Source organism: Streptomyces sp. NPDC087300, from assembly GCF_044744425.1.
Taxonomy (GTDB): Bacteria; Actinomycetota; Actinomycetes; order Streptomycetales; family Streptomycetaceae; genus Streptomyces.
Map to the genome: position 1 here is coordinate 367,762 of NZ_JBIUYI010000004.1, position 56,059 is coordinate 423,820.

Below are 56,059 nucleotides of genomic sequence, written 5' to 3' on the forward strand. Positions count from 1 at the left end.
CGCCGCGCGCAGGTCGCGCTCGATGCTGGGCAGGGCGACGTTGACGATGAAGAAGTCGAGGCTGGAGAGGGTGGCGCCGAGGAGGACGGTGAAGAGGCCCAGGGGCCGCAGGATGGCTGGCCCGGTCGTGTCGGCGGCGAGGGGCCCGGGGGTGCCGGTATCGGTCGTATCGGTCGTGGTGGTCACGGATACGACGATGTTCCGGACCTCAGAGGGGTACCAGAGTGTCCTTATCCTGGTACCAGGCGCACCTGGAAACAGGCTGCGGCATGGGCGAACCTGGGACGGTGACTGTGACAGCCGAACCCCCGGCGCCCGCCGCCGAGATCCGCCGCCAGGAACTCGCCGCGTTCCTGCGCAGCCGCCGCGAACGCGTCACGCCCGAGCAGGCGGGCCTGCCGCGCGGCGTCCGGCGCCGCACGCCGGGGCTGCGCCGCGAGGAGGTCGCCCAGCTCTCCTCGGTGGGCGTCACCTGGTACACGTGGCTCGAACAGGCGAGGCACATCAAGGTGTCCGCCGGGGTCATCGACGCCATCGCGCGGGCCCTCCTGATGGACCCCAGCGAGCGCGCCCACCTCTTCGCGCTCGCGGGCGCCGTCGACCCGCGCCCCGAAGCCGAGTGCACGGCGCTCTCCGCACCGGTCCGCCGCCTCATGCACCGGGTCGCCCCCTACCCGGCCACCGTGCAGAACGGCCGCTACGACGTCCTCGCCCACAACCGCTCCTGGACCCACGTCTTCGGCGACTTCGACGCGATGGAGCCCCGCGACCGCAACTGCCTGTGGCTCCTAGCCACCAGCGACAGCTGGCGCGAGACCTTCCTCGACCGGGACGAGATGCTGCGCGACCTGATCGCCAAGTTCCGCGGTTCGATGGCCGAGCACGGCGCCGAGCCCGCCTGGAAGGAGCTGCGCGACCGGCTCCTTGCGGTCTCCGCCGAGTTCCGCGAGCTGTGGGAGCGGCACGAGGTGGCCACCATGTCGCCGCACGTCAAGCGCTATCAGCACCCCCGGGTCGGGCTGCTGCGCCTGGAGCACCGGATGCTGTGGATGGCCCCGCTCGCGCAGGCGCACCGCCTCATCGCGTACGTCCCCGCCGACGACGAGACGGAGGAGCGCCTGGAGCGTCTCGCGGAGCTGTCGGGGGAGGCGGAGGGGAGGGGGGAACGGGTGCCTGCGGAGTGAGGGACAATGGAGGGTCCCGTCGTCCGTCCCGGAGAGCCTCGATGTCGTCCCAGCCGCTGTCCATCGGCCCGCACACCGTGCGGCCGCCCGTCGTGCTCGCCCCCATGGCGGGCATCACGAACGCGCCGTTCCGGACGCTCTGCCGGGAGTTCTCCGGCGGCAAGGGCCTCTTCGTCAGCGAGATGATCACGACCCGCGCCCTGGTCGAGCGCAACGAGAAGACCATGCAGCTGATCCACTTCGACGAGACCGAGAAGCCCCGGTCCATCCAGCTGTACGGCGTCGACCCCGCGACCGTCGGCAAGGCGGTCCGGATGATCGCCGAGGAGGACCTCGCCGACCACATCGACCTGAACTTCGGCTGCCCCGTCCCCAAGGTCACCCGCAAGGGCGGCGGCTCCGCGCTCCCGTACAAGCGGCCGCTGCTGCGCGCGATCCTGCGCGAGGCGGTCGCGGGCGCCGGTGACCTGCCGGTCACCATGAAGATGCGCAAGGGCATCAACGACGAGCACATCACCTTCCTCGACGCGGGCCGCATCGCCGTCGAGGAGGGCGTCACGGCGATCGCCCTGCACGGGCGCACCGCCGCCCAGCACTACGGAGGCACGGCCGACTGGGACGCCATCGCGCGCCTCAAGGAGCACGTCCCCGAGATCCCGGTGCTCGGCAACGGCGACATCTGGTCGGCGGCCGACGCGGTGCGGATGATGAAGGAGACCGGCTGCGACGGCGTCGTGGTGGGCCGTGGCTGCCTGGGGCGCCCCTGGCTCTTCGGTGACCTGGTCGCCGCCTTCGAGGGCACGGGCGCGCCCAAGGCCCCGGACCTGCGCGAGGTCGCGGCCGTCATGCTCCGGCACGCCACCCTGCTCGGCGAGTGGATCGGCGACGAGGCGCGCGGCGTCATCGACTTCCGCAAGCACGTCGCCTGGTACCTGAAGGGTTTCGCGGTCGGCTCCGAGATGCGCAAGCGCCTCGCGATCACGTCCTCCCTTGCCGAACTGGAGGACGGGCTCGGCGAGTTGGACCTCGATCAGCCCTGGCCCCTCGGCGCGGACGGCCCGCGCGGTCGTACCTCGGGCAACAACCGCGTGGTCCTGCCGGACGGTTGGCTCAAGGACCCCTACGACTGCGCGGGCATCAGCGAGGACGCGGAACTGGACACGTCCGGGGGCTGACGCCCCTGACGGGGCTACGCCAGCGTCACCGACACCGGCAACTCCTTGATCCCATTGACGAAGTTGGACCGGACCCGCCGAACCTCCCCGTCCAAGCGGATGCCCGCCAACCTCGGCAGCAACTCCTCGAACATCACCCGCATTTCGAGCCGCGCGAGCGAGTTGCCCAGGCAGAAGTGCGGAGAGCCCTTGCCGAAGGTGACGTGGTCGATGTTCTCGCGGGTGACGTCGAAGCGGTACGGGTCGGGGAAGACCTCCGCGTCCCGGTTGCCGGAGGCGAACCAGAGCACGACCTTGTCGCCCTTCCTGATGTGCTTGCCGCCGAGTTCGACGTCCCGCGTGGCCGTCCGCCGGAAGTGGTAGACGGGCGAGGCCCAGCGCAGGCACTCCTCGACGGCGCCGGGGATCAGCGAGGGGTCGGCGACGAGCTTGGCGCGCTCCTCCGGGTGCTCGATGAGCGCGAGCATGGAGTGTGAGATGGCGTGCCGCGTCGTCTCGTTGCCCGCGACGACGAGCAGCAGGAAGTAGTTGTCGAAGTCGGTGGAGGAGAGCGGGACGCCGTCCCTGGGGGAGCTGTTGACCAGCGTGGTGACGAGGTCGTCGCCGTCGCCGCCGCGCCGGGCGGCCGCCAGCTTCCTTCCGTACTCGAAGACTTCGAGCGAGGCGGGGGAGCGGAAGGGCAGATTGCGGTAGCGCTCGCTCTCCGCGCTTTCGAGCAGGACGTCGGCGTAGTCGGGGTCGGTGTTGCCGATGATGCGGTTGCCCCAGTCGATGAGCTGCTGGGTGTCCTGCTCCGGTACGTCGAGCATGCGCGCGAGCACATTGATCGGGAAGTCGGCGGAGACCTCCCTGACGAAGTCGAAGGTGCCCTTGGGCAGGGCCGCGTCCAGGGTGCGTGCGGTGAGCCCGCGCAGGAAGGTCTCGTACGTCGCGACGGCCCGCGGCGTGAACCGCTTCTGCAGGATGAGCCGCATCGCGCGGTGCCGCATGCCGTCGGTCTCCAGGAGGGAGCGGCGCAGCGCGATGTAGTCCTCGTCGACCTCTTCGAGGTTGGTGAAGCGCTCCGAGGTGAAGGTGTCGGGGTCGCGGTCCACGCGCACGATGTCCGCGTGTCGGGTGACCGCCCAGAAGCCGGAGTTGGGCGCGGGTTCGGGTTGCCAGTGGACGGGGTCCTCGTGGCGCAGCACGTCGAACATCCGCCAGGGCAGGGCGCCGTCGGTGAACCGGTCGTTGTCGGCGAGGTCGACGTCGCCGATGGCGAGGGGCGCGGGGCCCGTGACCGTACGCATGGACGTACTCCTTCGTGCGTGCTCGGGGCGGTCAGATGAGGAAGGCGTACTCCGTGAACTCCCAGTCCGTGACGGTCTGTTGGAAGCGTTCGAGTTCATTGCGCTTGTACGTGAGGAAGGCGCCGGTGAACTCGGCGCCGAGCAGCCCGGTGAGTGCCTCGTCGGCCTCCAGGGCGTCGAGCGCGGCGGTGAGCGTGCCGGGCAGCCGGGGCGCGGAGGTCTCGTCGTAGCCGTAGCCCTCCAGCGGGGCGGGCGGCTCGGGCTTGTCGCGGATGCCCAGGAGCAGCGCGGCGACGGCTCCGGCGATCATCAGGTACGGGTTGGCGGAGGCGTCGCCCAGGCGCAGTTCGAGCCGGGTGCCCGCGCCGCGCTCGGGCGGGATGCGGACCATCGCGCTGCGGTTGTCCAGCCCCCAGTCGACCAGCCAGGGGGCGAGGGTGTCGGGCCCGAAGCGCTTGTAGGAGTTGATGGTCGGGTTGAGTAACGCGGTGAGCGCGGGGGCGTGCGCGAGGACTCCCGCGATGGCGTGCCGGGCGGTGGCGGAGAGGCCGTCGGGACTCTCGGGATCGTCGAAGACGTTGCGCCCCGCCGCGTCGACGAGCGAGATGTGCAGATGGAAGCCGGAGCCGCCGAGGTCGTTGAACGGCTTGGCCATGAAGGTGGCGAGGCGTCCCTCGCGGCGGGCGGTCTCCTTGACGGCGGACTTGAAGCGGAAGGCGCGGTCGGCGGCGTCCAGGGCCTCGGAGTGGGTGAGGTTGATCTCGAACTGCCCGCCGTCGAATTCGTGGTTGCCCGCGATGACGCCGATGCCGAGGTCGGCCAACTGGCGCAGGGTGCGCAGGAGATGGCCGTCCGGGTCGCCGCGGCGGCCCGCGCTGTAGACGTTGCCGGTGGCGCCGCCGTACGGGACCCAGCCGGTCGGGGCCGCGGGGTCGGGGTCGCACAGGAAGTACTCCAACTCGGGCCCGACGACCGGGGTGTGGCCGGCGGCGCCGGTGTACTCCGCGGTGCTCGCGAGGACGCGGCGGAGCAGGGCGCGGGGGGACTCCGGGGCGGGCTGGCCGGTGCGGGGGTCGATGGTGTCGCCCAGGCACCAGGAGACGCCCTTCTCCCAGGGCAGGGGCTGGAGGGTGTCGAGGTCCGGATGGACGCAGATGTCCGGCAGCCCCGCGTCCAGGCCGCCCGCGACGGGGACGACGTCGCCCCTGGGGGTGGTGTGGTAGACGGCCCGGCAGAAGGTCAGCCCGTGCTCGCAGGCGGTCGGCAGCTGCCCGACCAGGATGTCGCGGCCCCGGTCGGCGCCGATGAGATCGGGATAGACGACCCGCACGACATCGGTCCCCCGCTCCTCCAACTCCCGGACGATCTCCCGGACTTCCGCGCCCCCGCCGTCCTGCCCTCGTGCACTCGCTTCGCTCATCCGTGTCCCAGCCTTTCCGGTGAGGGAGGAGGGGGCCGTTCATCGTTTGACTTCAAACGATATGAAGCCTCGGAGGGGTGCGCAAGGGGTCGATCCCCAATTCGCGTGCGACGTAACGGTGGGTGGCGTCCTGGGCGTGCTGCCCCGCCGCCGGCCGAGCGGGCCCCGTACCGTGACAAGCCCGCTCCGCCCGAATATCGTACGGGCTCAAACGAAAGTCCCCGTCCCCATGCCCGACGGAAGGCGAAGGAGCCCGCAGATGACCGGTGTTCAAGGATTCTTTCCGCCCAAGAGTGCCACCGGGAAGTCCTCCCTCGTGCCCGCGCCCCCTTGGCACTACTCGGGCGACCTGCTCACCGTCGAGTACCGGACCAACCCGGACCGCGTACGCGAACTACTCCCGGAACCACTGGAGTTGGCCGACGCCGACCCCGGCGCCGTCGCGCTGATCTGGGCCGACTGGCAGTCGTGCGGCGCCTCCCGCGCTGAACTCCTCGACCCCGTACGGGCCCAGTACAAGGAGTGCTTCGCCGTCGTACGGTGCGGTTACCGGGGCCGCACCTACTCCCGCTGCGTCTACATCTGGGTCGACAAGGACTTCGCCATCGCCCGCGGCAACCACCAGGGCTACCCGAAGAAGCTCGGCTCGATCCACCTGACCCGCCCCCACCCCTACGGCCCCGCCCCCCGCATCGAGCCCGGCGCCGCCTTCGGCGCCACGCTCGCCGCCGCCGACCGCAGGCTCGCGCAGGCCGTGGTGACCCTCACCGGACCCGCGGAGACCAACGGCTTCGTCAACGCCCACCCCATGGCCCACCACCGCCAACTCCCCGCCATCGACGGCAAGGGCCTCGCCCTGGACGAGCTGATCTCCTCCGGCGCCGCCGCGTTCGAGGGCGGCCAGGCCTGGTCGGGCGAGGCCGAGCTCGACCTCTTCGACGCGCCGACCGAGGAGCTGGCCGCCCTCGCGGTCGAGGAGCCGATCGGGGCGTACTACCGCCAGGTGGGCGTCACGTGGGACGGCGGAACGCTCCTGGAACGAGGCCTGTAGACCCCGCCGCCCCACGGCCGCCCACCCGCTCACCCACCCGCCGTGGAACCGATCCCCGCATACGCCTCGGGCCGGGCCCGCCGCAGCCACAGCCCCCACGCACTCCCCGCCGCCGCGGCGATCAGGATCAGGCACGGCAGGATCCACCGCAGCGGGTTGTCCGACGAAACCCCCAGCTGGACACTGAAGTTGGTGAGCGCCAGCCAGAAGATGACGGCGAGCGCCGCGCCCGACGCGAGGGGTGCGACGAGCCGGTGCCAGAGCGGCTCGGTCAGGTCGGGCCGACGGATGAAGTAGGCGACGACGGACGCGGACGTGGCGAACAGGAGCAGGATGACGCCGAGCGCCCCGAGGTTGGTCAGCCAGGTGAAGACGTCGGCCACCGGGTCGCGCCCGGCCAGCGCGAACACCCCGATGACGACGGCGGTGACGGCGGTCTGGAGGAGGGAGCCGCGGTGCGGAGAGGTGTGCCGGGGGTGCAGCACGCCGAGCGCGCGCGGCAGCACGCCCTCGCGCCCCAGGGAGCGGACGTACCGGGCGACGGCGTTGTGGAAGGAGAGCAGCGCCGCGAGCAGGCTGGTGATCAGGAAGAACTGCGCGAAGTCGGAGAAGGCCGTGCCGAGGCTGGAGTCGCTGAGGGAGAACATCATCTGCGGCCCCTGCTCGGCGGCGACCCGCGTCGCCCGCGAGGTCCCCGCGCCGCTCACCATGGCCCACGCGGTCGCCGCGTAGAAGACCCCGATGAGCCCCACCGCGATGTAGGTGGCGCGCGCCACCGTCCGGCGCGGATCCCGGCACTCCTCGCTGTACAGGGCGGCCGACTCGAAGCCCATGTACGCGGCGAAGACGCAGCACAGCGCGACGCCGAGCGAGCCGTCCGTGGCGGCGCCCCAGGTGAGCGGGGTGGCTGAGACGCCCTCGGGGGCGTGCGTGAACTGGCCGATGTCGAAGACGAGTACGGTGCCGAACTCCAGGACGAGCAGCACCGCGAGCACCCGCACGCCCACGTCGACGCGCCGGTAGCCGAGCGCCCCGACGACCGCCGTGCAGGCCAGGACGAGGACCCACCAGGGGATGTCCACGCCGGTCTTGGCGTCGATGAACTCCGCGGTGGTGGCGCCGAAGAGGCCCGCGATGCCGATCTGCATGGCGTTGTACGAGAGCAGCGCGACGAAGGCCGCGCCGACGCCCGGCGTACGGCCGAGCCCTTGCGCGGTGTACGCGTAGAAGGCGCCCGCCCCGGTGATGTGCCGGCTCATCGCCGCGTATCCGGCGCTGAAGAGCCCGAGCACGACGGCTGTCAGCAGGTAGAGGAGCGGTATCCCGAGGACGCCGGTGACGCCGAGGGACTGCGGAACGCCGCCCGCCGCGACGGTGAGGGGCGCGGACGCGGCCACGACGACGAAGACGATGCCCGCGACGCCGACGCGGCGTTCGGGGACGGTGGTGGGGGAGAGGGGCGGCGCGGGCGAGGCCGAGCCTTGATGGTCGAGAGCCATGACGGGACTCCGGGGAGAGGAGGGCGCATCCACGGGGAACGCGATATCGTTTGAGCCCGTACGAATTCGAATGGCGCTGATGGTACGGACGCCCCTGTGCCCGGGCAAGAGTCCTCAAGAGGTCTTGGCAGACTGGAAACCCACACGCGGACCACCGGAACCGCCGGAACCACTCAGCGCCATCGGACCGAGGAGACACGCACGTGACGGGCCAACGCTCCATCCGCGACACCGAGAAGGCGGTCAGGGCCAAGCTCGGCGACACCCCCGTCAAGCACGGGCAGATGGCCGCCGTCTCGAACATCTACCGCGCGGCGTCGGCCGTCCGGCAGCACTTCGAGAACTCCGTGCTGCGCGGCGCCGAACTGACCTGGACGTCGTTCGTCGTGCTCTACGTCGTCTGGATCTGGGGCGAGATGGAGACGCGGTACGTTGCGGAGGAGGCCGGCATCTCCAAGGGCACGCTCACCGGCGTCGCCCGGACCCTCGCGGGCCGCGGCCTCCTGGAACGCCGGGGCCACCCCGACGACGGCAGGCTCGCGCTGCTCCGGCTCACGGACGAGGGCGAGCGGCTGATGGGCGAGGTCTTCCCCGCCTTCAACGCCGAGGAGGTCTTCGTCACGGAGGGCCTCACGGACGCGGAGTGCGGAGTCCTCGCGGACCTGCTGCGGAAGATCGTCGTACGCACGGAGGACAAGGGCGAGGAGCGGAGGTTGCACCTGCTCGACGGTGCGGATCCCGCGCCGCGCAGGAGCGGTCGCCGGGCGCGGCCGGGCGGGTGAGTCCCGCCACGGCTCCGGCAGGGGGCGCGGGGAACTGCGCGACCGGCCACGATGGACCCGCGGTCGCGTCTGCCTCCGGCGGTCGCACGGCGGGTGCGGGCGCGTTTTCGGCCGCTCGCGCCGTTCCCCGCGCCCCTTAAGGGGCCCCCGCCGCGCCGACCAGCCCCGTGAACAGTCCCTGCTGCGCCCCGTCGCTCTCCGCCGTGTCCTCCGGATGCCACTGCACCGCCGCGAACCACCCCGCCGCGCCCACGAGTTCGAGCGCCTCGACCGTTCCGTCGGCCGCCCACGCCGTGGGTTCGAGGCCCCGGCCGGCCAGGCCCACGCACTGGTGGTGGTAGCACGACGCCTCCACCTTCTCGGCGCCGAGCGCACGCGCCACCGTGGAGCCCGCGGCCACCCGCACCGGGTGCGTCTTGTGCCGGTGGTCCGACGCGGGGCCGCCCATGTCCTGGCGCAGCGTCCCGCCGAGCGCGACGTTCACCACCTGCATGCCCCGGCAGACCGCGAGCGTCGGCAGGCCCCGGTCCAGGGCGCGGCGGGCGAGCGCGAGGTCGAACTCGTCCTGCGCGTCGTCCACGTCGTACACGGAACGGTGCACGTCGGAGCCGGCCGCGTACCGCCAGGGCGCGAGGTCGCCGCCGCCGGGCAGCAGCAGTCCCGCGCAGCGGTCGAGGCGTCCCGCGGCCTCGCCGGGCGGCCCCGGGTGCATCATGAACGGCTCGCCGCCCGCGCGGTACACCGCGTCGGCGAGGGCCCGCGCGGTGACGACGGCCGCGTAGCGCAGGGCGGAGGTCGACGCGGCGTACCGCTGGGGGAGGGCGATCAAGGGGCGGGTACGGGGCCGGGGGCGGGTGTGGAAGTCCGCGCGGCCCACGGGCCCTTCCCGGCTCACAGCTGGATCCACGTCGTCTTGAGCTCCGTGTACTTCTCCAGGGCGTGCGCCGACTTGTCCCTCCCGTGCCCCGACTGCTTGTAGCCGCCGAACGGCACGGTCAGGTCCCCCTCCTCGTAGCAGTTGACCCACACCGTGCCCGCCCGCAGCCGCCGCGCCACCGTGTGCGCGGCCGACAGGTCCGAGGTCCACAGGCCCGCCGCGAGCCCGTACTCGCTGTCGTTGGCGAGCGCGACCGCCTCGTCGAGGGTCTCGAAGGTGAGCACGGACAGGACCGGGCCGAAGATCTCCTCGCGGGCGAGCGGCATGCCGGGGGTGACCCGGTCGAGGACGGTGGGGTCGAAGTAGGCGCCGCCCGGGACGACTTCGCGCGGTGAGCCGCCCGCGCGCAGCCGCGCCCCCGCGTCGGCACCCCTGCGCACGTGGTCCTGGACGGCCGTGACCCGGGCCGCTCCCGCGAGCGCGCCCATCTCGGTGGCGGGGTCGAGCGGATCGCCGACCCGGAGCGTCCCGGCGCGCTCGACGACCGCGTCCGTCACCTCGTCGGCCACGGACGCGTGCACGAGGAGCCGGGAGGGCGCGGTGCACATCTCGCCCTGGTTGAAGAAGATCCCCCAGGCGGCGGTGGCGGCCGCGGTGGCGAGGTCGGGGGCGTCGGGCAGCACGATGTTCGGTGACTTGCCGCCGAGTTCGAGCCAGACCCGCTTGAGGTTGGAGTCGGCGGCGTAGCGCAGGAAGTGCCTGCCGACGGCCGTGGAGCCGGTGAACGCGAGGACGTCCACGTCCGGGTGGAGGCCGAGCGCCCGGCCCGCCCCTGGCCCGTCGCCCGCGACGACGTTCAGGACGCCGGGCGGCAGCCCCGCCTCGTCGGCGATCCTGCCGAGCGACAGCGCGGACAGGGGCGTGAGTTCGGAGGGCTTGAGGACGACGGAGCAGCCCGCGGCGAGGGCGGGCGCGATCTTCCACGCGGCGAGCGTGAGCGGGAAGTTCCACGGCACCACCGCGCCCACCACGCCGGACGGCTCCCTGGTGACCAGGGCGAGCGCGCCGGGCCCGGTGTGCGGGGACTCGTCGGTGAGCTTGTCGGCGAGCTGGCCGTACCAGCGGAACGTGGCGGCAAGCGCCCGCAGTTCGACCGCGTACGACTCGGTGATCGGCTTGCCGTTCTCCAGGGTGACGGTGAGCGCGAGCTCGGCGCGGTGCTCCTCGACGAGCTCGGCGATCCGCAGCAGCACGCGGCCGCGATCCACGGGGGACATGCGCGGCCAGGGCCCGCTGTCGAAGGCGTGGCGGGCGGCGGCGACGGCCAGATCCACCTCCTTGCCGCCGCCGTCGGCGACGAGCGCGATGACGCGGCCGTCGCGCGGTGAGATCACGGGGAACGCGCTGCCCGAGCCGTCCGTCTCGGCGCCCGCGACGCGGTGCCTGGTGGGCAGGCGGGGGATCAGGGCGTCGGCCTCGCGGAGCCAGTCCTGGTGGCCGCGGGCGGCCGGGGCTTCGTCGTGCGGCATGGCTGCCTCCCGGAAGTACGGGTATGTGAAGCGGGGGGAATGTCGTTTGAGTTCAAACGGTATCCCAACAGGCCGTCGCTCACGAGGGGTTGACCCGGCCCTCGGTCGCTCCTAATGTTGTTTGGGTTCAAACGAACTGGAGGTCGCGATGGCTCCCCCCGAGCTCCCGGACACGGCGCTCCCGGCTACGTCCCCTTCTGACGGGACCGGCGCGGACGACGCCCGCGCGGACCGCGCGCTCCCGGACCGGACCCCGTACACGGCCACCGTCGCCGGTGTCCCCGTCGACACCCGGCACTGGATCGGCGGCCGCCGCGTCGCCTCCACCACCACCTTCACCGACCACTCGCCCATCGACGGCACGCCGCTCGCCGACATCGCTCGTGGCGGCCCCGGCGAGGCACACTCCGCCGTGGCCGCCGCCCGTACCGCGTTCCCCGGCTGGGCGGCGACGCCTCCCGCCGAGCGCGCCAGGCTGCTGCACGCCGTCGCCGACGGCGTCGAGGCCCGCACCGAGGAACTCGCCCGCGTCGAGACCGCCGACAACGGCGCCCTGCTCCGCTCGCACCGCCGCGGCGTCATGCCCCGCGTCGCCCACAACCTGCGCTACTTCGCCGACCGCCTCCTCGCCCTCGGCCACGACGACTTCGACACGCGCGGGCACACCAACCACGTGAGCTGGGACCCGGCGGGCCCCGCCGTCCTCATCACGCCGTGGAACGCCCCGCTGATGCTGGCCAGTTGGAAGATCGCCCCGGCGCTCGCCGCGGGCTCCACGGTGATCCTCAAGCCCGCCGAATGGACCCCGCTGACCGCCTCGCTCTTCGCGGACATCACGCACGAGGCGGGGCTGCCGCCCGGCGTCTTCAACGTCGTGCAGGGGTACGGTCCCGAGGTCGGTGCCCCCCTCGTCGCCGACCCCGGCGTACGCCGCGTCAGCTTCACCGGATCCGTGCCCACCGCGCGCCACATCGCCGCGGCCGCCGCGGCGAACCTGGTGCCGTGCAGCTTCGAACTCGGCGGCAAGTCACCGCTGCTCGTCTTCGCCGACGCCGACCTGGAGCTCGCCGCCGACCTCGCCGTCGAGCAGTACGACAACGCGGGCCAGGTCTGCCTCGCGGCCACCCGCATCCTCGTCGAGGAGCCCGTGCGCGACGCCTTCCTCGGTCACTTCACGGACCGGGTGGCGAAGCTGTCCCAGGGCGACCCGCGCGACGAGGCCACCGGCATCGGGCCGAACATCCACCCCCGGCACGTCGAGCGCGTCGACGGATTCGTGCGCCGGGCCGTGGCCGCCGGCGCCGAGACCGTCTTCGGCGGCGGCCCCAACGAGACGCTCGGCGGCACCTACTACCTGCCCACCCTGCTCACCGGCGTCGCCCAGGACTCCGAGATCGTCCAGGAGGAGGTCTTCGGGCCCGTCCTGACCCTCCAGACCTTCCCCGCGGGCGACGAGGACGAGGCCGTGCGCCTGGCCAACGGCACCCGCTTCGGGCTCGCCGCCACCCTCGCCACCGGCGACCGCGACCGCGCCGAGCGGATCACCGCGCGGCTCGTCGCGGGCACGGTCTGGGTCAACTGCTTCTTCGTACGCGACCTTTCGGCCCCCTTCGGCGGCTCGCGCCAGTCCGGCGTGGGGCGTGAGGGCGGGGACTGGTCGTTCGACTTCTACTGCGATGTGAAGAACACCGTGACCGCACGAGTGGGGCCTCCCCTGGTCGAGCGAAGCCGAGAGCTTGGGGAAGGATGGGAGGCCCGCCGTGGGTGAGATCGTCGGGGCGGGCCTCCTCGCCCACGTGCCCACCATCGTGCTGCCCGAGACGACCCGCAAGGAACTCAACGAGGGCCGCGAGATCAGCCTGGTCCCCGGCCTGCGCAGGCTGCGCGAGGAAGTCTTCGAGGAACTCGACTACGACACCGTGGTCGTCCTCGACTCGCACTGGGCCACCACCGTCGAGTTCGTGGTCACCTCGCACCGGCGCCGCGCCGGTCTCTTCACCTCCGAGGAGCTGCCGCGCGGCATGTGCCGGATGCCGTACGACTACCCGGGCGATCCCGAACTGGCGCACAGCATCGCGTCGTTCGCGGACCGGCACGGCACCTGGATCACCCCGATCGAGGATCCCTTCCTGCCCGTGTACTACGCCACCATCAATCTGTGGAAGTACCTGGGTGAAGGCCTCCCCGAGAAGAAGTGGATCTCGATCGGGGTCTGTCAGACCGGCGACGTCGAGGACCATCTGCGGCTCGGCCGCGCGCTCGCCGACGGCGTCGCGGCCCTGCCGGGCCGCCGCGTCCTGCTCATCGCGTCGGGGGCCCTCTCCCACACGTTCTGGCCGCTGCGCGAGCTGCGCGCCCACGAGTCGAGCGACCCCGCGCACATCCGCACCCGCGAGGCGCGCGCCGCCGACGAGCGCCGCATCGACTGGTTCGAGCGCGGCGACCACGCCCAAGTCCTCGACACCATGCCGGAGTTCCTCACCCACCGGCCCGAGGCGCGCTTCGGCCACTACCTGATGATGATCGGCGCCATCGGCGAGGACCGCTGCACCGCGCGGGGACGCCCCTACAGCGCCTACGAGAACTCGATCGGCACCGGCCAGATGCACCTGTGGTTCGACCGCCCCGCCGACGGCTGGACGCGGCCGGACCCCGACCGGAGCGAGGACGCCGCATGACCACCACCGAGTACCGCCGCATCCTGCTCGACGGGGCCGCGGTCCGCGTCGTGCGCGAGGGCGACGAGCTCGCCGCCCCCGACGGCCGCCGGATCAAGGCGTCCGAGGCGCACCACCTGCCGCCCGTGCGGCCCTCCAAGGTGATCGCCGTCCACCTCAACCACCGCAGCAGGGTCGCCGAGTTCGGCGTCACGCTGCCGCCCGCGCCCACCTACTTCCACAAGCCGGTCTCGGCCCTGAACAGCCACGGCGGAGCCGTCGTACGACCCGAGGGCTGCAAGTACCTCAACTACGAGGGCGAGATCGGCATCGTCATCGGCCGCACCTGCCGCAACGTGGCGCCCGCGGAGGCGGGCGCGTACATCGCGGGCTTCACCGTCGCCAACGACTACGGCCTGCACGACTTCCGTGACACCGACGCGGGGTCGATGCTCCGCGTCAAGGGCTCCGACACGCTCTGTCCGCTGGGCCCCGGCCTGGTCACCGGCTGGGACTTCCACGGCAAGTACCTGCGCACGTACGTCAACGGCGAGCTCGTGCAGGACGGTTCGACCGACGAGATGGAGTGGGACATGCACTACCTCGTCGCCGACATCGCCCGCACCATCACCCTGGAGCCCGGCGACGTCCTGCTCTCGGGCACGCCCGCGGGCTCCCGCCCGGTCCGCCCCGGCGACACCGTCGAGGTCGAGGCCGAGGGCCTGGGCCGCCTCGCCAACCACATCGTCACCGGGCCGACGGCCATCCGCACCGACGTCGGCGCCCAGCCCACCGAGTCCGAGGAGGTCCGCTCCACGGCCCTCGGCGGCGACTGGGAACTCAGAGGCGTCCGCGCTCCGCGCCGCTAGCTCCGCCTCCCCATGTCCCGTACGTCTGAAGGGAGTTCAGATGGTCAAGGTCACCGTCGACATGGATGTCTGCCAGAACCACGGGCAGTGCGTCTTCGCCGCGCCGGACGTCTTCCGGCTCGACGATGACGGCCGGCTCGCGTACGTCGCGTCGCCCGACGACGCGCTGCGCGACGACGCGGAGGACGCCGCCGACGTCTGCCCGTTGCAGGCCATCCGGGTCGAGGGCTGAGGCATGGCGGGGGCGGGCATCGCCGTCGTCGGGGCCTCCCTCGGTGGCCTGCGCGCCGCCGAACAACTGCGCGCCGCGGGCTGGCGCGGCACCATCACGCTCTTCGGGGACGAGCCCCATCTGCCGTACAACAGGCCCCCGTTGTCGAAAGAGGTGCTCGCGGGCGAGGCGCCCGCTTCCGGCACCCGACTGCGTCGCCGCCCGAGCGTCGAGGACGTCGAGTGGCGACTGGGCACGGCCGTCGCGACAGCCGATCTCACCGCGCGAACACTCACGCTGGCCGACGGTTCTGTCCATGTGTACGAGGGTCTGGTGGCCGCGACGGGGGTGCGGCCACGCAGGCTCCCGCTGCCCGGGGGCCCGCCCCGGCACGTCGTCCGCACACTGGAGGACTCGGCGGCGCTGGCCGCCGAGCTGGTGGCGGGCGCCCGGGTACTGGTGATCGGCTCCGGCTTCATCGGCTGCGAGGTGGCCGCGACCGCGCGCACGGCGGGCTGCGCGGTCACCGTCGTCGCGCCGGAGGCCGAGCCGATGCTCCTCGCGGTCGGCGAGGACCTCGGACGGGCGCTGCGGCGCCGCCACGAGGCACACGGCGTGCGGTTCCTGATGGGCCGCCTCGTCACCGGACTCGACCCGCACGGAGCGGTCCTCGACGACGGCACCGCACTCGCCGCCGACGTCCTGGTGGAGGCGGTCGGCTCCCTGCCCAACACCGAATGGCTCGCCGCGACCGCCGGACTCGACCTCACCGACGGCATCCTCTGCGACGCCCACCTGCGCGTCGGCGGCCTCCCGCACGCGGTGGCGGTCGGCGACGTCGCCCGCTTCCCGAACCCGCGCTACGGCCCGCTCCCGCGCCGCGTCGAGCACTGGTCGGTCCCCGGCGACACCGCACGCCACGCGGCCCGCACCTTGGTCGCGGGCCTCACCGGGGCCCCGCGCGACCCGGCCCCCTGCGCGCCGCTCCCGTCCTTCTGGAGCGACCAGTTCGCCCTGCGCCTGCAGTCCTTCGGCCAGCCCGGACTCGCCGACCGCGTCCAACTCCTGTCAGGGGAACCGGATGCGTCCGACGGAGACCTGCTCTACGGCTACTACCAGGGCGAGCGCCTCATCGGCGTCGCGGCGCTCGGCGGCCCGGCCGCGGCGGCGGCAGCGGCCCGCCACCGCACGGAACTCATGGCGCTGCCGGAGCGAGTGATCTGACCCGGCACGCCAGGCGGGCGGCTCCTCATGAGGCGGAGAGTTCCTCGGCCAGTTCCATACAGCGCAGGCGGGCCGGGGAGAAGTCGTAGGGCATCTTGCCGACGGCTTCGAACGCGCTCATGGAGCGGGCCGCACCGTCGTCTTCGTCGCCCTCGCCGTCCTCTTCCGCTTCGGGGTGCAAGGCGTCCCAGGAGTCGAAGAGGGCGTCGTCGTCCTTCTCCAGGCCGGACTCCTCGATGAAGGCCCGCAAGGCGCTCTCGAAGGCGTGCCGTTCGACGGCCACCTGAGCCACCCGCGGATCATCGACGGCGACACTGTCGTCGAGCGCCTCCTCGGCGGCGTCGACGCGGTCGGAGTCCGCCCGCAGCGTGGGATGCGTGGCCAGGACGATGAAGCGGGTGGTCTGGACGGCCGCGCCGAGCGGGCCGAAGATCCGCTCGGTGACCAGCAGAGCGTCCAGGTCGGCCTGGCGCAGGGAGCCCTCGGGCAGGTCCTTGAGGCGGTCCGTGACGAAGTCGGAGAGCAGGCCCGTCCGGCTGCCCTCGGTGCGCATCCGCCGCACGGCGGCCCGCTGCCGCCGCAGCTCCGCCTCCTGCGCGGCGAGGGTCTCCTCCAGCCGCTCCAGGGTGCCCGCGATGCCGTCACCACCGTCCGCACCGGCCGCATCCGTGCCGGTGCCGAAGGCGTCCCGGATGTCGTCCAGGGCGATCCCCGCGTCGGCCGTCCTGCGGATCCACAGCAGGCGGATCATGTCCTCGTACCCGTAACGGCGGCGGCCGTCGCCGCCCCGCGCGGGCTCGGGGAGCAGCCCGATCTCGTGGTAGTGGCGGATCGCCCGCGGCGTGGTGCCCGCGAAGGCCGCCGCGTCACCGATCTTGACCTGACGGGGCGGCACGAAGGACGAGTGCATGAGCGGAGGCCTTTCCTCACGGGACCGGGGCGTAGGTCCACCGGACCACATGCCGCTACGGAAGGTGCAACCCGTACGCGCGGCCCCGCGCCCATGGCGAAGGGGCGGCACCCCCGCACAGGATGCCGCCCCTTCATCGCGAACCGGAACCGCCGCCGCATCGGTACTGAGGGTCGGGGACACGGCGGCGGTCCCGGAGTCGGTTACCGGTGGTCGCTGCCCGTCGAGTGGGAGGCGGCGCGGCCGGCCTCCAGGCGGGCCACCGGGATGCGGAACGGCGAGCAGGAGACGTAGTCCAGGCCCACCTCGTGGAAGAAGTGCACGGACTCCGGGTCGCCGCCGTGCTCGCCGCAGACGCCGAGCTTGAGGTCGGGGCGGGTCTCGCGGCCCGCCTTGACCGCGTCGCGGACCAGCTTGCCGACGCCGTCCTTGTCGATGGTCTCGAAGGGGGAGACCCCGAAGATGCCCTTCTCCAGGTACGCGGTGAAGAACGAGGCCTCCACGTCGTCGCGGGAGAAGCCCCAGACGGTCTGCGTCAGGTCGTTGGTGCCGAACGAGAAGAACTCGGCGGCCTCCGCGATCTGGTCGGCCGTCAGCGCGGCGCGCGGCAGCTCGATCATGGTGCCGAGCGCCAGCTTCAGGTCGACGCCGGTCGCCTCGACGACCTCCGCGATGACCTGCTCGGCCTCCTCGCGGACGATCTCCAGCTCCTGGACGGTGCCGACGAGCGGAATCATGATCTCCGCACGCGGGTCGCCCTTGGCGTTCTTGCGCTCGGCCGCGGCCTCGGCGATCGCACGGACCTGCATGGTGAACAGACCGGGGATGACCAGGCCGAGGCGTACGCCGCGCAGACCCAGCATCGGGTTCTGCTCGTGCAGCCGGTGCACGGCCTGGAGCAGGCGCAGGTCGTTCTCGTTGGCGTCCTTGCGGGACTCGGCGAGCGCGACGCGGACGGAGAGCTCGGTGATGTCCGGCAGGAACTCGTGCAGCGGCGGGTCCAGGAGGCGGACGGTGACCGGCAGGCCGTCCATCGCCTCGAAGAGCTCCACGAAGTCCCGCTTCTGGAGCGGCAGGAGCTCCTTGAGCGCGTCCTCGCGCTCGCCGTCCGCGTCGGCGAGGATCAGCCGCTCGACCATCTCGCGGCGCTCACCGAGGAACATGTGCTCGGTGCGGCACAGGCCGATGCCCTGGGCGCCGAAGCGGCGGGCGCGCAGCGCGTCCTCGGCGTTGTCGGCGTTGGCACGGACGCGCAGGCGGCGCACCCGGTCCGCGTACGCCATGATCCGGTGCACGGCGGCGACCAGCTCGTCGGCGTCGTCGGCGCCCGCGTGCATGCGGCCCTCGAAGTACTCCACGACGGGGGAGGGCACCACGGGCACCTCGCCCAGGTAGACCTTGCCGGTCGAGCCGTCGATGGAGACGACGTCGCCCTCCTCGATGACGGTCTCGCCCACCGTCATCCTGCGCCGCTTGGTGTCGACCTCCAGGTCCTCGGCGCCGCACACACAGGTCTTGCCCATGCCGCGCGCCACGACGGCGGCGTGCGAGGTCTTGCCGCCGCGCGAGGTCAGGATGCCCTCGGCCGCGATCATGCCGTCGAGGTCGTCGGGGTTGGTCTCGCGGCGGATCAGGATGACCTTCTCGCCCGAGCGCGACCACTTGATCGCGGTGTACGAGTCGAAGACCGCCTTGCCGACCGCGGCACCGGGTGACGCGGCGATGCCCCGGCCCAGCTGCGTGGTCTTCGCGCCCTCGTCGAAGCGCGGGAACATCAGCTGCGCGAGCTGGGCGCCGTTGACGCGCTGGAGCGCCTCGGCCTCGTCGATCAGGCCCTGGTCCACCAGCTGGGTGGCGATGCGGAAGGCGGCACCTGCGGTGCGCTTGCCGACGCGGGTCTGGAGCATCCACAGCTGGCCGCGCTCGATGGTGAACTCGATGTCGCACAGGTCCTTGTAGTGCGTTTCGAGCGTCTCCATGATCTGCATGAGCTGGTCGTACGACTTCTTGTCGAGCTGCTCCAGATCGGCGAGCGGCACGGTGTTGCGGATGCCCGCCACCACGTCCTCGCCCTGCGCGTTCTGGAGGTAGTCGCCGTACACGCCCTGGTGGCCGCTGGCCGGGTCGCGGGTGAACGCGACGCCCGTGCCGGAGTCGGGGCCGAGGTTGCCGAAGACCATCGAGCAGACGTTGACCGCGGTGCCGAGGTCGCCGGGGATGCGCTCCTGGCGGCGGTAGAGCTTGGCGCGGTCGGTGTTCCACGACTCGAAGACCGAGCGGATCGCGAGGTCCATCTGCTCGCGCGGGTCCTGCGGGAAGTCCCGCCCGGCCTCCGTCTTGACGATCTTCTTGAACCGGGTGACCAGCTTCTTGAGGTCGGCGGCCTCCAGGTCGGTGTCGACCGCGACCTTCTTGGCGTCCTTGGCCTTCTCCAGGGCGTCCTCGAAGAGTTCGCCGTCGACGCCGAGGACGGTCTTGCCGAACATCTGGATGAGCCGGCGGTAGGAGTCCCACGCGAAGCGGTCGTCGCCGGACTGCTTGGCGAGCCCCGTCACGGACTTGTCGGAGAGCCCGATGTTCAGGACGGTGTCCATCATGCCGGGCATCGAGAACTTGGCGCCCGAGCGCACGGAGACCAGCAGCGGGTCGTCGGCCTGGCCGAGCTTCTTGCCCATGTTCTTCTCCAGGGCGTCGAGGTGCGCACTCACCTCGTCACGCAGCTCGACGGGCTCCTCGCCGCTGCCGAGGTACGTCTTGCAGGCCTCGGTGGTGATGGTGAAGCCCGGGGGGACGGGCAGCCCGAGATTCGTCATCTCGGCGAGGTTCGCGCCCTTCCCGCCGAGGAGGTCCTTGAGGTCCTTGTTGCCCTCGGTGAAGTCGTAGACGAACTTCACGCTCTCGCTCGTGTGAGCTACGTGGGGATCTTTGTTTTCCGACACGGGTCTCGACTCCTCGAGAGCTCGGTGGCTGCCCTGACGGCGAGGAACATACCCAGATCGAAGGCGCCTGGGTACGTCCACTTGTGCGTCATGAGGACGTAATCAGTCGTCTGCCACTAGATCGAAAGTGACGGAGCGGTAACCCTGGAAGGCGAGATTCATTCACTTCTTGAACGATCAACTCCCGTAGACCTGGGCATTTGCTCAAATGAGCACCTTGAACTCAGATGTGAGTTCACCTCATGAATGATCGAGCAGTGGCACTGAGTGCCACCCCTTGGAGAAGTGCAGTCGCCGATAAAGCGCTCATCTGAGCGCAAGGGCTATCAGGGGTGGCGAGAATCACGCTGTTTGAAGCGGCCGGATGTCAGGATCCGGACCCCCTCGGGCCACTGGGGGAGACACCGCGCCGCGCGGCTACACGCCCAGCGCGACGAGCCGCTCCTCCACCCGCTCGGGGGCGTAGAGGTGCTCCACCACGAGCGTTCCCGCGCCGACGAGCGCCGCGTGCTCGCCCAGGCGCGAGGTGACCACGTCCAGGTGGGCCGTGGAGCGGGGCAGGGCGCGCTGGTAGAGCAGCTCACGCACGCCGGTCAGGAAGGGAGTTCCGGCCAGATCTCCGGCGATCATCAGAACGCCCGGGTTGAGGAGCGTCACCACGGTCGCGAGCACCTCGCCGACCTGCCGCCCCGCCTCCCGCGCGAACCCCACCGCCGTGGGATGCCCCGCCTCCAGGAGCGCGCGCACGTCCGAGCCCGACGCCGCGGGCACGCCCGCCAGGGTGAGCCTGCGGGCCACCGCGCGGCCACTGGCCACGGCGGCCAGACAGCCGTACGAGCCGCATCTGCACAGCGCGTCCGCGCCCTCGGGCACCCGGATGTGGCCGATGTCGCCCGCGCCCCCGTCGACGCCCCGGTACACCTCGCCGCCGACGACGACGCCGGCCCCGATCCCCGTCGAGACCTTGACCAGGGCGAACGCCGAGCAGTCCGGGTAGTGGGTGCGCTGCTCGCCGTACGCCATGAGGTTGGCGTCGTTGTCGACGAGCACCGGCAGGTCCCCGGGTGCGCCCGTCCGTTCGGCGAAGGCGTGGCGAAGCCGGCCCCTTATGTCGTAGCCGTCCCAGCCCGGCATGATCGGCGGCTGCACGACGCGCCCCGACTCGGTGTCGACCGGCCCCGGCACCGCGAGCCCGATGCCGCACACCGAATCCGCAGGCCGCCCGCTCTCGCGCAGCAGCCCGGCGAACCGGACCCCCAGCTCGCCGAGGACCACCTCGGGTCCTTCCTCGACGGCGAGCGGGCCCGAGCGCTCGGCGAGCACCTCGCCGCCGAGGGTGAGCAGTGCCGCGCGGGCGTGCCGGGTCTCCAGGGCGGCCGCGAGCACCACGGCGTGCGCGTCGTCGAACTCCAGGCGCAGTGCGGGCCTGCCGCCGAGCGGCGACCCGGCGGGGCCCGCCGCGCCCTCGCGCAGCCAGCCGGCCCGGAAGAGCCGGTCGAGGCGCTGGCCGACGGTGGCCCGGGAGAGCCCGGTGACCTGTTGCAGGGCGCCGCGCGTGGTGGCGCGGCCGCTGCGCACCAGGCGCAGCAGGTCGCCCGCGCCCTCGGCCCGCAGGGGCACCCGTGTCTCGGGGCGGGCCTGCGTCCGCCCAGGGCCTCCGGTGTCCATGCGCCCTCCCGTGCTCATGTGCCCCTCCTTGCGCTCCCCAACTTCACGTTATACACGGGGTTTTGCGTGTTAACTGGACGTAACTCTATGGTGGAGAGTACTTAACTGACAGGGCGTCGAGACGTGCAGGGTGTCGAGCCCTACCGGGTGTCGAGTCTCCCGAGGAGGCATCGCGTGGACCGCAGTGCGACCGACCGGCAGGACGCCCACGGTGCCGCCGTGCCGGCCCACGAGCTGCGGGAGCGGGGCGCCAGGGCGCTGTGGGACAACTGGACGGGCGCCTCCACCGTGCCCTCCCGGGCGCTCTACCCCCACCAGTGGTCCTGGGACTCGGCGTTCATCGCCATCGGCCTGCGCCACCTCTCCCCGCTGCGCGCCCAGTTGGAGCTGGAGACGCTGCTGCGCGCCCAGTGGGGCGACGGTCGCGTCCCGCACATCGTCTTCAACGACGCCGTGCCCCTGGACGCCTACTTCCCGAGCCCCGACTTCTGGCGCTCCACGACCGCGGGCCGCGCCGCGGGCGCCCCCGGCGACGTGCAGACCTCGGGCATCGTGCAGCCGCCGGTGCACGCGCTCGCCGTCTGGCTGGTGCACCGCGCCGACCCCGGCCTGTCCGGGGCCCGTTCCTTCCTGGCCCGGCTGCGGCCCCGGCTCGCCGCCTGGCACCGCTATCTGCTCGGCGCCAGGGACGCGGGCGGCGCCGGACTCGCCGCCGTGGTGCACCCCTGGGAACAGGGCATGGACAACAGCCCCTGCTGGGACGCCCCGTTGAGCCGCGTCGAGCCCGCCGACCCGGCCGCCTTCCGCAGGGCCGACCTGGACCACGGCGCGCCGGAGGGCCGGCCGACCGACCTGGACTACGGCAGGTACGTGCGGCTGGCCGCCGAGTACCGCGACCGGCGGTACGCGGACGACGAGGGGCCGGGAGCCTTCGCGGTCGAGGACCCCGCGTTCAACGCGCTGCTGATCACCTCGGAGTACGCACTCGCCCTGATCGAGACCGAACTCGCCGACGAAGAGCCCGAGTTGCTGGAGTCGGCGGCCGAGCGGCGCGGGCGCGCCGACGCGCTGACCAAGACCCTGGTGGACCGCCTCTGGGACCCCCGGCGCGAACTCTTCCTCTGCCGCGACCTGCGCGCCCCCGGCAGGGACGGCGCCCTCGTGCCCGAACGCGGCGTCACCGGACTCATCCCGCTGGTGCTGCCCGGACTCGGCCGCGACGTCGCGGCGGGCCTGATGCGCACCGCGTGCGGCCCGCACTTCGGGCTCGACGGCCCGGCGCGGCTCGTGCCGAGCTACGACCTGACGGGCCCCGCCTTCGACCCGCAGCGGTACTGGCGCGGACCCGCCTGGTTCAACACCAACTGGCTCCTGGAGAAGGGCCTTCGGCTGTACGGCGACCACCCGAGGGCGGACGCCCTGCGCGACGCGCTCCTCGAAGCGGCCGTCACCTCCGGGTTCGCCGAGTACGTCGACCCGTACACCGCACAGGGCAGCGGCGCGCGCGGCTTCGGCTGGACCGCGGCGCTCGCCCTCGATCTGCTGCTCGACGACGGCAGGAGCCGGCGGGGCGGGCTCCTGGGAGAAGAGGTGTGGCCATGAGCGACCGGCATCGGCTCCTCGTCCGCGGGCGGACCTTCGCGGCCGTCGGCACGGGCGGCGACATCAGCGGGGTCGGCGCGGTGCGCGGCGCGGCGGCGGGCCCCGACGGCCTGTTCGTACGGGACGCGCGGCACCTGAGCCGCTGGCAGCTCACCGTCGACGGGGCGGTGCCCGAGATCCTCACGCCCGTGGAGACGTCGGCCGACGCGGCCACCGCGGCGCGCTGCGTCCTGGTGCCGCGCGGCGGCCGCCAGGAGCCGCCCGCCTACACGCTCTTCCGTGAACAGGCCATCGCCGACGGGGCGTTCACCGAGACCCTGCGGGTGCAGAGCAACCGTCCGGTGCCGACGCGGGTGGGGCTCGCGCTGACCGTGGACGCCGACTTCACCGACCAGTTCGAGCTCCGCGCCGACCACCGCACCTACACCAAGCCGGGCGCCGTCCGCTCCCGGCAGCCGCTGGAGGGCGGCGAGGGCGTCGAGTTCACCTACCGGCGCGGCGAGTGGTGTTCGCGTACGACGGTGACCGCGGAGCCCGCGCCGGACGGCATCGAGGAGACCGGCACCGGCGCGCGACGCCTCGTATGGGCCCTGGAGCTCGGCGCGCACGGCTCCGTGGAGGTGGCACTGCGTGCCGCGGCGCATCCGCACGGCGTGCCGGGTCCGCGCACGCCCGAATCGCCGGCCCGCGCCGTACGCCAACTCGCCGCGATCCAGGCCGAGTACGCGTCCGGCGTCGCGCTGCCCGCCACCTGGCCCGAGCTCGCCGCCGCCTGCGCGCGCGGCCTCGCCGACCTCGCGGTGCTCCAGGTCCCCGCGCGGGGCCCGGACGGCGAGGAGCTGCGGGTGCCCGGCGCCGGTGTGCCGTGGTTCCTCACCCTGCTGGGCCGCGACGCCCTGCTGACCTCGCTCTTCGCGCTGCCCTACCTGCCCAGGCTGGCCGCCGCGACACTGCCCGCGCTCGCCGCCACCCAGGCCGCGAAGGACGCCGACGGCGCGGTCGCCCAGCCCGGCAAGATCGTGCACGAGGTGCGCCACGGCGAGCTCGCGCACTTCGGGCAGGTGCCGTTCGGGCGCTACTACGGCTCGGTCGACGCGACGCCGCTCTTCCTCGTACTGCTCGGCGCGTACACCGAACAGACCGGCGACCGCGCCGTGGCCCACCGCCTCCAGGCGCACGCCAGGGCCGCCGTCGCCTGGATGCTCGACCACGGCGGGCTCACCTCGCGCGGCTATCTCGTCTACCGCGCGGACCGGGGCGGCCTCGCCAACCAGAACTGGAAGGACTCGCCGGGCGCGATCTGCTCCGCCGACGGCGAAGGGGCGTCCGGGCCCGTCATGGCGGCGGGCGCCCAGGGATACGCGTACGACGCGCTGACGCGCACGGCGTGGCTCGCGCGGAGCGTCTGGGGCGACGAGGTCTACGCGGAGCTGCTCACGCGGACGGCGGCGGACCTGCGGGACCGCTTCCAGCGGGACTTCTGGATGCCGGACCGGGGTTTCCCCGCGCTCGCCCTGGACGGCGGGGGCCGCCCGCTCGACGCGCTCGCCTCGGACGCGGGACATCTGCTGTGGTCCGGGCTGCTCGACAAGGAGTACGGCGAGACGGTGGGCCGCCGCCTCCTCGAACCCGACTTCTTCTCCGGCTGGGGCGTCCGCACGATCGCGTCCGGCCAGCCCGCGTTCCACCCCCTCTCCTACCACCGGGGCTCGGTGTGGCCGCACGACAACGCGCTGATCGCGTTGGGGCTCGCGCGGTACGGGCTGCACGACGAGGCGCGGGCGGTGGCCCGCGGCCTGATCTCCGCGGCGTCCACGGCGGGCGGCCGCCTGCCGGAGGTCCTCGCGGGGTACGGGAGGGAGGCGTATCCGGTGCCGGTGCCGTATCCGCACTCGTGCGAGCTGGAGTCGCGGTCTGCGGCGGCGCCGTTGGCGTTGTTGACGGCGGTGGGTGGGGCGTAGACGCCTTTAGCATTCGTGCTTGCGTTAGTCAAGTGCCCGGTCGGGCTGACGAGTTGAGGTAGGCGGCGCCTTGCGGGAGGCGTCGCCTCCTTGTTTTTACTAACGGATTCCTCGAACTGCTCTACCAATATGACAAGCATTGCGCTGCCGTGTGTCCGCCCGGCAGGCTTCTCTTTATCAACCAGCTTAGCCGGTGCGGGTGTTGGCCGAAGGGTCGCCCTGCGGCCGCGCCATTCCGAAGGGCCTCAGCCATGCCTTCATCCCCCGAGTTCGGCCGCTCTGCCGATGATCCCGAAGAGGAGATCCGGCGCAAGGAGCGGGAACGGGAGTTCTTCGAGGCTGAATTGGAGCGTCGCCGCCGGATGGCCGACCGGCTGCTGATTCTACGGATCGTCTTCGTTCTCGTCGAGGCCGTGACGGGCAATCCGATCTACCGGTGGGCCCACCGGTTCATCAAGTGGGTCATCGATCTCCTTCGGGACTAGTGATGCGAGGTAAGGCATGAGCGAGGACAGCGTCGAGGGGCCGTTCCCGGTCCCGGTCTCCCTGGAGCGCCAAGAGGCCTGGATCCAGGCGGTCCTGGCGACCGAAGGGGTCAACCTGCCCCGTGGCGCGCTGGAGAACATCGCGCCCTTCGTGGTCGACCCCGAGGACACGCTGGGCGAACCCGATGAGCAGGGGATGCGCACGCTCAAGGGGGGCGCGGTCCGCCGCATTCGTACGGACGCCGGTGACATGGTCGTCGCCGTCGTCCGGATGCACGGTGTCGGTGGCGTGCAGTGGGGGCACAACGAGCGGATCAGTTCCATCTGGAGATCCGTCGCGGACCCGACGGTCGGACCGGAGACCGAGGGGGCGCTGGGCTCGGTCCGGCCGTGGACGGGGGCCGGTGCGGACGGAAAGGAGACGCTCTACGCCGCGCTGGAAAGCAGCGTCACCGACCGGCAGGCGCTGATGATGAACGCGGAGGACGCGGCGGACGGATTGGAGAAGAAGGGGCGTCAACGTACGTACGACCTGGAAGCGGATCTGGTCCTGAACGGGCAGCAGGATCCTGGAATGTATGTTCCCCAACAGGTGCGCCTCCAGCACAATCCCGAGAAGGACTCGGACGGCAACCCTCTTTATCCTGACGCCTATTGGGGGTGGATGGCAGTTCGAGGTAACAATCGAACACAGAAGAGGCAGTCGATTTTTCGTTTGACTTCCGGTGAGGTGCTCGCCGGCGTCCCGCTCGAGAAGCTGGGGCGTGAAGGGGACGGCGTCGTCTGTGATCCCCGTGTCTGGCTCCCGGAATTCTCCGCCGTGCTCAACGAGGAGTACGCGCAGACGGAGGACGACGAGCTGGACCCCACGATCAGCCCCCGCGCGCGGCGGGCCCACGCCGTCGCCGTGGTGGACGCGCACCTGGTGGTCGGCACCCCGACCCCGCAGCGCCTCTACCGCATCGTGCAGATGAACAACCGCAGGGACCACGTGCATCCGCCCCTGGAGTTCGAGGCCCTCGACCGGTCGCGGGCCCTGGGGCGGAGCGTGCTGGGAATGTACGTGGCCCAGCGGCTCATGGACGAGAAGACGGCGGAGGTCCTCGCCGGACTCGCGCCGATCCGCGAACTCCCGGGCCTGGCAGCGCATATGGCGGTGTCGGAGCTGCGTGACGTGCGGTCCATGCGGCTGCTCCAGGAGTTCTTCCCCGTGGACTCGCGCAGGCAACTGCTGTTGCGGCGCTCGCTCAGCGAGCTCCACCCGCCGTCCCAGCTCTCGGCGGGAGAGATCAACCAGCGGGCCCGCACCTGGTCGGCGCTGACCAGCGAGAGTTTCCCCAAGGATTGGAATCCGCGGGTGGGGGAGGTCTTCTCCACCAAGGTCCGCGGCGGCGTCGCGCTGTCCGGGCGCAGACTGCCGGAGCTGCTCGCCGCGGCCGACACCGACGACACGGCCTTCGAGGAGCTGGTGGCCTACCGGGCCGCGCACTGGCTGGCATCCTTCGGGATCATCGAGCCCGACCGGGGTTCGCTCGACGGCCAGGAGGCGATCGGCGACGGGGGCGAGCGGATCCGTCGCTCGCGCAGGACCGTCATGAACTGCCTCCAGGCGCTGCGCAAGCGTCGCCTGATGGCCGTTGGCGTCCTGAAGGCCCTCGCGGCGGCCATGGACGACGGGGACCGCGAACCGTGGCGGGTCAGCGGCTCGGGCAAGGAGCTGCCGGGCCGGAAGATGGATTCGCTCTGGTTCGACCTGGAGTTCCCGAAGGAACTGGGGACGAGGCCGCGCAAGGCGGCGGCCCCCGTCCTGCCGAAACAGTCGGGCCGGTCGGTCCCGATGCCGTCGGGAACCCTGCCGTTTCCGGCCCCGCCCGTTGTTGGTGCTCCGTCAGGATCCGGGGTGGCGGGGCCCGCGGCGCCCCCCTCCGGGGCCGCCGTTTCCACGACCGCCGCGCCCGCCGCCCCGACCGTCAAGCCGTCCGTGAACGTGCCTGCCGCAGCGGCCACGACGGTCTCGGCCTCCGCCGTCTCCGCGCCGTCGCCGGGTCCTCGGACGCCCGCACCAGCTGCCCCCGAGGACTCCCTCGACACCCTCCTGACCCGCGTCGAGGACGGGATCCAGGGACTGCACGCCGGCTCCGTGGAGATCGCCGCACTCCTGGATGAGCTGGCCGAGAAGAGCGATGCGGAGTCCGTCGAGCACCCCCTCGCCAGGGACCGCGCCGACACCGTCGTACGCCTGCTGAACCAGACGCTGTCCAGGCTGCGCAAGCTGCCCGAACGGGTGGAGGACCTGACCGAACCGGAGTGAGCCGGACAGGCCCTAGTCGTCGATCCCCGACCTCTCCACCCCCGCCACGATCCACCGCTGGAAGAACAGGAACACCACGAGCAGCGGCAGGATCGAGACCGCGGCGGCGACGAAGAGGACGTGGAGGCGGATGACCTGGGAGGTGTTGAACGTGGCCAGGGCGACCTGGACCGTCCAGGCCTCGCGGTCCTGGCCGATGACCAGGGGCCACAGGAAGGAGTTCCAGGCGCCGATGAAGACGATCGTGCCGACGGCCGCGAAGACGGGGCGGGAGTTGGGCACGACCACGCGCCAGTACGTGCGCCAGTAGCCGAGCCCGTCCACCCGCGCCGCGTCCTCCAACTCCCGTGGGAAGCCCAGGAAGTACTGGCGGAAGATGAAGCACGCGAAGGCCGAGAAGAGGGTCGGGACGATCAGGCCGCGGAGCGTGGAGACCCAGCCGAGCGAGGAGACGAGGACGAAGCTCGGGACGAAGGTGACCGCCGCGGGGACCATCATCGTGCCGAGGATCGCATAGAAGACCTGGTTGGCGTAGCGGTAGGGGATGCGGGCCAGGCCGTAGCCCGCGAGGGAGGCGAGGAGGAGCGTGCCGAGGGTCGTCGCGACCGCGATCAGCGAGGAGTTGAGCAGGGCGCGCGCCATCGGCACGGTCGGGTCGTCGAACAGTTCGGAGAGGTTCGACCAGTGCAGGGTGGTGGGGAAGAACGTCCAGTCGGGGGACGTGATGTCCTCCTCGGACGCGAGTCCGTTGCGTACGAGGAGGTAGAAGGGGATCAGGAAGAGCAGCGCGAGGGCGACGAGCAGGACGGTGCGCAGGGCGCGGCCCGTCCGGACCAGGGCGTCGTCCAGGGGGCGTTGGGCGGGTTTGGGCATGGTGGTCAGTCCTCCTTCCTGCCGAGGCCGAACCAGCGGGCCTGGCCCACCGTCACGACCGCGATGATCAGCGCGAGGATCACCGCGCCCGCGCTGCCGAGGCCGAGGTTCTGCTCCCGGCCGAGCGCCGTGTAGTAGAGGTAGACCAGCGGCGGACGGGCGTAGGGCGGGTAACCCCCGGAGCTGGAGAGCAGGTTGTAGAACTCGTCGAACGCCTGGAAGGCGTTGATGACGAGGAGCAGCGTCACGGCGACCGAGGTCGCGCGCAGCTGCGGCAGCGTGATGTGGCGCAGGACCTGCCAGCCGGGCCGTGCGCCGTCCACCGCCGCGGCCTCGTAGAGGGTGGGCGAGATCCGCTGGAGCCCCGCGAGGAAGAGGATCATGTAGAAGCCCGCCTGGAGCCAGAGCCGCACGGTGACGATGACCAGCCAGTACCAGGGCGGGTCGGTGGTCGAGAGCCAGGCGGTCTGGTCGGCGCCGAACCAGCCGAGGACGGTGTTGGCGAGCCCGAACCGCACCCCGTTGAAGATCGACAGCTTCCAGATCAGGGCCGCCACGACGTAACTGCACGCCGCGGGCAGGAAGAAGACGGAGCGGAAGAACGCCTGCGCGCGCCGCATGCGGTTCACCATCAGGGCGAGCGCGAGGGAGAGCACGAAGGTCGTCGGGACGATGAAGGCGGAGAAGACCGCGAAGGTGACGAGGCTGTCGGTGAACGCGTCGTTCCGCAGCATCGACGCGTAGTTGTCGAAGCCGATGAAGTCGTCGGGCGAGACCGTGTTGTGCGCGTCGAAGAAGCTGAGGTAGACGCTCCAGGCCAGCGGTACGTAGGTGAAGAGGACCAGGCCGAGCGCGAAGGGGCCGACGAAGACCCAGAACCACAGGGTGCGGTTCTGGGTGCCGAGGATCCGCCTCACGACTTCTTCTTGACCCGGTCGAGCTCCGCCCGCACCTTGCGCACCACCGACTTCAGCTCGCTCTCCGGGTTCGCGCCCGACTTGATGATCCGGTTCAGCGCGTCCTGGTAGGCGGTGCGGCTCGCGGGCGTCCAGAGCAGGGGCTCCGCGTAGCCGTACTCGGTGGAGTAGCGCACGGCGTCCGCGGCGGCGCCGTCCTTCAGCTTGTCGGCCTTCTTCGCGAGGGAGAGCCTGGCCGGGATGTGGAAGCCGTAGGAGAGCGCGAAGTCCTCCTGGTACTCGGTGCGGTCGATCCACAGCCACTTCAGGAAGTCCTTGCCCTCCTTCTGGTGGCCGCTGCGGGCGCTCACCGCCGCGCCGTACGCGCCGACGGGCAGCGACGGCTTGCCCGCCGCCCCGTCCGCGGGGAGCGCGAGCACGCCGAAGTCGTCGCCGAGCGCCTTCTTGACGGCGGGCAGCGCCCACAGGCCGCACCACTGCATGGCGGTCAGCCCCTGGGTGAACGCCGACGGGTCCGACCAGTCGGACGGCGCGCCGAGCAGGAGCGACTTGTCGGCGTACAGCTGGCGCAGCTTGCCGAGCGTCCGGGCGGCCGCCGGGTCGTCGAAGCCGACCTCGCCGCCCTCGGTGACGGACGACAGGCCCGCCGCGTACAGCGGGGTGATGCCGAGCGCGCCCGCGCCGCCGTCGTTGCCGAGGAAGAGGCCCTTCACCTTCTTGTCGGTGAGCGCCTTGGCCGCGTCGACCAGCTCGTCCAGGCTCTTCGGCGGCCGCACGCCCGCGTCGGCGAGCAGGCTCTTGCGGTAGTAGAGCAGATGCATGTCGACGACCTGCGGGATCGACCAGATCTTGCCGTCGTACGTCCTGGGGGCGAGGACCACCGGGTTGAAGTCGTCCTTGACCCCCTCGAAGAGGTCGGTGAGATCGACGACCTGGCCCCGCTGGATCTGGTCCAGGGTGGGCCCGTTGACCTCGAAGACATCGGGGCCCGAATCGGTGAGCAGGGCGGCGGCCGTCTGCTCGTCGTAGTTGCCGGGGCGCCACTGCACGGTGACGTCCGCCTTCTTGTACGCGGCGGCGTAGCGCTTGACGGCCTGCTCGGTGCCCGCCTCGCCGTACTGGTGGTACCACTGGGAGAGCTTCGGGCCCGAGCCGCCCGAACCCCCGCCGTCGCGGCCGGTGTTGGACCCGCACGCGGTGAGCAGTCCGAGCGCCGCGCCCGTGCCGAGCAGTGTCCTGCGGCTGATGGTCATGCTGGTCGTCCCCCTGCGTGATGTCGGAGTTTCGGTACGTGCCGGGCCCAACGATCAACCATGGACGGGGATTACGACAGGGGTGTTGCGGCCGAGTGTCGCGGTGTCCGCGCACGCCGGCGGCGTCAGCGCCCCGTCAAGGTGTGCGGCCCGGCTGTATGCACCACGTCAACGCCGGTGACGGCGCCGCGCGGCCGTCCTACGGTGCCGCACATGGGACACAACAGGACCACACGGCGCGCCGCCCACCTGGGCCGGGCGCGGGGGCGGGCACGCGACGACGGCCTGCGGAAGGGCTTCCGCGGGAGCGCCCGCGCCGCAGATGGCGTGTACGACGACGTGTTCGACGTGTACGACGAGGGGCCGGGTGGCGGCGGGGACGTCACCGCCGACCGGCGCTGGGCGTGCGACGTGCGGGCCGCCTGCCTCTGCGCGCTCGCCCTCTTCGTCCTCGTCCTCCTCGTCGACTGGGCCAACGGCACGTTCGGCGCCCTCAGGTTCGTCCTGTGGGCCGGGCTGTCCGCGCTGCTCTACCTGGTGCTGCACCCCGTGCGCGTGACGGCGGGGCCCGGCTGGCTCGCCGTACGCGGACTCGGCCGCCGTCGGCACGTCTGCACCGGGCTGCTCACCGCCGTGCGGCACAGCGAGGGCGTCGCTTCGCGGCTCGTCCTGTGCGACTCGCTCGGCAACCGCGTCGAACTCGACCCCCAGGTCCTGGTGGACAACCCGCTGCTCCTGCACCGCCTGGACACCGGGGCCCGCGCCGCGCGCGACGCCGGGCTGCTCAGGACCGGCTGCGTCGAGCTGCAACGGCTCACGGCGCGCGTCGACAGAGCCGCGGCGCGGGCCGTCTTCGAGGCGTCCGACCTGCACTGACGGGGACCTTCGGCCCTGGGAGGCGCCGGGCGCGGGACGGACCGTTGAGACATGGACATCTCCTCCCGCGCCGACCTGGACGTACTGCTCCGCCGCTTCTACACGGTCGCCTTCGCCGACCCGCTGATCGGCCCGTTCTTCACGGAGATCGCCGGGACCGACCTGGACGTCCATCTGCCGCGCATCACCGACTTCTGGGAGCGCGCCCTGTTCCGCACCGCCGAGTACCGCCGCAACGCCTTCGCGCCGCACGCCGCGCTGCACTCCGCGCGCCCGCTCACCGCCGAGCACTTCGGGCGCTGGGTGCAGCTGTGGCACGCCACGGTCGACGGGCTGCACCGGGGCCCGAACGCGGACCGCGCGAAGGCGCAGGGGGAGCGGATCGCGCTCGCCATGCTGCGCAGGCTCGGCGGCAAGGACGTGTCCACGGCAGGGGAGGGCCCCGGCTTCGTCCCGCTCGCGGCGGTGGAGCTGCGCGCGGCGGCGTAGGGCGGGGGAGGGGCGCGCGCCGGGGCCCGGTGGGTCAGATCTTGAGCGCTTCGTACGTCACGCCGGTCAGGTCCTCCGAGGCCGCCCAGAGGCGTTCGCCCGCCACGTCGTTCAGCGTCCACTTCGCCCGCCAGGACTTCGCGGGCGCCCCGCGCACGCCCCAGAAGCCGGGACCCGTGAACCAGTCGGGCCTGACCCGCGGCGAGGTGGCCGCGAAGAGGGTGGGCAGCGCGCCCGCGTCGGCGGACTGCGCGATGATCCGGTTGCCGAGCTCCACGACGCGCTCGGCGGTCCTGCGGCCCTCCATCCTGGGCCCCGCGGCCTGGAGGTTCGTCGAGGCGTAGCCGGGGTGGGCGGCGGCCGCGACGACCTCGGAACCGATGGCTTCCAGGCGGCGCGCCAGCTCGTGGACGAAGAGCAGGTTGGCCGTCTTGGAGCGGCCGTAGGCGATCCAGCGGCGGTAGTTGCGCTCGCTGTTGAGATCGCCGATGTCGATGTTGCCGAGGGCGTGGGCGCCGCTGGACACGCTGATGACGCGGGCGCCCGGGGTCTCCAGGAGGCGGGGCAGGAGCAGCCCGGTGAGCGCGAAGTGCCCCAGGTGGTTGACGCCGAACTGCGTCTCGAAGCCGTCCGCCGTACGCCGGTAGGGCAGCGCCATCACGCCCGCGTTGTTGATCAGCAGATCGAGTCGGTCGTCCGCGTACGCGTCGGCGAACTGCCGCACGGACGCCAGGTCCCCGAGGTCCAGCCGCCCGAACTCCACGTCGGCGTCCGGCACTTCGGCCCGCAGGTCCTCCACCGCGCGGGTGCCGCGCTCCGTGCTGCGGCAGGCGAGGACCACCTGGGCGCCGCGGCGGGCCAGCTCGCGGGCCGTGACGTACCCGATGCCGCTGTTGGCGCCGGTGACCACCGCCCGGCGGCCGCTCTGGTCGGGGATGTCGCGCACGGTCCAGGCGGGCATGGCAGGGCTCCCTCTGTATCGGATTCTCGCCGCAGGGTATGGCAGCGAGAGTCGGAGAGGGAGCCCGGGACGGCGGCCGACGCGTACGGGAAGGACCCGCGGCGTCAGGCCGCGGCGCCGCCGTCGATCACCAGGTCGGCGCCGACCACGGAGCCCGACTCGTCCGAGGCCAGGTACAGCACGGCCGCGGCGACCTCCTCGGTCGTCGAGACCCGGCCCAGCGGGTTCGTCTCCTTGATGCGGGCCGCGCGGTCGGCCTCGGTCTCGCCGGGGCGGAACGACATGGTGGTGTCGGAGGAGCCGGGGCTGACGGTGTTGATGCGGACGCCGTCCCTGATGTGCTCGGCGGCGGCCGCGCGGCTCAGCGCGGAGACGGCGGCCTTGGTCGCCCCGTAGGCGGCGGTGCCGGGCACGCTGGTGTGGGCGCCCAGGGTGGAGCCGATGTTGACGATGGCGCCGCCCGTGGACTGCGTGCGCATCTGCTTGACCTCGGCCTGGAGCGCGAGCAGGACGCCGGTGACGTTGATGTCGAGCATCGTGCGCCAGTCCTCCTCGGGCAGTTCGGCGACCGGCTGCCCGGCGCGCAGGACGCCCGCGTTGTTGACGGCGACGTCCAGCGAGCCGAAGCGCTCGACGGTGGCCTCGACGAGCGCCGCGAGGTCGGCGGAGCGCGCGACGTCGGCGGTGACGGCGAGGGCGGTGCCGCCCGCGTCCTCGATGAGGCCGACGGTCTCCTTCAGCGGTCCCTCGGAGCGCCCGGCGACGACGACGGAGGCTCCCTCGGCGCCGAACGCGAGCGCCATGGCCCGGCCGAGGCCGGAGCCGCCGCCGGTGACGAGGACGGTGCGGCCGGTGAAACGGGTGCGGGGTGCGGCAGTCATGACGGACTCTTTTCTTGAACGATCGGTTCAGTATGAGGGCGTGAAGTGGTGCGGCGGGGTATGCGGGGGTAGTGCGGGTGTGGCGTGGCTTGAGGAGGCTGTAAGGGTGCGCGCGTGGGCCGGGTCAGTCGAGCAGTTTCAGCGCCTGCTCCACCGCGTCCCGCACCCGCGCCGGGTCCTCGGACGCCTTGCCGACCACGCGCAGCCCCTGCATCAGGACGAGCAGCATCCGGGCGAGCGTGCGCGGATCGCGGTCCCGCGGCAGCTCGCCCTGCGCCTGGGCTCGGACGAGCGCGGAGTGCAGCAGGGTCTCGATCCGCTCCCAGCTGCGCTCGACGCAGCGGGCCGCCGCCGCGTCGTGCGGGGCCAGCTCGGCCGCCGTGTTGGTGATGAAACACCCGGTCAGGCGGTCCTTGTCGGACGTCGACTCGGCGCCGAAGCGGCGCACCACCGCGCGCACGGCGGGCAGCGCGGGGCCCGGTGCCGACAGCTCGCCGAGCAGGACCGGGTCCTGGTTCTCGCCGTAGCGCTCAAGTGCCTTCAGATACAGGTCGTGCTTGTTGCCGAAGGTCGCGTAGATGCTGGCGCGGCCGATGCCGAGCTCCTCGACGAGGTCGGCCATCGAGGTCGCCTCGTAACCGCGCCGCCAGAACAGCTGGAGGGCCGACTGGAGCGCGGCGTCCGGATCGAATTCCTTGGTCCTTGCCACGAGCAGGACAGTACGCGTTTCTGGAACGACCGGTCAAGCAAAATGATCGAAAGGGCCGCGCCCGGCTCAGGCGACCCGCGCGGGGTACGCCGTCACCGTCACGTCCTCGTCGTCCAGGCACCGCCCCGTCGCCAGGTCGAACCGCTGCTTCAGGAGCGGCGAGGCGACGAACGGGCGGCCCCGCTCCGAGCCGACCAGGCCCCGGGAGAGGACCGCCGCGCCCGTGAAGGGGTCCCGGTTGTCGATGGCGTAGGCGCGGCCCTCGCGGTCGAGGAAGAGCGCGGCCTGACGCCCGTCGGGCAGCAGGGCGGCGACGCCGCGTCCGGGGATCAGACGGTCCAGGCCGCAGGCGGTGAACCAGTCCTGGTCCAGACGCAGTTGAACGGTCAGGCCGGTGGTCCCGGGTGCCAGGGGCACGGGTGTCAGGGTCACGGGGCGACACTTCCTTCCAGGGGGCGGCTGCCGAGGGTCAGCAGGGGCAGGTCGGGCTTGATCTGGCGGCGCTCGGGCACGAACCGGACCGTCGGGTCCGGGGTGCCCGGCGCGTTCACGAAGGAGACGAAGCGCGCGAGCCGCTCGGGGTCGTCCAGGGTGTCGGCCCACTCGTCGCGGTAGTGCCTGACGTGGTCGGCCATCAGCGCTTCGAGCTCGGCGCCGATGCCGAGCGAGTCGTGGACGACGACGTCGCGCACGTGGTCGAGGCCGCCGTCGATCCGCTCCAGCCAGGCCGCGGTGCGCTCCAGGCGGTCCGCGGTGCGGATGTAGAACATCAGGAACCGGTCGACCAGGCGCACCAGCGCGGTGTCGTCCAGGTCCTGGGCGAGCAGGTCGGCGTGGCGCGGGCTCGCGCCGCCGTTGCCGCCCACGTAGAGGTTCCAGCCGCTCGCCGTGGCGATCACGCCGAAGTCCTTGGACTGGGCCTCCGCGCACTCGCGGGCGCACCCGGAGACCGCCGACTTCAGCTTGTGCGGGGCCCGCAGGCCCCGGTAGCGCAGCTCAAGGCCGATGGCCATCCGCACCGAGTCCTGTACGCCGTACCGGCACCAGGTCCGCCCCACGCAGGACTTCACGGTGCGCAGCGCCTTGCCGTACGCGTGCCCGGACTCGAAGCCCGCGTCGACCAACCGCGTCCAGATCATCGGCAGTTGCTCGACGCGCGCGCCGAACAGGTCGATGCGCTGGCCGCCGGTGATCTTCGTGTAGAGCCCGAAGTCCCGTGCCACCTCGCCGATGACGATGAGCTTCTCCGGGGTGATCTCGCCGCCGGGGATGCGGGGCACCACCGAATAGGAGCCGTTCTTCTGGAGGTTGGCGAGGAAGTGGTCGTTGGTGTCCTGCAACGCGGCCTGCTCACCGTCCAGGACGTGTCCGCCCGCGCCGATCGTCGGGGCCAGTGAGGCGATGATCGAGCCGACCGCGGGCTTGCACACCTCGCAGCCCTCGCCGCCGCGCGCCGCCTCCCTGCCGTGCGCGTCGAGCAGCGCGCGGTAGGAGGTGATCCGCAGCGCCCGCACGATCTCGTACAGCTCCTGGCGGGTCTGCCCGAAGCAGCCGCACAGTCCCTGGTCGCCGGTCGTGGGCAGCAGCTGGGTGATCACCTTCACGCAACTGCCGCAGCCCGTGCCGGCCTTGGTGCACTTCTTCACCTCGGGCAGGGTGGCGCAGGCCCGTATCGCGTCCTTGGTGACGTTGTGGCAGTCGCAGATCACCGCGGAGCCCGGCAGTGCGTCGGGGCCGAGCGCCGCGGTCGACCCGGCGCCCGCGGGCAGCACCAACTGCTCGGCGGGCAGCGGCGGTACGGTCCCGGTCAGCGGGCGAAGGAGTCCGTACGCGTCCGCGTCGCCGACCAGGACGCCGCCGAGCAGCTCGCCGTCCGCGCCCATGACCAGCTTCTTGTACGTGCCCGAGCGCGAGTCGGCGTAGACGACGTCGAGGCAGCCTTCCGTCGTGCCGTGCGCGTCGCCGAAGGACGCCACGTCGACGCCGAGCAGCTTCAGCTTGGTGGACAGGTCGGCGCCGGTGAAGCCCGCGCACTCCGCGTCCGCGATGGCGGCGGCCGCCGTCTGGGCCATCTCGTAGCCGGGCGCGACCAGGCCGTAGACGCGGCCGTCCGCGGCCTGCGCGCACTCGCCGATCGCGTACACGGCCGGGTCGGCGGTGCGGCACCGCTCGTCGACGGAGATGCCGCCGCGCTCGCCGACCGGGAGGCCGTGCGCGCGGGCCAGCTGGTCGCGCGGGCGCACCCCCGCGGAGAACACGACCAGGTCCGTGGCGAGTTCGGCGCCGTCCGAGAGGAGCATGCCGCGTACGGCGCCGTCGTCGCCGGTGCGGATCTCCTGCGTGCCGGTGCCGGTGTGCACGGTCAGGCCCATGCCGGTGAGGGTGCGCAGGAGCGCCGCGCCGCCGCCCTCGTCGACCTGGACCGGCATCAGGCGGGGCGCGAACTCCACGATGTGCGTGGCCAGTCCGAGCCCGCGCAGGGCGCCCGCCGCCTCCAGGCCGAGCAGCCCGCCGCCGACCACCGCGCCGGTGCTCGCGCGCGCCTTCGCGTACTCCTCGATGGCGAGCAGGTCCTCGATGGTGCGGTAGACGAAGCAGCCCGTCGCGTCCTTGCCCGGCACGGGCGGCACGAACGGGTAGGAGCCGGTGGCGAGCACGAGCGTGTCGTAGCCGAAGGTACGGCCCGAGCGCGCGGTGACGGTCCTGGCGTCCCTGTCCAGCCGCTCGGCGGCGTCCCCGACGTACAGCTCGATGCCGTGCCGCTCGATGAACTCCCGGTCGGTGAGGGAGAGTTCGTCGGGGGTGCGGCCCGCGAAGTACGAGGTGAGCTGGACGCGGTCGTAGGCCGGCCGGGGCTCCTCGCACAGCACCACGATCCGGTGCGAGGCGGCGAGCCCGCGCTCGGCGGCGGCCTCCAGGAAGCGCTGGCCGACCATGCCGTGCCCGACGAGCACGATCGTGGGGCGGCGGTCCTGGGAGTTGTGGGAGCTCGGCATGTCAGCGGCCTCCGTCGTGGGTGAGCAGGTGGAGCAGCGGGGTGTCGTCGGCGGGCAGCGGTTCGTCGGCCTCCCAGGCGCGGGCCAGCGCGCCGACCGCGTCAAGATCGCCCAGGAGCACCCCGCCGACGAGGCGGTCGCCGCGGACCACGACCTTGCGGTACGTGCCCCGGGTGGCGTCGGCGAGCCGCACGACGTCGTCGTCGGGACGCGGCTCCAGATCGCCGAAGACCGCGAGGTCCAGGGGGCCTGGGCCCGCGAGGGTGAGGCGGGTCAGGGTCCGGGTGCCGGTGTAGGGGCGCGGGGTGTGGGTCCCGGCCGGTGCCAGGAGGTCGTCGGCCAGCGCGTCGGCCTGCTCCACGGCGGGCGTCGCGAGGCCGTAGACCCGGCCCGCGTGCTCCGCGCAGTCGCCGACCGCGCGGATGCGCGGGTCCGACGTGCGCAGCCGGTCGTCGACGACGATCCCTTCGCGTACGTCGAGTCCCGCGGCCCGCGCGAGGCCGGTGCGGGGGCGGGCGCCGCAGGCCAGGACGGTGACGTCGGTGCCGAGGGCGTACCCGTCGGCGAGTTCGACCCGGCGCACCGCGCCGTCGACCACGCCGACGGCGCGCACCCGGCACTCCGTGTGCACCTCGACGCCGAGCCCCGTCAGATGGTCGTGCACCAGCCGGGACGACGCCGGGTCGAGCTGGTGCTCCATGAGGCGTTCGGCCTGCTGGAGGAGGACGACCTGGGCGCCCCTGCGGGCCAGCGCGCGGGCGGCCGAGACGCCGAGCAGTCCGCCGCCGATGACGACGGCGCGCGCGCCGGGCCCGGTCCTCGCGGAGAGGGCGAGGCAGTCGTCCATGGTGCGGAAGGCGTGTACGTCGCCGGGGAGTTCACCGGCGCCGGGCGCGAACAGGCCGCGCAGCGGCGGCAGAACGGGGTTGGAGCCGGTCGCGAGGACGAGCGTGCCGTACGGGACGACGGTGCCGTCCGCGCAGTGCACCCGCCGCGTGGCGCGGTCGACGCGGACGGCGCGGGTGCGGAGCGTGGTGGCCCCTGGGGTGGGCAGGGCGATGACGTCCGGGCCGTACCGGCCCGCGAGGACCTCCGCGAGCAGGACGCGGTTGTACGGGGCGTGCTCCTCCTCGCCGATCAGCACGGTGTCGTCCCCGAGCCGCTGCGCTACGCGGATGCCGGCCGGGCCCGTGCCGATCACCACTGCCGTGGATGTCATGTCCCGCAGCCTGCGGGGCGGGTGTTACCCGGCCGGGGCCGGGTTGTTTCCCTCGGGGAACGGTGTTCTCAGTGGCGGGCCCGCGGGGCTGTGAGGGCTGAGCCACTACCGCCCCCGCGAGGCAGGTGCCCTCCCTTCGCGCGCCGGCCCGCCTTCCCGTCCCCGCCCCGCGCCGTGAAGCTCGATTCCCCGCACCGGACCCCGCCGCACGCCCCCCTCGCTTAACCCCCCTTCAGCCGATCCTCAAGGCCGCCTTAAGGATCTCGGGTGCGGTGCCGACCAGCCGTTTCCCGGCGCCCCCGGCGCCTAGTGTGCCGCCGTGACCACCGAGGCAGCCGACCCCCGACTCGACGCTTATCCCGCCCTCTCCGCCTACTTGCGCCAGACGGATCCGACCCACGCCCCGCACCCCGCCCCCGCCGACGCGCCGCCGATGCCCGCCGGGCCTCCCCGGGCCGGCGGGCGGCGTGGCTCCCGCGCCGTCCGCAAGCCCCGCGCGAGGCGTGGCCGGGACGGGTGGACCGGCCGGCTGAAGGGCGACACCCCCGCCGCGCCCCTCCGCGTCACGCCCGCCGCCCTCCGCGCCGGGATCCTCGCGGGGGCGCTCGCCGTCACCGGGCTGTGGGCCGTGCAGGCCGAGCCGTCCGGGCGGCTCGACGTCGTGTTCGCCACCGGGGCGCACCTCACGGGGCTGCTCGCCGGGTACGGCATCCTCGTCATGCTCTTCCTGATGGCCCGCGTGCCCGCCGTCGAGCACGGCGTCGGCGCCGACCGGCTCGCCCGGCTGCACGCGCTCGGCGGCCGCCACGTGCTGAGCCTCTGCGCGGGCCACGGCCTGCTCGCCCTGTGCGGATACGCCGCCCACGAGGGGACCGGCCTCCTGGACGCCGCCCTCGACCTGCTCGGCTACCCGGGCCTCGCCGCGGCCACCGTCGGCACCGCCCTGCTCGGCGCCGTCGGCGTGACCTCCGCCCGTGCCGTGCGCCGGCGCCTCCCGCACGAGACCTGGCGGGCCGTCCACCTGCTCACCTACCTCGGCGCCGCCCTCGCCTTCGTGCACCAGCTCGCCGGGCCGGACGTCGCGGGCGGCGTCCTGACGGTCTGGCTCTGGGCCCTCGCGCACGCCACCGTCGCCGTCCTCCTTGTCTGGTACCGCCTGGTCGTCCCCGTACGGCAGGCGCTGCGGCACAGCCTGCGCGTCATCGACGTACGCACGGAGGGGCCCGGCGTCGTCTCCGTGGTCGTCCAGGGCATCGGGCTCGACGAACTGCGCGCCGAACCGGGGCAGTTCTTCCGCTGGCGCTTCCTGCGGCGCAGGCTCTGGCACACCGCGCTGCCCTTCTCCCTCTCCGCGCCCGTCCGCGACGACACCCTGCGCATCACCGTGAAGGCGGCCGGCGACCACACGCGGCGGATGCGGCGCCTCAAGCCCGGCACCCGCGTCCTCGCCACCGGCCCCTTCGGCGCGCTCACCGCCCACCGCCGTACGAGGCGCAAGGTGCTGCTCCTGGCGGGCGGCGTCGGCATCACGCCGATGCGGGCCCTCTTCGAGACCCTGCCCGGCGGCCCCGGCGACCTCACGCTGCTCTACCGCGCGGGCAGCTCCGAGCAGCTCGTCCTGCGCGCGGAGCTGGAGGCGATCGCCGCGAGCCGCCAGGCGGGGCTGCACTATCTGCTCGGCCCCTCCGACGCGGCCTTCGATCCCCTCGCTCCACAGGCCCTGCGCAACCTCATCCCCGATCTCGCCGAGCACGACGTCTATCTGTGCGGGCCGCCAGGGATGTCGGCTGCGGCGACGACGGCGCTCGTGCGGGCCGGGGTGCCGGAGGAACGGATCCACGCGGAGTGCTTCACGTACTGACTCCGCCGGTTCAGAGCGTGCGGGCCGTCCGCGGCCGGCCGCGCAGTTCCCCGCGCCCCTTACGGGGCCCGACCACCCGAGAGAGCTGATCATGGGACGCCACCGCAGACCCGCCGCCCCGGCCAAGGGCCCCACCCGTCAGGCCCGCCACAGGCTCGCCGCGGGGCTCGCCGGGGCGAGTGCGCTCGTTGCCACCGCCCTCGCCCTCACCGTCGACCCGGCGGCGCCCCCGGCTCCCGACCGGTCCCCGGCCACCGCCCCCGAACCCCAGGCGGCACCCTGACCGGGCGCCCCGCCAAGCTCAGAAGTCGCTCAACTCTCCGGAGTTCCATGGACGCCGTGATCACCGCGTCCATAAGGTCATGATCATGCCTGACATATCCCTGACCACGGTCGTCGTCCTCTGCCTCGCCGCCCTCGCGGCCGGCTGGATCGACGCAGTGGTCGGCGGCGGCGGACTGCTGCTGCTCCCCGCCCTGCTGCTCGGCCTGCCGGGCTCCACCCCGGCCGCGCACGCCCTCGGCACCAACAAGGCCGTCGCGATCGTCGGGACCACGGGTGCGGCGGTGACGTACGTCAGGAAGACCCCGGTCGACGTGCCGACCGCCGTCCGCATCGGCCTCGCCGCGCTCGCCGGGTCGATGGGCGGCGCCTTCTTCGCGGCCGGGATGAGCACCGAGGTGCTCAAGCCTGTGATCATGGTGGTGCTGCTCGCCGTCGCCGCCTTCGTGATCCTCAGGCCCGCGTTCGGCACCGCGCCGTCCGCCGAGCCCGCCTCGCCCAAGCGGATCCTCGCCGCGATCGGCCTCGCGGGCCTCGGCATCGGCTTCTACGACGGCCTCATCGGGCCCGGCACCGGCACCTTCCTGGTGCTCGCGCTGACCGCCGTGCTCCATCTCGACCTGGTCTCGGCCTCCGCCACCGCCAAGATCGTCAACTGCTGCACCAACGTGGGCGCCCTCGCCATGTTCGCCTGGCAGGGCGCGGTCCTGTGGCAGCTGGCCGGGCTGATGGCCGTCTTCAACCTCGCGGGCGGCCTGTTCGGCGCGCGCACCGCGCTGAAGAAGGGCAGCGGCTTCGTCCGGGTCGTGCTCCTGACCACCGTCTTCGCGCTCGTGGTGAAGATGGCGTACGAGCAGTGGCTGGCCTAGGGTCTTTCTGGAGGATCTCCGCCAGAAGGGCCCCAGGGCGTCAGCGCACCGAGGTCAGATGCGCGAAGACCACCACGTTGCCCTGGTAGCCCGTCTTCCTGGAGTACTTGCCGCCGCAGGTGATCACCCGCAGTTCCGGGCGGCGGGCGGCGCCGTACACCTTCTCGTCGGGGAAGTCGGCCGCGTCGTACACCTCGTTCGCGTCGACCGTGAAGACGGCCACGCTGCCGTCCCTGCGCTCGACCTCGATGGTGCGGCCCTTCTGGAGGGCGCCCAGCTCGTAGAAGACCGAGGGGCCCTCCTTGTTGTCGACGTGCCCCGCCACGATGGCCGTGCCCCGCTCGCCCGGCGTGGTGCCCGCCTCGTACCAGCCCGCGAGGTTCTCCCGCTCGGGCGGCGGTACGTCGAGGCTGCCCTGCGGGGTCAGGCCGAGGCCCATCAGGGGTGCGTCGACGCCGATCGCCGGGATCCGCACGCGGTCGGGCGGCGACGGGGGGAGCGGCGCGGGCCCGAGGTCGGCGCGGTGCACGCCGGGGCGGGCCGACGCGGCCTGCGCGGCGGAGGGCTGCGGCGGCGGGTGCGACTCGGCGCCGCCGCGCAGCAGCCACGCGCCGGAGCACAGGGCGACGACGGTGACGGCTCCTATGACGGCGTTGCCGGTCTTCCTGCGTACTCCGCGCGTACGGCGCATGCGGCGTCCCCCTCGGGATCGGGCGGTCCTGCCCCTCGTCCCCCTTCCGGCCCGCGAGGGGACACGGGCCGGGAGGGGGCAGGGGTGGCGGTACCGGTGGACAGCGGAGGGTGTCCGTCAGATCCTGTCGCCTCTCGCCCGGCGATGCAGGAGCCAGGTACCGCCCGCGGCGGCGACGGCAAGCGCCGCCACTCCCGCCGCGGTCTGTACGGGGTCGGGGCCCAGTGCGCCGCCGACCCCCGTCTTCACATGTCCCTTCGGGTGCGGCTGCTGCCGCTCCCCGGCGTCGGCCGTGGAGGTGACCGTGACCATCAGGTCGCCCGCCAGCTGCTTGTTCTTGGCCGCGGCCCCGCCGGACCCCGAGCACTTCGCGACGATCTCGTAGGTGCCGGGCTGCGCGGAGGGCGGGACCTTGAACTGGCCGACCGCGTCCTGCGGGTGGGTGCTCGGCGCCAGCGTGAACATGCCCGCCCCGACCGCGCTCGCGTCGCCCGTCGCGGTGCCGTCGGTGCCGCAGGCGGTGGTGTTCACGGTGACGGTGGAACCGGGGGAGACGGTGGCGGGATAGATCTCCAGGCCCCCGCCTGCCGCGGCGGACGCGGGGGCGGCCAGCGCACCCGCCGCCGCTACGGCGAGCGCGGTACCGGACAGCAGGCGGGCGATGCGCATGGTGCTAGTTCCTCCGAGGCCTTCGCGCGAGCCCGTCCCGCGGCACCCCCAAGTGCCGCTGCGTCGGTCGGACCCCGCACTGCCGAGGTAAGTGGCACTCGCACCCGCACGCCTGCTGATACCCCATCAGAAACGGCCCGATCCTCCGCCCCGCGCGCCCTCGACGGGGGCGTTCCAGCAGGTCACCGGCGTACCGGAGGAGAGACTCCGAAGAGGACGGGCGGCGGCTGTGAATGGGTGACCCCTGCACCGGATGGGTCCAGTGGGGCAGGGGGACCCGGTGGGTCAGATGGACCCGGTGGGGCAGGCGGACCCGGTGGGTCAGATGGTGTCCCAGGGGACCCCCGCGTAGATCTCCGCCACCTTCGTCATCAGTTTCTCGTCGACCTCGTACTCCCTGTCGTCGATCCGGCGCACCGGACTGACCCCCCACGAGTTGGTGACGAAGGCCGCCGGGTACGACGGGAGGTCGGCGAGGGTGACGGGGGCGTGCCGGGTGGGCAGGCCTGCGGCGGGCAGGCGGGCCTCGACCAGCTGCATCGTGATGCCGGACAGATGGGGCGCGCTCGGCCACACCACCTCCGTGCCGTCGAAGAACGCGACGTTCGTGACCGCGCCCTCGCTGACCTCCCCGCCGGGCCCGGTGAGCAGCGCCTCGTCGAAGCCCGCGCGCCGCACCAGCTCGGTGTGCCTGGCCTGCCCGAAGCCGCCCAGGTGCTTGATGTGCGCGAAGGGCCGCTGGTACGGCACGGACCGCAGCGCCTGCGCGCGGTCCGCCATCGTGGCGGGCAGCTCGGTGGGCGGCCGGACGGTGACCATCAGGGAGGGGGTGCCGTCGGGCGCGTGCACGTGGACGCGTACGGACGCCTCGGTGATGTCGTCGCGCAGGACGTGCCGGATCAGGCCGCGCACGTGGTCGCCGTCGAGGCCCTGCCCGAAGAGCTCGCGGGTGGCCGCGTCGAGGCGGGCCAGATGGAGGCCGACGCCGCGCACCTTCCCGCCCCTGATCTGCATCGCGGTGAAGTGCCCCAGGTTCACGGTGGCGGGGTGGAGCAGCGTTTCGGCGGTGGCGGCACGGCCGTCGATCTCGACGCGCAGCACCTGCGGGGTCGTTGTCATGGCGCCACGCTACGAGGCGCCCCCCGCCGCGGGCCCGCGGCCCCCGGGGCCGGCCGGGCCCCGCCCCTCGACGAGCCTGCGCGGCCCGGCACCGCGCGAGCCCAGTTCGTCCGCCGGATTGGACAGCGCGCACCTGGTCAGCGAGAGACAGCCGCAGCCGATGCAGTCGCTGAGCTCGTCGCGCAGCCGCTGGAGCGTCCGGATGCGGGCGTCGAGGTCGGAGCGCCAGCGCTCGGAGATCAGCGCCCAGTCCGCGCGGGTCGGCGTGCGGTCGTCGGGGAGCAGGTCGAGCGCGTCGCGGATCGCGGCCAGTGGGATGCCGATCCCCTGCGAGGTGCGGATGAAGGCGACCCTGCGCAGGGTGTCGCGGCTGTAGCGGCGCTGATTGCCCGTCGTGCGGCGGCTCTTGATGAGCCCTTCGCGCTCGTAGAACCGCAGCGCGGACGGGGCGACACCGCTGCGCCTCGCGAGCTCGCCGACCGTGGCTTCCCTGGCGTCCGGTGCGAGGTGCGAGGTCATGTGGGCAGCGTAGCCACGGAGATGCCTTGACCTGAATCGCGGTTGAGGTAAGAGCCTTGGCGCATGACCGAAACCACGTCGTCGGCAGTCGCTCCTGCCGCCGCTTCCGCCTCCCTGTCCGCCACCGTGTCCGCGCCCGAGCCCGCCGCTCCGCTCCGCGTCGCCGTCGTCATCGGCAGCAACCGGGAGGGCCGCTTCGGGCCCGTCGTCGCCGAGTGGCTGCTGGCCAGGGTGCGCGAGCGGACCGATCTCGTCTTCGACGTCGTCGACCTCGCCGACGCCGACCTGCCCACGTCCCTCTCCTTCCGTCCCTCCGACACCGTGAACGCCGAACTCGCGAAGGTCACACCGAAGTTGGCCGACGCCGACGCGTTCGTCGTGCTCACCCCCGAGTACAACCACTCCTACCCGGCGTCCCTGAAGAGCCTCATCGACTGGCACGGCGCCGAATGGCAGGCCAAGCCCGTCGCCTTCGTCTCCTACGGCGGCCTCTCCGGCGGCCTGCGCGCCGTCGAGCACCTGCGGCCCGTCCTCGCCGAACTGCACGCCGTGACGATCCGCGACACCGTCTCCTTCCACAACGCGGGCGCCCTCTTCGACGACGAGGGCAACCACCGGGACCCGGCGGCCGCGGACGCGGCGGCCAAGACGATGCTCGACCAGCTGGCGTGGTGGGCCTGGGCCCTGCGCGCCGCCAAGGAGGTACGCCCGTACGGGAGTTGAGGTTCGCAGGTGATCACCCGCAGGCCCCCGCCGTGGACTCAGGCCGCCACCGGCTCCACGGCGGCGCGCGGCGGCCGGGCCCGCGGCAGGTCGACCGCGGCGACCGCCCCACCGTCCGGCCCGTTGGACAACTCGACGCGCGCGCCGATCACTTGGGCCTGGCCGAGCGCGATGGTCAGCCCGAGCCCGGTGCCCTGACCGCGTTCGCGCGCGCCGGTCTGGAAGCGCTGCGGACCGTCCCTGAGCAGGCCGTCGGGGAAACCGGGGCCGTGGTCGACGACGGAGACGCGGGTCCCCGATATCCGCACCTCGACCGGCCCGCCGCCGTGCCTGCGGGCATTGGTGACGAGGTTGGCGAGAATCCGCTCCAGGCGGCGCGCGTCGGTGCGTACGAAGACGTCGCCGGTGCCGTCGGCGCGCCCGGCGTCCCCGCTCTCGCCCGACTCCCCGTTCTCCCTGCTCTCCCCGGAAGTCCCGGCGGCCTCCCGGGACTTCCCGGCGTTCCCGTCGGTGAAGCTGACCGTGCCGTCGCAGCCCGAGCGCTGCACGATGCCCTCGACGAGCCGCCCCAGCGGATGCACGTCCAGGTCGGGCTTCTCCACCTCCGCGTCGAGCCGCGCCACCTCCAGGAGGTCCTCGGTGAGGGCGCGCAGGGCGAGCACCCGGTCGCGCACCAGCTCGGTGGGCCTGCTCGGCGGCAGCAGCTCGGCGGCGGTGTGCAGCCCGGTCAGCGGCGTACGCAGCTCGTGCGCGACGTCCGCGGTGAAGCGCTGCTCGGCCTCCAGGCGCTGCTGGAGCGAGGCGGCCATCGTGTCGACGGCGGTGGCGAGTTCGGCGACCTCGTCCTTGCCGTGCCGGACGCCCGGCGGCCTGGGATGGTCGATGCGGGCGTCGAGGTCGCCCTGGCTGATCCGGCGCGCGGTGGCCGCGGCGGTGCGCAGTTCGCGGCTGAGCCTGCTGGACAGACCGGCGCCGCCGAGCGCCGCGAGGCCCACGACGGCGGCACCCGAGACGATCAGCTGCCGGTCGAACTCGGCCATCTCGTCGGCCTGTTCGTGCAGCGACTCGCGGACGGAGAGCACCTGGTCGCCGACCGGACGGGCCGCCCACACGCACGGATCGCCCGACTTCATGTCGAGGTAGGTGGTGCGCTGCCCGGCCAGCGCGGCCTTGCGCAGCGGCTTCGGCAGGTCGGGCGAGTCGAGCGCGGCGCCCGTGTCGTCCTGGTCGACCTGCCCGGTCAGCTCGTACAGCTGGCGCACCCGCACCAGCTGCGCGATCGCGCCCGACCTGGCGTTGTCCGAGACCTGGTCGAGCCTGGCCTGGTGCACGAGCACCCCGATGGCGACCGCGACGACGGCGCAGCCCGCGGCGAGCAGCGCGGCGATCTTCCAGCGCAGTCCGAGGCCGTTGAGCGCGGCGCGGGCCCCGCGCGCCATCAGTGGCCGCCCGGGGAGGCGGAGGGGGTGGGCGGCCGGGAGGTCTTCGGTTCCCCGGTCTCCTTGGGCTCCACCGGCTTCTTGTAGTTCTTGACGTCGCTGAGCGTGGACATCCGCGCGCCGTCCCAGTGGAAGCGCACGGCCTGCTCGCCGCCGTCCGCACACGGCGTGCGCACCAGCAGGTCGGGGCCGATCGTCTCGACGCTCATGCTCCGCCCCGAGGTGAACAGGATGGGATAGACCTTGCCGCCGCGCTCGGTGTAGGCGACGACCACGCTGCGCCCGCTCTCCGTGTCGGCGGCCACGAGCAGCTCGGGCTTCTTGTCGCCGGTCAGGTCCGTGAACATGGGCGGCCGCAGCCCGGCCTGCCCCGGGCGGTCGATCATCTCCCGGTCGGCGAGCGGCCGGGTGCGCGGATCGGCCCGCAGGATCGCGCGGACGTCCATCTCGGCGAGCCCGCCGGAGCCCACCTTCGGCAGCCCCTTGAGCGCCCGGGGCGGCGGCTCGCGCGTGGCCGCGTCGGCGCCGGGCGCCTCGGAGGACGTACTCGCCCAGGCGGGCCAGACCGACTCGGGGCGCGGCTGCACCGAGACGGACGGCGCGGGCGTACCGGCGCCGAGGCCGTTGGTGCGCTCGCACCCGGACAGCGCGAAGACCGCCAGGACGGCGAGGGGCGCGGCGCACAGGGCGAGCCTGCGGCGGAGGATCGGGTTCATGAAGTCAGGGACCGTCGCGGTGGGGAGCGGGCGTGGCGGTGGCCGGTCCCGGGACTGCGCTGGGGATTCGGCAGTGGACCGGCCACCGCGTCCGACGCTAGGAACCGTCCGTCACGGAAATCGGGAGATTGTGTAACAGCTGCGCTTAATAACGCCGCGATCCTCCGATCGGGGACCTTCGGATCGGGACCAAGGGCCCGCCCGCCGGGCCGGTGGACTTCGGGAAGGATCACCGCTACGACTGCTGGGAGAACCGACACGACCCACGTACGAACGAGGTGCCCCGTGCCAGAACCGACCGTGCTCACCGTCCTGACCACGACGGACACCGAGGCGAAGGCGGCCGGCCTCGCCCGCGGGGCGGTGCACGCACGCGTGGCCGCCTGCGCCCAGGTGAGCGGCGCACCCGTCACCTCCGTGTACCGGTGGGACGACGGCATCGAGTCCGCGCGGGAGTGGCAGGTGCTGTTCAAGACGACCGCCGCCCGCTACGCCGCCCTCGAAGCGTGGCTGCTCGAAGCCCACGACTACGACACCCCGGAGATCATCGCGACCCCCGTGGTCCGGGGGAGCGCGGCCTATCTGGAGTGGGTGGAACGGGAGACGGCGGAGTGAGCCCGCAGGGGGCGGCGGCCCGGTTGCCGTTCTTCGTGTACGGCACGCTGCGGCCGGGGGAGTGCAACCACGCGGCGCTGCTCACCGGCCGGGTCGCCCGCGAGGACCCCGCCCTGCTGCCGGACGCCGTCCTCTACGAGGGCCCCGGCTACCCGTACGCCGTCGAGCAGCCACAAGCGGGCCCCATATACGGCGAGTTGGTCACCGCCCTGCCGTCCGCCCACGCCCGGCTGCTCGTCGCACTCGACCTCCTGGAGGAGTACGCGCCCGGCGATCCGCGCAACCTCTACGAGCGCGTGGCCCGCGAGGTGACCCGCACCGCCGACGGGGCGCCGGTCCGCGCCTGGGTCTATGTGGCGGCGCCCAGGGTGGCGACGCGCCTGCGCACGGCGGGCACGGTGATCGAGGGCGGCGACTGGGCGTCCCACCGGCTCCGGAGTTGAGCCCCCGTCCGCCCCACCTGACCACCCCCTGAACTCACGCCTCAGGAGACCAAAGCCGCAGCTCAAACGCCTTCGACTTCGATCTGATGGACTCCACCACTCGTACGGGCGAATCGACGCGACCACCCAGCGTGAGCACCTGGATGCTCTCCGTGTGCACCGGTCGGTGCGCACGTCGGTGCGCGAGCACCCTGTCCTCAAGAAGGAGTCGCCTCATGCGAGTTCGCCGTTCCCTGCCGGCCCTCATCGGCGCCCTTGCTCTCGGTCTCGGGATGTCCATGGCGTCCTCGGCCACCGCCTCCCCGGCGGCGGTCAAGGACCCGTGCGGATTCTTCGAGACCGCCAGCGACGCCTACTACAACCACTGCACGAGCGACGGCTCGCACATCGTGATCGAGATCGACGACTGGGGACCCAACTCCGAACAGTGCGTGGGCCCCGGCGTGACCTGGATCGGCTCGGCGTCCGGTGTGGACGGCGCCTGGTACACGGGACGCACCTGCTGACGCACGACACCACCGCATGACGGCGGGTCCGGGGGTGCTCTCCCTCCCCGGGCCCGCTCCCTGCCCCCTACGGCCGTTCGAGCCGCACCGCGCACACCTTGAACTCCGGCATCCGCGACACGGGGTCGAGCGCCGGATGCGTCAGGGAATTGGCCCGCCCCTCGCCCGGCCAGTGGAACGGCATGAACACGGTGTCGGAGCGGATGCCGGACGTGACCCGCGCGGGAGCGACCGCGCGGCCGCGCCGCGAGACCACCGCGACCGGCTCGCCCTCGACGACGCCGAGCCGCGCGGCCAGCCGCGGGTGCAGCTCCACGAAGGGCCCGGGAGCGGCCGAGTTGAGCTCGTCGACCCTGCGCGTCTGGGCCCCCGACTGATACTGCGCGAGCACCCGCCCCGTCGTGAGCAGCACCGGATACTCCGCGTCCGGCTCCTCCGCCGCCGCCCGGTGCACCACGGGCACGAACCGCGCCCGCCCGTCCTCGGTGGCGAACCGGTCGAGGAAGAGCCGCGGGGTTCCGGGGTGGGGGGTTCCGGGGCGCGGGGCTGCAGCGCCGCCGAGTTCACCTTCTGCGCCGCCCCCGCTGCCGTCGCCGTCTCCATCGTCTCCGCCGTCTCCGCCACCCCCAACGTCCCCAACGTCCGGGCAGGGCCAGAACACCCCCTCGCCCTCGTCCTCGGCGAGCCGCGCGTACGAGATTCCCGCGTAGTCCGCGGGGCCGCCCGCACTCGCCCTGCGCAGCTCCTCGAAGACCTCCTCCGGGTCGGTGGGGAAACCCTTGCCGTGGCCGAGCCGGTCCGCGAGGCCGTGCAGGACGTCCAGGTCGCTGCGGACCCCGGGCGGCGCCGACACCGCGCGGCGCCGCAGCAGCACCCTCCCCTCCAGGTTCGTCACCGTCCCCGTCTCCTCCGCCCACTGCGTCACCGGCAGCACCACGTCCGCCAGTTCGGCCGTCTCGGACAGCACCACGTCCGCCACCGCGAGGAAGTCCAGCGCACGCAGCCGCTCCTCCACGTGTCCGGCCCGCGGCGCCGACACCACCGGGTTGGACCCCATCAGGAGCAGCGCCCTGACGTCCCCGCCGAGCGCGTCGAGCAGCTCGTACGCCGACCTGCCGGGACCCGGCAGCGCATCCGGATCCACCCCCCAGACGCCCGCGACATGCGCCCGCGCCGCCGGATCGGTCAGCTTGCGGTACCCGGGCAACTGGTCCGCCTTCTGGCCGTGTTCGCGCCCGCCCTGCCCGTTGCCCTGCCCCGTCAGACAGCCGTACCCGGACAGCGGCCGCCCCGCCCGCCCCGTGGCCAGGCACAGGTTGATCCACGCCCCGACGGTGTCGGTCCCCTTGGACTGCTGCTCGGGACCGCGCGCGGTGAGCACCATCCCCGACCCGGCGTCGCAGAACAGTCGCACCGCCTCGCGCAGCCGGGGCACCGGCACCCCGCTGATCCGCTCCACGTGCTCGGGCCAGTGGGCCATCGCCGCGGCCCGCGCCTCCTCCCATCCGCTGGTGCGCTCCTCGATGAACTCCTCGTCCGTGCGGCCCTCGGCCACCACCAGGTGCAGCAGGCCGAGCGCCAGGGCGAGATCCGTCCCCGGGCGCGGCGCCAGATGCAGATCGGCCTGCTCGGCGGTACGGGTCCGCCGGGGGTCGACCACGATCAACGTGCCGCCGTTCGCCCGCAGTTCCGTCAGATACCGCAGCGCGGGCGGCATCGTCTCCGCGAGGTTCGACCCGACGAGGATCACGCACCCGGTGCGGGGGACGTCCGCCAGCGGGAACGGCAGCCCCCGGTCAAGCCCGAACGCCCGCTGCCCCGCCGCCGCGGCCGACGACATGCAGAACCGCCCGTTGTAGTCGATCTGCGACGTGCCGAGCGCCACCCGCGCGAACTTGCCGAGCGCGTACGCCTTCTCGTTCGTCAGACCACCCCCGCCGAACACCCCGCACGCGTCCGCGCCATGCTCCGTACGCGCCCGGGAGAGCCCGTCGGCGACCCGGTCGAGCGCCTCCTCCCAGCCGGCCGGCGTCAGCCTGCCCGTGGCCCGGGACCGCACGAGCGGCTCCGTCAGCCGCACCCGGGAGGAGAGCAGCGCGGGCGCGGTGCGGCCCTTGCCGCACAGGGCTCCTCTGTTGACGGGAAACCCGGGGCGCTCCACGACGTCCACGCCACCGCCAGGGGCCTCCGTCAGCCCCATCCCGCACTGCAGGGCGCAGTAGGGACAGTGGGTCGGGGTCGCCGTGGCCGTGGTGGTGGGGTGCATGCGGACCAGCGTCCGCCGGGCTTGTTACGCGCCTCCGCGTGGTCGCGTTACACGCGGGACAATCCGACCTCAGCGGCCTCCCCGCCCCGCTGTGAGGCGGTGGTTGGCCCCGTCCAGGGTGCGGGGAACTGCGCGAGAACGGACCACGATCCGCACCCGGCTGACGACGGAACCGGGGCGGACGCGCTGCCGCCGCACGGCCCCGGACTACTCGTCTGCCAGGATCCGCCGTCCGCAAGTCGCCTTCGGCTGGGCGCGCAGTTCCCCGCGCCCCTAAAGACACCCCCTCCGCACTCAGCGCTGCTGGGCAGCCGCGCGTCAGCGAGGTGCGGACAGAGCCCGGTCCACACCGTGCTCCCGAGCCCCGAGGAACCGCGGATCCGGTTGGAACGCCGAGTCAATCGCCGCCTTGCCCGCCGCGAACACCTCCCGTGCGCCGCCGTAGTACCAGGTCGCGTCGTGGACGGCGTCCACCCCGACCCCGTACGACGAGACGCCCGCCGCGTCGCACAGCGCGACCGCCCTGCGTATGTGGAAGCCCTGGCTGATCAGCACCGCCCGGTCCACGCCGAATATCTTCTTGGCGCGGACGCAGGAGTCCCAGGTGTCGAAGCCCGCGTAGTCGCTCACGATCCGGCGGTCCGGCACGCCGTGCTTCTTCAGGTAGGCGCGCATGGCGTCCGGTTCGTCGTACTCCTCGCGGCTGTTGTCGCCCGTGACGAGCACGACCTCTATCCGGCCCGTGCGGTACAACTCGGCAGCCGCGTCGAGCCGGTGCGCGAGGTACGGCGAGGGCTCGCCCCGCCACAGCCCGGCCCCGAACACCATCGCGACCCGGCTGCGCGGCGCGTCGGCGACCGTCCCGATCCTGTTGTCCGTCGTCACGAACAGCCAGGCCGACGGCAGCAGCGCGAGCACGCACAGCGCCATCACGGCCTGCACACCCCGCCGCTGCCCCTTTCTCGTACGCGGCAGCCGAAGCCATGCCGGTCTCCGCACCCGCAGCCACCCGGGCGCCCGCAGCCGAAGCCGTCCCGGCACCCGCAACCGCCGCGCCCACCCTGTCCGTTCCATGTGATCCGCCCCCGTACGCCCCGGATCTCCCCAGATCCGATCACTGTGACAACCGTAAGCGACCGCATCGGCACGACGGACGCTCCGCGACCCCGAAACAACCCGGAGAACGACCCGCAGAACACCCCGAGACCGCGCTCCGAAGCACCGGGAAGCCGGACCCGGAAGCAGGACCGGAAGCAGGACCGGAAGCAGGACCGGAAGCAGGGCCGGAAGCCGGATCCGGACTCGAAGCCGGACCCGAATCCGCACCCCGAAGCCCCACCTGACCCGCCCCCGACCCCCGTCGTGAGCCGGAGGAAAACAGTCGTCACGGCCACGCAACGCCGGCGCAACCTGCCCCGGCCATCCTCGGTCCATGACGCCGTCGAACCCTCTCCGCGACGAGTCCGGCAGCACTCACCTCGACAGTACGGCGCAACTCATGGACCGCATCACCAGCCAGCTCGGCCACCAGCTCCGCCGCGTCTCGGCGGACCGCGGACACCGGCCCGATCCGCGCGCGCCCCTCGTCCTGGTCGCCCACGGCAGCCGCGACCCGCGCGCCCTCGCCACCGTCGAGGCCCTCGCCGAGCGGATCCGCGCGCTGCGGCCCGGCCTGGCCGTGCGGCTCGGCCACATCGAGCTGAACGAACCGCTGCTCACCGACACCCTCGCCGCGCAGCCGCCAGGTCCCGCGGTGCTCGTGCCGCTGCTCCTCGGCCGCGGCCAGCACGTCAAGCGCGACCTGCCGGGGGCCGCCGCCCGCGCCCCGCACCTCGACTGCCGCGTCGCCGCCCCGCTCGGTCCGCACCCGCTGCTCGTGGACGCGCTGCACGCCCGGCTCGCCGATGCGGGCTGGCCGGACGGAGCGGGCGCCGCCGAGCGCCGCCGGCTCGGTGTGGTCCTCGCGGCGGCCGGCTCCCGCGACCCGGAGTCGGCCGCCGACACCGAGACCACGGCGGTGCTGCTCGCCGAACGCCTCGGTGTGCCCGTCCTGTCCGCCTACGCGGCGCCCACCGCGGCCTGCGCCCGTACCGTGCCGCAGGCGCTCGACGCCCTGGCGGCCGAAGGACGGCACCGCGCCGCAGTCGCCGCGTACTTCACCGCGCCGGGCCGGTTCGCCGCGCAGGCCGCCGCCCACGCGCCCTGGATCGCCGCCGCGCCGCTCGGCGCGCACCCGGCGCTCGCCCGCCTCGTCCTGCACCGCTACGACCGCGCGGGCACCGCGCGTAGGGTGGCCGAACCGCGCCGCCTGACCCGGGTCTGACCGGGGCCAGATCCTCCTTTGTCACTGCTTGCGTCTACTGTCGGTGCATGGAAGGCACAGCATCGAACGCGCAGGACGACGACTTCGGCGCCTATGGCGCCTACGACGGACCGGCCGTCGAGCGATGGGCCACCGAGCCCGACAAGAGGCCGGGGCGCACGGCCTTCCAGCGCGACCGCGCGCGCGTGCTGCACTCCGCCGCGCTGCGCCGTCTCGCGGGAAAGACCCAGGTCGTCACGCCGGGCACCCGGAGCCAGGCCTGGGACGCCAGCGCGCGTACGCGACTGACGCACTCCCTGGAGTGTGCCCAGGTCGGCCGTGAGCTCGGCGCCGCCCTCGGCTGCGACCCCGACCTGGTGGAGACGGCCTGCCTCTCCCACGACCTGGGCCACCCGCCCTTCGGGCACAACGGAGAGCAGGCGCTGAACGAATTCGCGGCGGACTGCGGCGGATTCGAGGGCAACGCCCAGTCGCTCAGGCTCCTCACCCGCATCGAACCGAAGCGCTTCGTGCGCTCCGAGGACACCGACGAACTCGTCAGCGTCGGCCTCAACCTCACGCGTGCCGCCCTGGACGCCGCCACCAAGTACCCCTGGCCGCGCGGCGCCCACCCCACCGACCCCGACTCGCCCAAGTTCGGGGTCTACGAGGACGACAGGCCGGTCTTCGACTGGGTCCGCAAGGAGGCCCCCGGTCAGCGCACCTGCTTCGAGGCCCAGGTCATGGACTGGTCGGACGACGTCGCCTACTCGGTGCACGACTTCGAGGACGGCCTGCACGCCGGGCACATCGATCCGAACGTGCTGCACGCCGAGCCCGAGCGACAGGACATCTACGAGGTGGCCCTCGGGCGGTACGTCCCGGCGGACACCGACCCCGAAGAGCTCGCCCAGGCCCTCGACCGGCTCCTGGACCAGGACTGGTGGCCGCACGGCTACGACGGGTCCGCCGTCGCCCAGGCCCGCCTGAAGGACGCCACCAGCCAGCTCATCGGCCGCTTCTGCCTGGCCGCGGAGACCGCCACGCGCGCGAGGTACGGCACCGGGCCCCTCTCGCGGTACGCGGCCGAGCTCGTGGTGCCCCGCGCGGCGCGGCACGAGTGCGCCGTCCTCAAGGCCGTCGCCGACCGCTATGTGATGCAGCGCCCCGCCCAGGAGCGGCTCCGCGCCGATCAGCGCGTCGTCGTGGCCGAGCTCGCGGACGCGCTCACGCACCGCGCCCCCGACGGCCTCGACCCGCAGTTCCGCGCGCTGTACGACGCGGCGGCCGACGACCGGGCCGCCCAGCGCGTGGTCGTCGATCAGATCGCCTCACTCACGGACGCGGCGGCCCGCGCCCTGCACCACCGAATGACGGCGAGACGGTAGGAAAAACAGCGGTAAGTGACCATGGAGTGACCACAGGGCGTGACGAAATGTGGCCAGTTGGGGCCACGCCCCCTTCCCCCATCACGCTCTGTGCGGGACGCTCCCTGTGGCGGTTCGGTTATGAGGAGGCATCAAGTGGTCGACGCGGATCAGACGTTCGTCATTGTCGGAGGAGGTCTGGCCGGCGCCAAGGCGGCCGAGACACTCCGTTCCGAGGGGTTCACCGGCCGGGTGATCCTCATCGGTGACGAGCGCGACCACCCCTATGAGCGCCCGCCCCTGTCCAAGGGCTACCTCCTGGGCAAGGAGGAGCGCGACAGCGTCTTCGTGCACGAACCGGGGTGGTACGCGCAGGCGGACATCGAGCTCCACCTCGGCCAGACCGTCGTCGCCATCGACCGCGCGGCCAAGGCGGTGCGCCTGGGCGAGGGCACGGTCATCCACTACGACAAGCTCCTCCTCGTCACCGGCGCCGAGCCGCGCCGCCTGGACGTGCCGGGCACGGACCTCGCGGGCGTCCACCACCTGCGCCGTCTCGCGCACGCCGACCGCCTGCGCCACGTCCTCGCCGCCCTCGGCAGGGACAACGGGCATCTGGTGATCGCGGGCGCGGGCTGGATCGGCCTGGAGATCGCCGCGGCCGCCAGGGAGTACGGCGCGGAGGTCACCGTCGTCGAGCCCGAGGCGACCCCGCTGCACGCCGTCCTCGGCCCCGAGGTCGGCCAGATGTTCGCCGACCTGCACGCCGAGCACGGCGTCCGCTTCCACTTCGGCGCGCGGCTCACCGAGATCACCGGGCAGGACGGCATGGTCCTCGCCGCCCGTACCGACGAC

At 72.8% G+C, this 56,059-nt stretch carries 51 protein-coding genes (2 of these 51 running past the window's edge); 25 read left to right on the forward strand and 26 right to left on the reverse strand.

The window, feature by feature from the left end; genetic code table 11:
- Positions 1–186, reverse strand: partial view of an MFS transporter gene (locus tag ACIO9J_RS17480; protein ID WP_401999514.1) — the 5' end (the start) only. The gene continues 1,266 nt to the left of window position 1, outside the view; only the first 186 of its 1,452 coding nucleotides appear in the window; it begins with the start codon at positions 184–186; its stop codon lies off the left edge, out of view.
- A gap of 83 nt (positions 187–269) precedes the next feature.
- Between ACIO9J_RS17480 and ACIO9J_RS17485 the strand changes: the two genes are divergently transcribed.
- On the forward strand, positions 270–1,184 hold the full coding sequence (locus tag ACIO9J_RS17485; protein ID WP_401999517.1) for a helix-turn-helix transcriptional regulator: 915 nt from the start codon (positions 270–272) through the stop codon (positions 1,182–1,184).
- Positions 1,185–1,225: 41 nt separating this feature from the next.
- A complete protein-coding gene (gene dusB / locus ACIO9J_RS17490; RefSeq protein WP_401999520.1) occupies positions 1,226–2,359 on the forward strand; it encodes a tRNA dihydrouridine synthase DusB in 1,134 nt (377 codons plus the stop codon).
- Between the two features lie 14 nt (positions 2,360–2,373).
- Here the strand turns inward: dusB and ACIO9J_RS17495 are convergent, their stop codons facing one another.
- Entirely contained in the window at positions 2,374–3,648 is a 1,275-nt protein-coding gene (locus tag ACIO9J_RS17495; RefSeq protein ID WP_401999523.1) for a cytochrome P450, read from the reverse strand.
- Positions 3,649–3,679: 31 nt separating this feature from the next.
- Positions 3,680–5,068 carry a glutamine synthetase family protein gene (locus ACIO9J_RS17500; RefSeq protein WP_401999526.1) on the reverse strand — a complete coding sequence of 463 codons (1,389 nt, stop codon included), beginning with the start codon at positions 5,066–5,068 and terminating at the stop codon, positions 3,680–3,682.
- A 259-nt stretch (positions 5,069–5,327) separates the two neighbouring features.
- Between ACIO9J_RS17500 and ACIO9J_RS17505 the strand changes: the two genes are divergently transcribed.
- Entirely contained in the window at positions 5,328–6,119 is a 792-nt protein-coding gene (locus ACIO9J_RS17505; RefSeq protein ID WP_401999529.1) for an acetoacetate decarboxylase family protein, read from the forward strand.
- 29 nt (positions 6,120–6,148) lie between these two features.
- Here ACIO9J_RS17505 and ACIO9J_RS17510 read toward each other — a convergent pair whose 3' ends face one another.
- Positions 6,149–7,618 (reverse strand): APC family permease, encoded by a 1,470-nt coding sequence (locus tag ACIO9J_RS17510; protein WP_401999532.1) that lies wholly within the window; start codon positions 7,616–7,618, stop codon positions 6,149–6,151.
- Positions 7,619–7,821: 203 nt separating this feature from the next.
- Here ACIO9J_RS17510 and ACIO9J_RS17515 point away from each other — a divergent pair, with 203 nt between their 5' ends.
- Positions 7,822–8,400 (forward strand): MarR family winged helix-turn-helix transcriptional regulator, encoded by a 579-nt coding sequence (locus ACIO9J_RS17515; protein WP_401999535.1) that lies wholly within the window; start codon positions 7,822–7,824, stop codon positions 8,398–8,400.
- A gap of 136 nt (positions 8,401–8,536) precedes the next feature.
- Here the strand turns inward: ACIO9J_RS17515 and ACIO9J_RS17520 are convergent, their stop codons facing one another.
- Both ACIO9J_RS17520 and ACIO9J_RS17525 read right to left on the reverse strand, forming a co-directional pair.
- Positions 8,537–9,277, reverse strand: coding sequence for a gamma-glutamyl-gamma-aminobutyrate hydrolase family protein (locus ACIO9J_RS17520; protein ID WP_402001050.1), 741 nt, complete (start codon positions 9,275–9,277; stop codon positions 8,537–8,539).
- 14 nt (positions 9,278–9,291) lie between these two features.
- Positions 9,292–10,806, reverse strand: a complete 1,515-nt coding sequence (locus tag ACIO9J_RS17525; RefSeq protein ID WP_401999538.1) for an aldehyde dehydrogenase — start codon at positions 10,804–10,806, stop codon at positions 9,292–9,294.
- Positions 10,807–10,954: 148 nt separating this feature from the next.
- Between ACIO9J_RS17525 and ACIO9J_RS17530 the strand changes: the two genes are divergently transcribed.
- Genes ACIO9J_RS17530 through ACIO9J_RS17550 form a run of 5 tightly spaced genes read left to right on the forward strand, consistent with a single transcriptional unit; the run spans position 10,955 to position 15,767 of the window.
- A complete protein-coding gene (locus ACIO9J_RS17530; RefSeq protein ID WP_401999541.1) occupies positions 10,955–12,574 on the forward strand; it encodes an aldehyde dehydrogenase in 1,620 nt (539 codons plus the stop codon).
- The gene (locus tag ACIO9J_RS17535) at positions 12,567–13,484 is read left to right on the forward strand and encodes a 3,4-dihydroxyphenylacetate 2,3-dioxygenase (protein ID WP_401999544.1); all 918 of its coding nucleotides are present in this window, start codon (positions 12,567–12,569) and stop codon (positions 13,482–13,484) included. Before ACIO9J_RS17530 ends, ACIO9J_RS17535 begins: the two co-directional genes overlap by 8 nt.
- Positions 13,481–14,332 (forward strand): fumarylacetoacetate hydrolase family protein, encoded by an 852-nt coding sequence (locus ACIO9J_RS17540; RefSeq protein WP_401999547.1) that lies wholly within the window; start codon positions 13,481–13,483, stop codon positions 14,330–14,332. Before ACIO9J_RS17535 ends, ACIO9J_RS17540 begins: the two co-directional genes overlap by 4 nt.
- A gap of 40 nt (positions 14,333–14,372) precedes the next feature.
- Positions 14,373–14,564, forward strand: coding sequence for a ferredoxin (locus ACIO9J_RS17545; RefSeq protein WP_401999550.1), 192 nt, complete (start codon positions 14,373–14,375; stop codon positions 14,562–14,564).
- 3 nt (positions 14,565–14,567) lie between these two features.
- Positions 14,568–15,767, forward strand: coding sequence for an NAD(P)/FAD-dependent oxidoreductase (locus ACIO9J_RS17550; RefSeq protein WP_401999553.1), 1,200 nt, complete (start codon positions 14,568–14,570; stop codon positions 15,765–15,767).
- 25 nt (positions 15,768–15,792) lie between these two features.
- Here the strand turns inward: ACIO9J_RS17550 and ACIO9J_RS17555 are convergent, their stop codons facing one another.
- From ACIO9J_RS17555 to ACIO9J_RS17565, 3 genes are all read right to left on the reverse strand, one after another.
- Positions 15,793–16,677 carry a MerR family transcriptional regulator gene (locus ACIO9J_RS17555; RefSeq protein ID WP_401999556.1) on the reverse strand — a complete coding sequence of 295 codons (885 nt, stop codon included), beginning with the start codon at positions 16,675–16,677 and terminating at the stop codon, positions 15,793–15,795.
- Positions 16,678–16,880: 203 nt separating this feature from the next.
- On the reverse strand, positions 16,881–19,616 hold the full coding sequence (gene ppdK / locus ACIO9J_RS17560) for a pyruvate, phosphate dikinase (RefSeq protein WP_401999559.1): 2,736 nt from the start codon (positions 19,614–19,616) through the stop codon (positions 16,881–16,883).
- A gap of 417 nt (positions 19,617–20,033) precedes the next feature.
- A complete protein-coding gene (locus ACIO9J_RS17565) occupies positions 20,034–21,302 on the reverse strand; it encodes an ROK family protein (protein ID WP_401999562.1) in 1,269 nt (422 codons plus the stop codon).
- Positions 21,303–21,458: 156 nt separating this feature from the next.
- On the opposite strand from ACIO9J_RS17565, the gene ACIO9J_RS17570 reads away from it, so the two are divergent.
- From ACIO9J_RS17570 to ACIO9J_RS17585, 4 genes are all read left to right on the forward strand, one after another.
- The gene (locus ACIO9J_RS17570; protein WP_401999565.1) at positions 21,459–22,886 is read left to right on the forward strand and encodes an MGH1-like glycoside hydrolase domain-containing protein; all 1,428 of its coding nucleotides are present in this window, start codon (positions 21,459–21,461) and stop codon (positions 22,884–22,886) included.
- A complete protein-coding gene (locus ACIO9J_RS17575; RefSeq protein WP_401999568.1) occupies positions 22,883–24,847 on the forward strand; it encodes a glycogen debranching N-terminal domain-containing protein in 1,965 nt (654 codons plus the stop codon). The genes ACIO9J_RS17570 and ACIO9J_RS17575 overlap by 4 nt, the downstream gene beginning before the upstream one ends.
- Before the next feature lie 251 nt (positions 24,848–25,098).
- The gene (locus tag ACIO9J_RS17580) at positions 25,099–25,332 is read left to right on the forward strand and encodes a hypothetical protein (protein ID WP_401999571.1); all 234 of its coding nucleotides are present in this window, start codon (positions 25,099–25,101) and stop codon (positions 25,330–25,332) included.
- 16 nt (positions 25,333–25,348) lie between these two features.
- Positions 25,349–27,643: a hypothetical protein gene (locus ACIO9J_RS17585; RefSeq protein WP_401999574.1), complete on the forward strand. Its 2,295-nt coding sequence runs from the start codon at positions 25,349–25,351 to the stop codon at positions 27,641–27,643.
- A gap of 12 nt (positions 27,644–27,655) precedes the next feature.
- Here ACIO9J_RS17585 and ACIO9J_RS17590 read toward each other — a convergent pair whose 3' ends face one another.
- The 3 genes from ACIO9J_RS17590 to ACIO9J_RS17600 are packed head-to-tail and all read right to left on the reverse strand — an operon-like array spanning position 27,656 to position 30,686.
- Entirely contained in the window at positions 27,656–28,492 is an 837-nt protein-coding gene (locus ACIO9J_RS17590; RefSeq protein WP_402001053.1) for a carbohydrate ABC transporter permease, read from the reverse strand.
- Positions 28,493–28,521: 29 nt separating this feature from the next.
- Positions 28,522–29,433 carry a carbohydrate ABC transporter permease gene (locus ACIO9J_RS17595; RefSeq protein WP_401999577.1) on the reverse strand — a complete coding sequence of 304 codons (912 nt, stop codon included), beginning with the start codon at positions 29,431–29,433 and terminating at the stop codon, positions 28,522–28,524.
- Positions 29,430–30,686: an ABC transporter substrate-binding protein gene (locus ACIO9J_RS17600; protein ID WP_401999580.1), complete on the reverse strand. Its 1,257-nt coding sequence runs from the start codon at positions 30,684–30,686 to the stop codon at positions 29,430–29,432. The genes ACIO9J_RS17595 and ACIO9J_RS17600 overlap by 4 nt, the downstream gene beginning before the upstream one ends.
- Positions 30,687–30,899: 213 nt before the next feature.
- Between ACIO9J_RS17600 and ACIO9J_RS17605 the strand changes: the two genes are divergently transcribed.
- Both ACIO9J_RS17605 and ACIO9J_RS17610 read left to right on the forward strand, forming a co-directional pair.
- Positions 30,900–31,562, forward strand: coding sequence for a hypothetical protein (locus tag ACIO9J_RS17605; protein ID WP_401999583.1), 663 nt, complete (start codon positions 30,900–30,902; stop codon positions 31,560–31,562).
- Positions 31,563–31,613: 51 nt separating this feature from the next.
- A complete protein-coding gene (locus ACIO9J_RS17610; RefSeq protein ID WP_401999586.1) occupies positions 31,614–32,051 on the forward strand; it encodes a group III truncated hemoglobin in 438 nt (145 codons plus the stop codon).
- A gap of 34 nt (positions 32,052–32,085) precedes the next feature.
- Here ACIO9J_RS17610 and ACIO9J_RS17615 read toward each other — a convergent pair whose 3' ends face one another.
- From ACIO9J_RS17615 to ACIO9J_RS17640, 6 genes are all read right to left on the reverse strand, one after another.
- The gene (locus ACIO9J_RS17615) at positions 32,086–33,012 is read right to left on the reverse strand and encodes an oxidoreductase (protein WP_401999588.1); all 927 of its coding nucleotides are present in this window, start codon (positions 33,010–33,012) and stop codon (positions 32,086–32,088) included.
- A gap of 104 nt (positions 33,013–33,116) precedes the next feature.
- A complete protein-coding gene (locus tag ACIO9J_RS17620) occupies positions 33,117–33,893 on the reverse strand; it encodes an SDR family NAD(P)-dependent oxidoreductase (RefSeq protein WP_401999591.1) in 777 nt (258 codons plus the stop codon).
- Between the two features lie 124 nt (positions 33,894–34,017).
- The gene (locus ACIO9J_RS17625) at positions 34,018–34,602 is read right to left on the reverse strand and encodes a TetR/AcrR family transcriptional regulator (RefSeq protein WP_401999594.1); all 585 of its coding nucleotides are present in this window, start codon (positions 34,600–34,602) and stop codon (positions 34,018–34,020) included.
- Positions 34,603–34,668: 66 nt separating this feature from the next.
- Positions 34,669–35,019, reverse strand: coding sequence for a nitrite reductase small subunit NirD (gene nirD / locus ACIO9J_RS17630; RefSeq protein WP_402001056.1), 351 nt, complete (start codon positions 35,017–35,019; stop codon positions 34,669–34,671).
- Positions 35,020–35,030: 11 nt separating this feature from the next.
- Positions 35,031–37,598: a nitrite reductase large subunit NirB gene (nirB, locus tag ACIO9J_RS17635; protein ID WP_401999597.1), complete on the reverse strand. Its 2,568-nt coding sequence runs from the start codon at positions 37,596–37,598 to the stop codon at positions 35,031–35,033.
- A 1-nt stretch (position 37,599) separates the two neighbouring features.
- Positions 37,600–38,817, reverse strand: a complete 1,218-nt coding sequence (locus tag ACIO9J_RS17640) for an NAD(P)/FAD-dependent oxidoreductase (protein ID WP_401999600.1) — start codon at positions 38,815–38,817, stop codon at positions 37,600–37,602.
- Positions 38,818–39,250: 433 nt separating this feature from the next.
- On the opposite strand from ACIO9J_RS17640, the gene ACIO9J_RS17645 reads away from it, so the two are divergent.
- The 3 genes from ACIO9J_RS17645 (at position 39,251) to ACIO9J_RS17655 (ending at position 41,829) form a co-directional block, all read left to right on the forward strand.
- Complete coding sequence (locus ACIO9J_RS17645) at positions 39,251–40,678, forward strand: ferric reductase-like transmembrane domain-containing protein (protein WP_402001059.1); 1,428 nt, start codon at positions 39,251–39,253, stop codon at positions 40,676–40,678.
- A 91-nt stretch (positions 40,679–40,769) separates the two neighbouring features.
- Positions 40,770–40,961 carry a hypothetical protein gene (locus ACIO9J_RS17650; protein WP_401999603.1) on the forward strand — a complete coding sequence of 64 codons (192 nt, stop codon included), beginning with the start codon at positions 40,770–40,772 and terminating at the stop codon, positions 40,959–40,961.
- Between the two features lie 85 nt (positions 40,962–41,046).
- Positions 41,047–41,829 carry a sulfite exporter TauE/SafE family protein gene (locus ACIO9J_RS17655; protein ID WP_401999606.1) on the forward strand — a complete coding sequence of 261 codons (783 nt, stop codon included), beginning with the start codon at positions 41,047–41,049 and terminating at the stop codon, positions 41,827–41,829.
- A 40-nt stretch (positions 41,830–41,869) separates the two neighbouring features.
- Here ACIO9J_RS17655 and ACIO9J_RS17660 read toward each other — a convergent pair whose 3' ends face one another.
- From ACIO9J_RS17660 to soxR, 4 genes are all read right to left on the reverse strand, one after another.
- Complete coding sequence (locus tag ACIO9J_RS17660; protein ID WP_401999609.1) at positions 41,870–42,520, reverse strand: class F sortase; 651 nt, start codon at positions 42,518–42,520, stop codon at positions 41,870–41,872.
- 117 nt (positions 42,521–42,637) lie between these two features.
- Entirely contained in the window at positions 42,638–43,189 is a 552-nt protein-coding gene (locus ACIO9J_RS17665; RefSeq protein WP_401999611.1) for a hypothetical protein, read from the reverse strand.
- A 321-nt stretch (positions 43,190–43,510) separates the two neighbouring features.
- Positions 43,511–44,308 carry an aminotransferase class IV gene (locus tag ACIO9J_RS17670; RefSeq protein ID WP_401999614.1) on the reverse strand — a complete coding sequence of 266 codons (798 nt, stop codon included), beginning with the start codon at positions 44,306–44,308 and terminating at the stop codon, positions 43,511–43,513.
- Positions 44,309–44,317: 9 nt separating this feature from the next.
- Positions 44,318–44,827 (reverse strand): redox-sensitive transcriptional activator SoxR, encoded by a 510-nt coding sequence (soxR, locus tag ACIO9J_RS17675; RefSeq protein WP_401999617.1) that lies wholly within the window; start codon positions 44,825–44,827, stop codon positions 44,318–44,320.
- Positions 44,828–44,890: 63 nt separating this feature from the next.
- Between soxR and ACIO9J_RS17680 the strand changes: the two genes are divergently transcribed.
- Positions 44,891–45,550: an NADPH-dependent FMN reductase gene (locus tag ACIO9J_RS17680; RefSeq protein ID WP_401999620.1), complete on the forward strand. Its 660-nt coding sequence runs from the start codon at positions 44,891–44,893 to the stop codon at positions 45,548–45,550.
- A 38-nt stretch (positions 45,551–45,588) separates the two neighbouring features.
- On the opposite strand, the gene ACIO9J_RS17685 is transcribed toward ACIO9J_RS17680, so the two are convergent.
- Positions 45,589–46,989, reverse strand: coding sequence for an ATP-binding protein (locus ACIO9J_RS17685; protein WP_401999623.1), 1,401 nt, complete (start codon positions 46,987–46,989; stop codon positions 45,589–45,591).
- Positions 46,989–47,705, reverse strand: a complete 717-nt coding sequence (locus tag ACIO9J_RS17690; protein ID WP_401999626.1) for a hypothetical protein — start codon at positions 47,703–47,705, stop codon at positions 46,989–46,991. Before ACIO9J_RS17690 ends, ACIO9J_RS17685 begins: the two co-directional genes overlap by 1 nt.
- A 285-nt stretch (positions 47,706–47,990) precedes the next feature.
- On the opposite strand from ACIO9J_RS17690, the gene cutA reads away from it, so the two are divergent.
- From cutA to ACIO9J_RS17705, 3 genes are all read left to right on the forward strand, one after another.
- The gene (cutA, locus tag ACIO9J_RS17695) at positions 47,991–48,320 is read left to right on the forward strand and encodes a divalent-cation tolerance protein CutA (protein ID WP_401999628.1); all 330 of its coding nucleotides are present in this window, start codon (positions 47,991–47,993) and stop codon (positions 48,318–48,320) included.
- Complete coding sequence (locus ACIO9J_RS17700) at positions 48,317–48,763, forward strand: gamma-glutamylcyclotransferase family protein (RefSeq protein ID WP_401999631.1); 447 nt, start codon at positions 48,317–48,319, stop codon at positions 48,761–48,763. The genes cutA and ACIO9J_RS17700 overlap by 4 nt, the downstream gene beginning before the upstream one ends.
- Before the next feature lie 215 nt (positions 48,764–48,978).
- Positions 48,979–49,269, forward strand: coding sequence for a DUF6355 family natural product biosynthesis protein (locus tag ACIO9J_RS17705; protein WP_401999634.1), 291 nt, complete (start codon positions 48,979–48,981; stop codon positions 49,267–49,269).
- A gap of 67 nt (positions 49,270–49,336) precedes the next feature.
- Here ACIO9J_RS17705 and ACIO9J_RS17710 read toward each other — a convergent pair whose 3' ends face one another.
- Both ACIO9J_RS17710 and ACIO9J_RS17715 read right to left on the reverse strand, forming a co-directional pair.
- Positions 49,337–51,535, reverse strand: a complete 2,199-nt coding sequence (locus ACIO9J_RS17710; protein WP_401999637.1) for a molybdopterin oxidoreductase family protein — start codon at positions 51,533–51,535, stop codon at positions 49,337–49,339.
- A 318-nt stretch (positions 51,536–51,853) separates the two neighbouring features.
- Positions 51,854–52,609 carry a vancomycin high temperature exclusion protein gene (locus ACIO9J_RS17715; RefSeq protein WP_401999640.1) on the reverse strand — a complete coding sequence of 252 codons (756 nt, stop codon included), beginning with the start codon at positions 52,607–52,609 and terminating at the stop codon, positions 51,854–51,856.
- 358 nt (positions 52,610–52,967) lie between these two features.
- Here ACIO9J_RS17715 and ACIO9J_RS17720 point away from each other — a divergent pair, with 358 nt between their 5' ends.
- The 3 genes from ACIO9J_RS17720 to ACIO9J_RS17730 all read left to right on the forward strand — a co-directional run.
- Entirely contained in the window at positions 52,968–53,858 is an 891-nt protein-coding gene (locus ACIO9J_RS17720) for a sirohydrochlorin chelatase (RefSeq protein ID WP_401999643.1), read from the forward strand.
- Between the two features lie 47 nt (positions 53,859–53,905).
- Positions 53,906–55,225, forward strand: coding sequence for a deoxyguanosinetriphosphate triphosphohydrolase (locus ACIO9J_RS17725; RefSeq protein ID WP_401999646.1), 1,320 nt, complete (start codon positions 53,906–53,908; stop codon positions 55,223–55,225).
- 135 nt (positions 55,226–55,360) lie between these two features.
- Positions 55,361–56,059, forward strand: partial view of an NAD(P)/FAD-dependent oxidoreductase gene (locus ACIO9J_RS17730; protein WP_401999649.1) — the 5' portion only. The gene runs 564 nt beyond the window's last position; only the first 699 of its 1,263 coding nucleotides appear in the window; it begins with the start codon at positions 55,361–55,363; its stop codon lies beyond the right edge, outside the window.

Bases quoted from the DNA above. Each gene is read 5' to 3' on its own strand.
- ACIO9J_RS17600 (WP_401999580.1), bottom strand. From the start codon at position 30,686: ATGACCATCAGCCGCAGGACACTGCTCGGCACGGGCGCGGCGCTCGGA.
- ACIO9J_RS17540 (WP_401999547.1), top strand. From the start codon at position 13,481: ATGACCACCACCGAGTACCGCCGCATCCTGCTCGACGGGGCCGCGGTC.
- ACIO9J_RS17565 (WP_401999562.1), bottom strand. From the start codon at position 21,302: ATGAGCACGGGAGGGCGCATGGACACCGGAGGCCCTGGGCGGACGCAG.
- ACIO9J_RS17580 (WP_401999571.1), top strand. From the start codon at position 25,099: ATGCCTTCATCCCCCGAGTTCGGCCGCTCTGCCGATGATCCCGAAGAG.
- ACIO9J_RS17525 (WP_401999538.1), bottom strand. From the start codon at position 10,806: ATGCCGCACGACGAAGCCCCGGCCGCCCGCGGCCACCAGGACTGGCTC.
- nirB (WP_401999597.1), bottom strand. From the start codon at position 37,598: ATGCCGAGCTCCCACAACTCCCAGGACCGCCGCCCCACGATCGTGCTC.
- ACIO9J_RS17500 (WP_401999526.1), bottom strand. From the start codon at position 5,068: ATGAGCGAAGCGAGTGCACGAGGGCAGGACGGCGGGGGCGCGGAAGTC.
- ACIO9J_RS17585 (WP_401999574.1), top strand. From the start codon at position 25,349: ATGAGCGAGGACAGCGTCGAGGGGCCGTTCCCGGTCCCGGTCTCCCTG.
- ACIO9J_RS17575 (WP_401999568.1), top strand. From the start codon at position 22,883: ATGAGCGACCGGCATCGGCTCCTCGTCCGCGGGCGGACCTTCGCGGCC.
- ACIO9J_RS17620 (WP_401999591.1), bottom strand. From the start codon at position 33,893: ATGACTGCCGCACCCCGCACCCGTTTCACCGGCCGCACCGTCCTCGTC.
- ACIO9J_RS17650 (WP_401999603.1), top strand. From the start codon at position 40,770: ATGGGACGCCACCGCAGACCCGCCGCCCCGGCCAAGGGCCCCACCCGT.
- ACIO9J_RS17725 (WP_401999646.1), top strand. From the start codon at position 53,906: ATGGAAGGCACAGCATCGAACGCGCAGGACGACGACTTCGGCGCCTAT.
- ACIO9J_RS17505 (WP_401999529.1), top strand. From the start codon at position 5,328: ATGACCGGTGTTCAAGGATTCTTTCCGCCCAAGAGTGCCACCGGGAAG.
- ACIO9J_RS17670 (WP_401999614.1), bottom strand. From the start codon at position 44,308: ATGACAACGACCCCGCAGGTGCTGCGCGTCGAGATCGACGGCCGTGCC.
- dusB (WP_401999520.1), top strand. From the start codon at position 1,226: ATGTCGTCCCAGCCGCTGTCCATCGGCCCGCACACCGTGCGGCCGCCC.
- ACIO9J_RS17690 (WP_401999626.1), bottom strand. From the start codon at position 47,705: ATGAACCCGATCCTCCGCCGCAGGCTCGCCCTGTGCGCCGCGCCCCTC.
- ACIO9J_RS17715 (WP_401999640.1), bottom strand. From the start codon at position 52,609: ATGGAACGGACAGGGTGGGCGCGGCGGTTGCGGGTGCCGGGACGGCTT.
- ACIO9J_RS17655 (WP_401999606.1), top strand. From the start codon at position 41,047: ATGCCTGACATATCCCTGACCACGGTCGTCGTCCTCTGCCTCGCCGCC.
- ACIO9J_RS17510 (WP_401999532.1), bottom strand. From the start codon at position 7,618: ATGGCTCTCGACCATCAAGGCTCGGCCTCGCCCGCGCCGCCCCTCTCC.
- ACIO9J_RS17665 (WP_401999611.1), bottom strand. From the start codon at position 43,189: ATGCGCATCGCCCGCCTGCTGTCCGGTACCGCGCTCGCCGTAGCGGCG.
- ACIO9J_RS17605 (WP_401999583.1), top strand. From the start codon at position 30,900: ATGGGACACAACAGGACCACACGGCGCGCCGCCCACCTGGGCCGGGCG.
- ACIO9J_RS17545 (WP_401999550.1), top strand. From the start codon at position 14,373: ATGGTCAAGGTCACCGTCGACATGGATGTCTGCCAGAACCACGGGCAG.
- ACIO9J_RS17720 (WP_401999643.1), top strand. From the start codon at position 52,968: ATGACGCCGTCGAACCCTCTCCGCGACGAGTCCGGCAGCACTCACCTC.
- ACIO9J_RS17615 (WP_401999588.1), bottom strand. From the start codon at position 33,012: ATGCCCGCCTGGACCGTGCGCGACATCCCCGACCAGAGCGGCCGCCGG.
- ACIO9J_RS17530 (WP_401999541.1), top strand. From the start codon at position 10,955: ATGGCTCCCCCCGAGCTCCCGGACACGGCGCTCCCGGCTACGTCCCCT.
- soxR (WP_401999617.1), bottom strand. From the start codon at position 44,827: ATGACCTCGCACCTCGCACCGGACGCCAGGGAAGCCACGGTCGGCGAG.
- ACIO9J_RS17640 (WP_401999600.1), bottom strand. From the start codon at position 38,817: ATGACATCCACGGCAGTGGTGATCGGCACGGGCCCGGCCGGCATCCGC.
- ACIO9J_RS17610 (WP_401999586.1), top strand. From the start codon at position 31,614: ATGGACATCTCCTCCCGCGCCGACCTGGACGTACTGCTCCGCCGCTTC.
- ACIO9J_RS17660 (WP_401999609.1), bottom strand. From the start codon at position 42,520: ATGCGCCGTACGCGCGGAGTACGCAGGAAGACCGGCAACGCCGTCATA.
- ACIO9J_RS17555 (WP_401999556.1), bottom strand. From the start codon at position 16,677: ATGCACTCGTCCTTCGTGCCGCCCCGTCAGGTCAAGATCGGTGACGCG.
- ACIO9J_RS17705 (WP_401999634.1), top strand. From the start codon at position 48,979: ATGCGAGTTCGCCGTTCCCTGCCGGCCCTCATCGGCGCCCTTGCTCTC.
- ACIO9J_RS17710 (WP_401999637.1), bottom strand. From the start codon at position 51,535: ATGCACCCCACCACCACGGCCACGGCGACCCCGACCCACTGTCCCTAC.
- ACIO9J_RS17645 (WP_402001059.1), top strand. From the start codon at position 39,251: ATGCCCGCCGGGCCTCCCCGGGCCGGCGGGCGGCGTGGCTCCCGCGCC.
- ACIO9J_RS17550 (WP_401999553.1), top strand. From the start codon at position 14,568: ATGGCGGGGGCGGGCATCGCCGTCGTCGGGGCCTCCCTCGGTGGCCTG.
- ACIO9J_RS17685 (WP_401999623.1), bottom strand. From the start codon at position 46,989: ATGGCGCGCGGGGCCCGCGCCGCGCTCAACGGCCTCGGACTGCGCTGG.
- ACIO9J_RS17485 (WP_401999517.1), top strand. From the start codon at position 270: ATGGGCGAACCTGGGACGGTGACTGTGACAGCCGAACCCCCGGCGCCC.
- ACIO9J_RS17680 (WP_401999620.1), top strand. From the start codon at position 44,891: ATGACCGAAACCACGTCGTCGGCAGTCGCTCCTGCCGCCGCTTCCGCC.
- ACIO9J_RS17495 (WP_401999523.1), bottom strand. From the start codon at position 3,648: ATGCGTACGGTCACGGGCCCCGCGCCCCTCGCCATCGGCGACGTCGAC.